Raw genomic sequence first — 56,283 nt, 5'->3', positions numbered from 1 at the left:
GTTACAGCAGCCCGATTTCGTCACCGCGCTGACGGCTGAAGCACTGCGTCTGGTGGATGAAGACCGCGCGCTGTGCGAAAGCATTGCGGCGCACGGCGCAAAGCTTGTGACGCCGGGCAGCCGTTTGCTGACCCACTGCAATACCGGCGGGCTGGCGACAGCAGGCGTCGGCACGGCCATTGGCGTGATCCGCCGCGCGCATGAACAGGGGAATGTCGAACAGGTTTGGGTCGATGAAACGCGCCCGTTATTGCAGGGTGGCCGTCTCACCGCGTGGGAACTGGGCGAACTGGGCATTCCGTATCAGCTGATTTGCGACTCGATGGCCGCCAGCCTGATGGCACAAAAACGCGTTGACGCCATCTGGGTCGGCGCTGACCGCATCGCCGCCAACGGCGACGTCGCCAACAAGATCGGCACTTACAGCCTGGCGGTTCTGGCGAAATACCACGGCATCCCGTTCTACGTCGCCGCGCCGCACACCACGCACGATCCGCATTGCCCGAACGGCGCAGCCATCCCTATTGAACAACGCGACGCCCGCGAAGTCACCGGCGTTTCCGGCAGTTTTGGTTCCGTACAGTGGGCTCCGGAGGATGCAAAAGTTTATAACCCGGCGTTTGATGTGACACCGGCGGATCTCATCAGCGGATGGGTACTGGATGTGGGGGGGGTGACGCCTGCGCAGGTGCGCGAAGGGGTCTTCGCGGCTTCCTTGAAGTAGCGGTTGGCGGTTGCCGCACCGCAGGCGGTATTAAAGGCGGTATTGCGGAAGTTTCGGTTTTTCATGTGCAGCATGTAGCGCTAAGGCGGTATTGCGGAAGTTTCGGTTTTTCATGTACAGCATGTAGCGCTAAAGGCGGTATTGCGGAAATTTCGGTTTTTCATGTGCAGTGATCGCTCAGCGGCTCGCGCCGAAACCGACCAAAGAGGCCCAGGACGGGGCCTCTTTGGAATCTCCGCGTCTTTCTAACTGCGCGCTATCGCTCGCTGGCTATGTTTCAGGAGCCACAGCTATTGCCGCGAAAACTTGCCGCTGCGCGGTTCCCTTACTCGGTTTCGAGCCATTGGTCTCGAAACGCTTCGCTCGGCAAGCTTTCTGAAAGCGGCCACTGGCTATGTAATTCAGCATGCTTTTTGAAAGCGGCCAGAGGCTTTTCTAAATTCAAAATCTAGCTGGTTTTAATCTTTTACAAAGGCAATCTGGCGCACTCAGAAATTTTGCTGACCGAGGGTTCGAGACCGCAAGGCTCGAAGCCCGTAGGGAAGGCACCGCGTAGCGGCAAGATTTCGCGCCACATGCCGATGTTCCAGAACATGTCCATCGACCCAGCGGTAGCGCGCAGTTAAAGAGCCGGAGATTCTAAAGAGGCGCGGCGATAGGCGCCTCTTTAGGCCAGTTTGGGTGGCAACCCAAGGTCTTGACCTGAGCTAAGCGATCACCGCGCATGAAAAACCGAAATTTACGCTAAGCTGTCCCTTGAGGCCGGTTTGGGTGGCAACCCAAGGTCTTGTCGTTGATCTTAAAAGAAAGTTTGAAAACCTTTCAAAAAACTTATTCCCCCATCCTCGGGTACTTATCCGCGATACCATCGCCTGTAAAATGCGCCACCCATCCTTCCGGATTATCAAACACGCGAATCGCCGTAAACGACGGTGAGCCGCCCATGTCAAACCAGTGGCGGGTATTCGCGGGGACGGAAATCAGATCGTTTTTCTCACACAGTATCTGGAAAATCTTACCGTTCAGATGCAGGCAGAACAGCCCGGCGCCTTCCACGAAGAAACGCACTTCGTCTTCGCCGTGGGTATGCTCGGAGAGGAATTTGGTGCGCAGTACTTCACGCTGTTCGTTGTCCGGACGCATGCTGATCACATCCCAGCTCTGATAGCCCTTCTCTTCTACCAGCCTGTCGATTTCATGCTGATACGCGGCGATCACGTCCTGCGGCTGCGGGTTTTCGCCTAAATCACGGTCGGCCTGCCAGCGTTCGAAACGCACGTCAATCTTGTTCAGTTCGGCAGCGATAGCCTCACCGTCACGGCTTTCCCAAACTGGCGCGGAAGGATCCTGGTCACTAAAAATCGTCAATGCACTCATGGTCAACCCTCTTATAAGAATGTTTCTAAGGCTATCTGATCAAAACGATTAACTTGCAGGTGGTCGCTGAGTTCGTCAGCATCATCACGGATCAGCTGACAGGTATGCCAGCCCGCTAAGCGTGCGGCGTCCAGTTCCTGACGGATGTCCGATAAAAACAGTAAATCAGCGGGCGGTAAAATCAGCTGTTCGGCGATGTTCTGATAGGATTCTGTTTCACGCTTGGCGCCAACGCGGGTGTCGAAATATCCGCTGAACAGCGGCGTGAGGTCGCCCGCATCGCTGTAACCAAACAGCAGTTTTTGCGCGTCAACGGAACCGGAAGAATACACGCAAAGCTGCAAACCGTCGGCTTTCCAGGCTTCCAGCTGCGGCGCGACATCCGCGTACAAATGCCCGCGGAAATCACCGTTCTCATAACCGGTGCGCCAGATAATGCCCTGCAACACTTTGAGCGGCGTCGATTTGACGTCGTTGTCCATGTAGGTAAAAAGCTGCTCAATCAGGGCCTCGACGCTGGCCTGCGGGCGGTCGATTCCGGCCCGCAATGCGTTCAGCGCAGCCGCCACTTCCGGCTCTTCGTGCTGATGACGCAGAAATTCAGCGAGCCGCTGACGGGCATACGGGAATAACACCTGATGCACAAAACGGATATCCGTGGTGGTGCCTTCAATATCAGTGACGATGGCGCGGATCATTTGGCCTCCAGCAGGCGGCGTTGCAGTTCACACTGGAACAGAAATTCCAGCCCTTCCAGATGGCGGCGTGCTTCCGCCACATCCCGTCCCCAGCAGGTCAGACCGTGGCCGCGCAGCAAAAAACCATACTGCAACGGCGCGCGTTCCGTGCTGGCAATAATCTTCTGCACCAGCGCTGAGATGTCCTGGCTGTTGTCGAAAATCGGGATCACCACCTGATCAAGGTGCGTCGTCTGGCCGCTCAGCGATTTCTGCATTTCGTAGCCTTCCAGCACCAGTGCACCGCTGCGTTCCACGCGGGACAAAACGGTCGAATTCACCGAATGTGTATGCAGCACCGCACCTGTTTCAGGATAGCGGGAATAGAGCATCGTGTGCAGGCCGGTTTCCGCCGACGGGCGGCGTCCGCTTGGCGCGAGACCGCTTTCCAGCTCAACCAGCAGAAAATCCTCTGCGGTCAGCGACCCTTTGTCCTTCCCCGATTCGGTGATCAGGCAATGTTTGTCGCCCTCGCGGACCGACATATTCCCGCCAGTCGCCGGGCTCCAGCCCTTCTGACCAATCCAGTGACAGGCCGCCAGCAGCGCGCCCAGTTGCAAATTCTCTGTCATCGTAATCCTGAAAAATCGTGCGTTGAGGGCCTGAGTTCGGAGTGAAAACCGCGATATATAAATAATTGATATGGCCTAGATTGAATTAGCATTTAGCCATCTAAGCGTCTCGATTGCCAAATATTAACATCGTGTATCGGGAAAATGAAAGGGCAAATAGCAGAACGCTCTGTCTTCTTATGGCGCTAACTTCTGGCATAAAAAAACCTGCCGGAGCAGGTTATTTTGCAGGGAGTTCAAATTTAGAAATGATGGCCAGCCTTTGCTGGTAATGCTCAGGGTCTCCCCAAAGCCACTGCTCGTAACGCCCCACATCATCTTCTGATGCAATGTTATGTAATTCGCAACTGATCATGTCGTAAGCATAAACTTTAAGCCCGTAAATCAAGGCGTCATACATTCTGGCCTGCCAGAACGACATGCCATCGTGAGTCTGGTTCATGTCAGACACGATCACATCGTATTTTTCGAGCAGATAATTCAGGAAAATTAGCCCTGCAAGCTCGTGCAATTCTTTTCTGTGCTTAGGTTTCTGAGTGCGCCATACCAGCACCTGCGTCACCGGGCGGCAATTGAGGAAATGATCGGACTGAATCACAACGCGGTTGTAGTAAGCCACGTCCTCAGAAACATCATTGATTAACGCCAGTTCGAAATGGCGCTGAGTAATTTTTTCAGAAAGGCGATCATCAACGCGCACAATCCTGTAACCGGGAGATAGCGTCAGACCGACAACAACAAGCTCCTGCCCGCGTGCCAGCTCGGAATAGAGGGTGCTGTTATCTATGCCGTCGCTAAGATGAGCGAAGACTTCGTTAACTTTCACCGCATTTACCAATTTAACCGGCATATGACCCTCTGTAAGCGTTGAACAACCTCAGTTGTAAGGCGTTTAGTTTATATCTTAACCAGTTCTCAGGCAACGGATAGCGTTCGCAGAATGCCCGCAACCCGCTCTGCGCGCGCCGTTCCGCACCGTCATTCTGGTCATATCCTTATTCTTCATTGATTTAAACCCGGCTTTAACATCGTGTTATATTGTGAGCAACATCGCTATCTGCACCGGTCCAGGAGTATTGACCCGCCATGAGCACAGCCGCACTGATCCCCGAAAGTAAGCTTCCTTCCCTCGGCACCACCATTTTTACTCAGATGAGTGCCCTGGCGCAGAAGCACAACGCCATTAACCTGTCTCAGGGTTTCCCTGATTTCGATGGCCCCGAGTATCTGCGCAACCGTCTGGCGTATCACGTCAGTCAGGGCGCGAACCAGTACGCGCCGATGACCGGCACCGCGCCATTGCGTGAAGCGATTGCCGCAAAAACCGAACAGATTTACGGTTACGCGCCGGACGCCAATACCGACATCACGATCACCGCCGGCGCTACCGAATCTTTGTACATCGCCATCACCGCGCTGGTGTCAAAAGGCGACGAAGTGATTTCGTTTGACCCGAGCTACGACTGCTACGCGCCTGCGGTGGAACTGGCGGGCGGCGTGATGAAGCGCATTCAGCTGCAGCCGCCGGAGTTCAAAGTGAACTGGGCGGAATTTGCCGACCAGATTACGGACCGGACAAAGCTGGTCATCATCAACACGCCGCACAATCCGTCGGCCACGGTCTGGAGCCACAGCGACGTTGAGCAGCTCTGGCAAACCATTGCTGATAAACACATTTTTGTGCTCAGCGACGAAGTCTACGAACACATCTGCTTTGCGCCGGAAGGCCACGCCAGTGTGCTGCGCCACCCGCAACTGCGTCAGCGCGCCATCGCGGTGTCTTCTTTCGGCAAGACCTATCACATGACCGGCTGGCGCGTGGGTTATTGCATCGCTCCGGCGATTATCAGCGCCGAACTGCGCAAAGTTCACCAGTATCTGACATTTTCGATCACCACGCCGGTTCAGCTGGCGCTGGCGGATATGCTGCGGGAAGCGCCGGAGCACTGGCAGGAATTACCGGCATTTTATCAGGCCAAGCGTGACCGTCTGGCGCAAGGGCTGGCGAACAGCCGTCTGAAAGTATTGCCGGGCCAGGGCACGTATTTCCTGCTGGTGGATTACAGCGAAGTCTCGGATCTGGACGATGTTGCATTCTGCCACTGGCTGACTGAACATGTGGGCGTTGCGGCCATTCCGATGTCGGTATTCTGCGCCGCGCCCTTCCCACATAAACTGATCCGGCTGTGCTTTGCCAAACAGGAAGCCACGCTGGACGCTGCTGCGGAGCGCCTGTGTCAACTTTAAAACTGTCCGTATTGCAACAGCCGCTGGTGTGGCTGGACGGCGAGGCCAATCTCGCGCATTTCGACGGTCTGCTGGATTCACTGACCGGCCGCGACCTGATTATTCTGCCGGAAATGTTCACCACCGGTTTCGCCATGCAGGCTCCGGGCAGCGCGCTGCCACAGTCACGCGTGGTGGAATGGCTGCATCAGTGGGCGAAAAAACTCGGTGCAATGATTGGCGGCAGCGTGGCGCTGAGCACGACGGAAGGCGCGGTAAACCGTTTCCTGCTGGTCGAACCGCAGGGCAAAGTGCATTCCTACGATAAACGCCATCTGTTCCGCATGGCGGGCGAACACAATTATTACGTGCCGGGCAAACGCCGTGAAATCGTCGAATGGCGCGGCTGGCGTATTCTGCCGCAAGTCTGTTACGACCTGCGTTTCCCGGTCTATTCGCGCAATAATCAGGATTACGATCTGGCACTCTACGTCGCCAACTGGCCTGCCCGCCGCAGCCATCACTGGCAAACGCTGCTGACCGCGCGCGCAATTGAAAATCAGGCCTACGTCGCCGGGTGCAACCGCGTCGGGGATGACGATAACGGCCATCATTACAGCGGTGACAGCCTGATCATTAATCCGCTGGGTGAAGAACTGGCGCGCGCCGAGCCGGGTTCGGCAATGATTATCGACGCCGAACTGTCTCTGGAAGCGTTACAGGATTATCGTGAAGCTTTCCCGGCGTGGCGCGATGCCGATACGTTCCTCCTGCACGATTAAAGAAAGCGGCAACGCATAAACATCAGAAAGCCCACCCGCTGTATGTGCAGCGGGTGGGCTTTTATTTGTTGATGATTATTATGAAGAAATTACGGTTTCGGTAAACCAGCAATCAGCGCGTTGATCAGATCAGAGTTCGTCACCTGCTGCGGATGAACCTGGATCTCCTGGCTGTATAACGGTGGCAGTGTCTGGCAATAGTCATCCAGATCGGCCTGCGCAATCGTCGGCACCCCATACTGGAATGAGTTCGGATTTTCCGGCGGCAACGCACCTTCCATGGTGGAACCGTAAGCACCGAGTTCAATCAGGCTGTGCGATGTCTTATCCGGGCCATGCGCAAAAACAAACGTGCCGTATTTAGGATGAGCCAGATAAGGCAGCACTTCTTCATCACTCAGGCTGCTTCGCAGGTTAAAACGCAGTTGCGCATAATTGCGGGTTACCAGTAAAAACGCGGTCTGAATCAGCGAGGCTTTTTCGTTACCCGGCAAACAAAGCAACAGGTTGCCAAAGTAGTCAAGAAACGCCACGGCATTCCCTTTGCCGCCCTGCGCAATATCCTGATTTGCCGCCGCAATCAGATACGGTGCCAGTCCTTCATCCGGCTGCCCGCGGGATGGCGCGGTATAGCTCAGCGCGTCCGGATAAAGGGCTTTTAACGCCGTCACGATCCGGCTATCAGACGGTAAATCTTTAATATTTCTGAGCTTGTCCGGCGTTAAATCCGTGTTGATACTTTCCTTAACCTGCGTCAGCGTGGCATCGAAAGCCGTTTCGCACAGCGCCACCGTCTGAACATCCATAACGGCGTCGGTGAAGAAAGCCGGCACCGGCGCTGAACTGGCATCGCGGGTAAAACAGTTATTTCCATTAACCGCCGGGTAACTGAAAGTATTCTGTGCCACAACGGCCAGGCCATCTGCGAGCGTCGGGAAATCCGCCTTGGTATCCCAGTTAATACCGGAATATGTATCGAAAGCGGCAGAAATAACTTTAAATCCGCCGGTAATAATCGAACCGGTACACATGCAGCACGGATCCAGCGACGTCACAATGGTAATATCAGACGGCGGTGGCATATCGACACCCGCTTCAATCTGCGCATAATACCAGTCAATTAACTGACGTTCACCGTGAGCCGTCGGATCACTGGTTTTATTATCGACAACCACATTATTATTAATCGCATTCAGCACATTACCGCTGGCATCGAGCATAACACCACCCACGCTGAACGTATTCTGACAATAGGCCACCAGCGCCTGTTCTGCCGCGGCCGTGGCCGCCGCCTCGACGGTCACATACGTTTCACCCGTTTTAGCTGCTGTGCCTTTTAATGAATTACAGTTGCAATTACACATATTAATTCCTTCCGTTAGATTAAGTGTATTGATTAAGATTCAGTAATTCTCGAAGCGTGATTTTATAAACACGCCGGAATTAAAGAGACTGCATCGTGACAAATTAATCTGAATTAAAAAAACGGAAGGTGTTGTGCCAGCAATGGCACCGGGTTTATTTTATAAATCTGAAGTTATTTAGAGGGGAATTCACTTGGTTATAATTCAGGTGAATATATACTTCAAAATACCGCCCTGAATTATATATTTCAGGGCAGGTATTTAATTAGCGATTCAGGTAATTAAATAAAACCGGACTTAAACCTGCCCGATAAAATCGAACTTGCCGATATTCAAGCCCAGATGCCGCAAAATATTGTATGCGGTGGTGACGTGGAAGTAGAAGTTCGGTACCGCAAAAGTGGTGACGTAGCTGTGTGCGGTAAAGGTCAGTTCATGGTTTTTGCCTTTTACCACGATGGCGCGGGATTCATCGCCTTCCAGCTGTTCCGGTTTTACGCTTTCGATAAAGCGCAGGGTTTTCGCGATACGCTCCTGCAACTGGGCAAACGTGGTTTCAGTATCGTCCATTGCGGGCGCCGGGATACCGGCCAGACGGGCGATTGCGCCTTTCGACATATCGCTGGTGATTTGCACCTGACGCGCCAGCGGATACATGTCCGCCGCCAGACGGGTATTCAGCACTTCTTCTTCCGATTTTCCGTTTTCCTGCGCCCACGCAGCGCCTTTTTCCAGCAACGCCGAAAGATTCTTTAAACCACGTACGAACTGTGCCGCCGTGCTGCCATACAGAGATGCTGACATGATGCTTCCTTAATGAATGGGGTTAGAACAACCGGCGATACATTAGCGCGTTATGGTCTAAACAGCGTGGCGTTTTGTAGTAGTCCTTGGCGGCTTAAATTCGCATTTGCGACTTACCGCGCCCTTTTTGTCAAAGCATGTAAACGCCGTTCGGGGTGGATCGCTTCTTGCATTCAATACCCCCGCAAAAACATCTGACAGAGGACTCCTGATGACCATCACCTTTATTGCACACTCCACGCCCGAACCTGCGTTGTACGGCGCGATGGCAGCGATACTTGCTGAATTACGCGCTTTGCCGCTGTGTCACTTTCCCGTCAGTCATGATGCAAAACATTATCCGAATGCGCGCCAGCACGTCACGGCGCAGGGCCATACGCTGACCAGCGGACTGGTTTGGCTGGAGCGCCTGACCGGGCGCGGTGCGGGTGAGGAATCCGGTCTGGAATCACTGATTTATCGGGCACTTAAAGAAGATATCGTGGTGCCGCTGCGCGAGCCGTTATCCCCTGCGCTGGCCGCCAGAATCGCCGGACACGGTATCGGCGTGGAGTCATTAAGCGTGGTCCGCAACCAAGATAAATTTCAACTTGAAGACTGCGGGTCCGGCAAAATTCGCAGCAACGGCTGGGGACGCGATGCGTTTGGCCGCTGGGCGCTCGGCTCAGTTTCGCAGCCGGTCATGCGCGCCGGAAAGACCCTGCGCGTGGCGATGGTCGGCGATTTTTGTGAGCAGCGCGACAGCTATCCGGCGATGCTCGCTGCACTGGGAGATGCCGCCGATGCACTGGCAATGAACATTGACGTCGTCTGGGTGACGCCTTCGTTGCTCGGCAGTCAGCTCGATTCCACGCTGTATGACGTTGACGGCATTATTTTGCCGGGCACCACGCTGACATCCGGCGATCATCCGGTCAGCCAGCTGGCAAGCGCAGTCTGGGCGCTGGAAAACCAGACGCCGCTGCTGGGGATTAATCAGGGTATGCACCAGATGGTGACGGCGTTCGGGCAACGCGTTCTCGGCCAGGAGCGCGTGGTGATGCACGGGCCGTCGAGCCTCAACAGCCTGCAAACCAGTTTGCCACTCAGCCGCCATCAGCAACAACGTCTGGGCAACCAGACGGTGCTGAGCCGCAGTGGCACGTTGCTGGCGAACAGGATGGGCGAGGAGTTTACGCTGCGTTATAACCAGCGCCGTTGTCTCAATCCGCATCTGCTGGCAGAGCTGGAAAGTGCCGGGCTGAAAACTTCAGGCACGGACGAAAGCGGGGAACAGGCGCAGGCCATTGAGCTGAATAATCACCCGTTCTTCATGGGCGTGCAGGGGCAGCCGGAGCTGATGTCGCGCCGCGAACGCCCCAATCCGCTGCTGATGGCCTTTCTGCAACAAGTCCGTCAGAGCAACCGCGACCACGACGTCAGCCATTCCGCGCTGACCAAAAGCGTACGGCTGCGCCACCCGCATTTATCGATGGGGTAAATAGCTGGAAAATCAGGAGCCTCTGTACGTCGAATACGAATATGGGCTGATTAACAAAGGCAGATGATAGTGATCCTGCTCGCCGGAAATCACCACGTCGATAATCGCCGAGTGATACAGGGTTTCTCGGTTTGTGGCGGCAAAATACGCGCCGATGTTGGCACAAAGCCGGTAATGCCCGGAGGGCACCGGCTCCGGTGTGAGTTTTGCGGCGCGGCCATCGGCGTCGGTTTGGGTTTCGGCGATGAGCGTAATTTTCGGCCCGTCGAGTTTTTCCAGCCAGACGCGCACGTCAGCCGCGGGCTTACCGAGCGACGTATCAAGAATATGCGTGGTGACTTTCGTTTTAGAAACAGACGTCATGATTGCAAACTCTCCTTAAAGCGCAACAGTGTGATTTCTTTCAGCTGCTGCGCGGTTTCCTGATATTCGGCTTCAGGTGAATTCTGCAAGCGCCGTTGCAGGTTTTCGAGGATTTCCTCTGAACTGCGGCCTTTGGCACGGATCAGAAAAACCCGCCCGAAACGCTGTTCGTAACGCTGATTGCCGTCATGCAGCGCATCAATAATAGCCTGCTGGCTGATATTCAGCGTCGCCTGCTCGCCACGGGAAAGCTGCGCTTCTTTACCGCTGCCGTTCGCCCGCTCGCCGATACGCGGATGCGCAGACAACGCCTGGGTGATGTCGTCGGGTTGCCAGCTTTCGCAGGCGGCTTCCGCGCTTTGCAGAGCCTGTTCCACCGAAGAATACGGGCGTCCGTCGCTGACTTTTTTCGCCCAGCCGGGAATATTCACCAGCGGGCGGAGCAGCGCGACGGCTTCGAATTCAGACAGCGCATTAAATTCCTCAGGCGTCACAGATGGCCTCCGTCGAAACTCAGCACCGTATTGATATACGCCTGCACCGCATACGCCACATCGCCGGTGGTAACAGATTCATCAGGATGATGGCTGATGCCGTCTTTGCAGCGCACAAACAGCATGCCAACCGGCCAGCATTCGGCCATCGCAATCGCGTCGTGCCCCGCACCGCTTGGCAGCGACATCGCCTGCCCCTGTAAATGCAAAACACTCTGGCTCAGACGATGCTGCAAACTTTCGTCGCATTCCGTCGCGCAGATCCCGTAAAACTGCTCGGCGGCAAACGTCAGGCCGCGACGGGCAGCGATCTCATGGCCTTGCGCCAGCAGGACTTTTTGCAGCGCGCCTAAATCGTCATCGCGCGGCCCGCGCACGTCGAGGGACAGTTTTACCTGCCCCGGAATGACATTCACCGCGCCCGGCAGACATTCCAGCGTGCCGACGGTGGCCACCAGATTGCGTCCGGCAGTGGTTGTCAGCGTTTCAATCGCCAGCGTCCATTCGGCGGCGGCGGTCAGTGCATCCTGACGTTGCCCCATCGGCACCGTTCCGGCGTGACCGGCATGACCGGTAAACTCGCAGTTCAGGCGGCGTGCGCCGTTAATCGCGGTGACCACGCCGAGCGGAACATTGGCCCCTTGCAGACACGGCCCCTGCTCGATATGTAATTCCAGATACGCGCAAAAATCGCTGGCCGCACGTTGTGATGCGCCGATCGTCAGCGGGCTGAGCCCGACATTTTCCATCGCCTGCGCGACAGTAATTCCCTGAGCGTCCTGACGCTCCAGCCAGTCAGCAGGCCAGGTGCCGGTCAGGCCACGGCTGCCCAGTAAGGTGATGCCAAAACGTGTGCCTTCCTCATCGCAGAACCCGACAATTTCCACAGCCATCGGCAGGCGGATCCCGTTCTGATGCATATGCGAAACCACTTCCAGCGCCGTCAGCACGCCCAGCGGGCCATCGTAGCGCCCCGCATTGCGCACGCTGTCGAGGTGCGAACCGAGCAGCAGCGCAGGCGCGGAAGGATCCTGCCCTTCGTAGCGCCCGCAAATATTGCCGACGCTGTCCTGCCAGACGCGCATTCCGGCTTCCGCCATCCATTCACCGACCTGACGGTTAGCCTGTAAATGTTCAGCGGAAAGATACACGCGGGTCAGCTGTCCCGGCGTTTCGCTGATGGCGGCCAGCGTATCGCAGCGCGCCATCACCCGTCCGGCTGCGCGTGCAGCACTGTGGGAAACCGCGGCCAGCGTAAGGGCTTCTGCCATTACTGACCTCCTGCGTAATGATCCCAGGCGGCCTGCGCGCCCGCGCCGTATTTCGAGGCAAAGCCCAGACGGTTCAGCACCGCTTCCAGCGCCACCAGCGTCTGCAATACGCAGTCTTTACGCGCGTTGTAACCCATGGTGCCGATACGCCAGATTTTCCCGGCCAGCGGACCAAACGAGGTGCCGATTTCGATGCTGAAATCATTCAGCATCATCTGACGAACCTGCTCGCCGTGAATGCCCTGCGGGATCACCACGCCAAGCACGTTATTCATGCGGTGATTCAGGTCGCCAAAGACTTCCAGCCCCATTCCCTGAATCCCCGCCAGCAGCGCGCCGCCGTGCAGTTCGTGGCGGGCGATGCCGTTATCCAGCCCTTCTTCCAGAATGATGCGCGCGCACTCGCGGGCGGCAAACAGCATGCTGGTCGCTTCGGTGTGATGATTCAGACGCTCCGGGCCCCAGTAATCCATGATCATGCCCAGATCGAAATAGTTGGAGTAGATCATCTCTTCGTCGCCGTCGGCGTGATCGGCGGTGCGGATCCCTTCTTCGACACATTTACGGCGGCGGATTTGTTCTTCAAAACGCGGGCTGATGGTAACCGGGGAACTGCCGGACGGGCCGCCGAGGCATTTCTGCAAACCGGCAGAAACCGCGTCTAAACCCCAGGCATCCGTTTCCAGCGCGTTACCGCCAAACGACGCCGTCGCATCAGAGTAAAACAGCACCCCGTGACGGCGGCAGATTTCGCCCAGTTGCGCCAGCGGCTGCAACATGGTGGTGGACGTATCGCCCTGCACGGTCAGCAGCCAGCGCGGTTTCACCGATTTAATGGCGTCTTCGATTTGTTGCGGATCAAACACTTCGCCCCACGGCGCTTCAATCGTATGCACTTCCGCACGACAACGACGGGCGATTTCACACAGCAGATGCCCGAAACGGCCAAACACCGGCACCAGCACTTTATCGCCCGGGCGGATGCCGGAAAGCAGCACGGCTTCGATACCGGCGCGCGAGGTGCCGTCGATCAGAAACGTCCACTGATTTTCGGTTTTGTACAGCGCGCGGTACAGCGCCATCACTTCGTTCATGTAGCCGGTCATTACCGGGTCATATTGCCCGACCAGCTGGCTCGCCATCGCCCGCAGCACGCGCGGATCGGCGTTGATTGGCCCCGGCCCCATCAGCAGACGGGTTGGCGGGTTGATTTGTCCGAGTGTTTGGATGCCTGACATAGTTAATCCTTTAAAATGTTAACTTGCGGTGGCTTCGTTTAAGCCACGAACGGATGCGATAAATTGTTTTAACTCCGGCGTTTGCGGATTGGCAAACAGCGCGCGGCTTTCGCCCTGTTCCCACACGGTGCCCTGATGCATAAACACCACGCGGTCGCCCACTTCGCGGGCAAAATTCATTTCGTGCGTCACCAGCACCAGCGTCATGCCCTCTTTCGCCAGTTGCTCCAGCACTTTGAGGACTTCACCCACCAGCTCCGGATCCAGCGCGGAAGTGATTTCATCGCACAGCAACACTTTCGGGTTCATCGCCAGCGCACGGGCAATCGCCACGCGTTGCTGCTGGCCGCCGGAAAGGTTCGACGGATAATAATCCATGCGATCCGCCAGCCCGACTTTCGCGAGCATCTGCGCGGCCAGTTCACGGCATTCCGCCGCGGATTTTTTCAGCACGCGGCGCGGCGCTAACATGACGTTTTCCAGCGCGGTCATGTGCGGGAAAAGATTGAAACTCTGGAACACCATGCCCACCGAGCGGCTGATATCGCGCGCCTGAGAATCGCGGTCGGTAATGGTCATCCCGCCAAGTTTGATGCTGCCTTCCTGATAGCCTTCCAGCCCGTTCATGCAGCGCAAAAGCGTACTTTTGCCGGAACCGCTGCGGCCAATGATAGAGATCACTTCGCCGCTGTCGATGTCCAGATCCACGCCTTTCAGCACGTGGTTCTGGCCGTAAAATTTCTGAACCTGATTGATGGTGATCAGTGGCATTACTGTTTCTCTCCACGCAGTGATTTTTCTAAATGCTGGCTGTAACGCGACAGCGGATAGCACATCAGGAAGTAGCCCAGCGCCACTAATCCGAACACTTTGAACGGCTCATACGTCACGTTGTTGAGCATCGTTCCGGCTTTGGTCAGTTCGACAAAACCAATAATGGACGCCAGCGCCGTGCCTTTAACCACCTGAACGGAAAAGCCTACGGTCGGCGCAATCGCAATCCGCAACGCCTGCGGGGTGATCACGCGCCACAACGTCTGGCCGAAATTCAGGCCGAGGCAGCGCGAAGCTTCCCACTGACCTTTTGGCAGCGCCGCGATGCTTCCGCTCCAGATATCCACCAGATACGCGCTGGTGTAGAGCGTTAGCGCCAGCGCCGCCGCGGTCCACGGGCTGACGTTAATGCCAAACAGGCCGAGGCCGAAGAACGCCAGGAAAAGCTGCATCAGCAGCGGCGTGCCCTGGAATAATTCGGAATACAGGCGCACAAAGCGCGTCGGCCAGCGACGTTTGGTCAGACGCATCAGTAACAACGGCAGCGTCACCAGCGTACCGCCGATAAACGCCGTCAGCGAAAGCAGTAACGTCCAGCGCGCCGCCAGCAGCAGGTTGCGCACAATGTCCCAGTCGGTGAACGTCATCATCAGTTTGCACTCCCAAAGAAGCGGCGTCCGGCCAGCAGCAATAACTGACGCATCGCGACTGACAGCAACAAATAGAACAACGTGGTAACCAGATACACTTCAAAACTGAGGAACGTGCGTGACTGAATCAGGTTCGCCGCAAACGTCAGTTCTTCATAGGACACCTGCGAGACCACGGAAGACCCGAGCATCACGATAATGCACTGGCTGACCAGCGACGGATAAATGCGTTTCAGCGACGGTGGCAGGACAATGCGTAAAAACGTCTGGCTGCGGCTCAGCCCCAGCACGCGCCCCGCTTCCCACTGGCCTTTCGGCGTCACCTGAATGCCCGCGCGGATAATTTCGGTGCTGTACGCGCCGAGGTTGATCAGCATCGCCAGCAGCGCCGCTTCTCCGGCAGTCATTTTCAGGCCGATAGCCGGCAGGCCAAACACGATGAAAAACAGCTGCACGACAAACGGCGTATTGCGGATGGCTTCGACATATATGCCCCAGACCGTCCGCAAGGTTTTGTGATTGCCGCAGCGAATGGCCGCACCGCAAATACCGATCGCGACGCCGCCAATCGTTGCCATCACCGTCAGCTCAATGGTGGTCCATAAGCCGGCCAGCAGTTCCGGCATATAAGGCCACAGCGCGCTAAAGTTAAGCTGATAGGTCATGAAAGTTCTCCGTCAGTCAGCTGATTACGCGCCAACAGATGCAGGCAGCGGCGCCTTCATCCATTTTTCAGACAGCGAATTTAGCGTCTTATCTTTGATACCTTCGGCAATCAGTGCATTCACTTTATCTTTCAGCGCCGGTTCGTCCTTGCGCAGGCCGACGTAGCACGGCGAATCTTTCAGCATTACCTTAGAAACAGGCGCTTTTTCCGGGTTCATCCGGGCAATCGCAGCGACCACCAGGTTTCCGGTTGCGATGTATTCCACCTGGCCGGACAGGTACGCCGACAGCGTGGTGTTGTTGTCTTCATAACGCTGAATTTTGGCGTCTTTCGGCGCCACATCGGTCAGCGCCAGATCTTCCACCGCACCACGGGTCACACCAATAGTTTTGCCAGACAGTTCTTTCAGATCCGCCAGTTTGTCGCCCTTCGCGCCAAATACGCCAAGGAAGAACGGCGCGTAGGCGTTACTGAAATCAATCACCTTTTCACGCTCAGCGTTTTTACCGAGGCTGGAAATCACCAGATCCACTTTGTCCGTTTGCAGGTAAGGTACGCGGTTGGCGCTGGTCACCGGCACCAGTTGCAACTTAAGTTTCATCTTATCGGCCAGATAATGCGCCATATCGATGTCATAACCTTCCGGCTGCAAATCTTTGCTCACCGAACCAAATGGCGGGAAATCCTGCGGAACCGCCACGCGCAGCACGCCGCGTTTCTGAATATCCTGCAACTGATCGGCCATTGCGCCGGATGCCTGAAGCATCAGCATTGCAGCACCTGCCCACGCCAACAGCCGTTTGTTCATGTTCATAGATTATCTCCGGTGAAAGGTTTTTGGAACGATAGATTCTTATAAAGTGAACTTTGCAACGAATGTGCCAAAAGCGATTGTCCGGAGAAATTGTGCACAAAGTCACGGTATGACAAGGAATTAAGGTAACGGACAGAGAAAGCGGGAGGCATTTTTTGCCCTGAAGGAGGCCACAATAACGAAACGAAGGAAAATGCTTTGCACCCTGATTGTGCGCAGGCACCAAAAAAGCGCCTGCTTTGTTCGTAAAACGGGAATCAGCGCTGTTCCAGTTCGTCGAGTTCGTTGTACAGATCGCTGATTTGATGAATTCTCTGACGGCCCGACGCCAGTATTTCGTGCAGCAGCGCATTGCTGAGTAAATTCGCCAGACTCATCGCGGAAGAATAGCTGTCGAATGCCGACACGCTGTCGAGCGGTGCCGCCAGATGCCACGCCGCCAGCGGGATCAGCGCTTGCGCCTGGGGTTCGCAAATCAGCAGCACCGGTACGCCAAGTGTCTGTAATTGTGTGAGAATCGCCTTTGCCATTCGCGGCCTGCGGCGAAACGCCACAAAAATCACCACATCGTGCGCGGTCAGATCCACCAGCTCTTCCGCCAGCGTTTGCCCCGGTTGCGGCATCATCATCACGCCGGAACGCACCTGGATCAGCTGCTGACGCAGGTGCAGCGCGACCGGATAACTGTTGCGAAAGCCCAGCAAACGCACCTGCCGCGCCTGACTGAGTGCGGCAATCAGCTCACCAAACGCGGCGCCGTCAATCTGGTTAATCCACTGCGTCAGATTCGCCATTTCCTGCTTATAGTGACGTGATAACAAGGTGTTACCTTGCACTGCATCGCGGCTGTCGGTCAGCGGCATCCCGCTCTGGCGCAGCGTACGCATTTCATCGCGCATATCGCGGTAACTCGGATAACCCAGGCGCTTAAACAGGCGGCTCACCGTGGCTTTCGACACGCCGCTAAGCCGCGCCAGCTCGGCGCTGTTGTAACTCATCAGATCATCGATGCTGGCGAAAATAAAATCCGCCACCCGCTGCTCCTGCGGTGTCAGTCCGGCGTAATGATCACGCAGACGCTCATCAATCTGTTTCATGTTTCTCCTCATGTCCTAAATAGTTCGAATTGCAGGAAGGCGGCAAACGAAAGAGTCCCGATGAGCTTACTGAAGTAAGTGATTCGGGCGACTGAGAGCAGCCAACGCATCTGAAATTTGAAATATGACAGACATTGTAACGAAGGTTTCAGCGGAACATACCATGCACTATGCTTGCCAATGCAAGCGAATTTATCCGCGGATGCGGCGGGAACCTGCCGATGTGGAACACGTCTTGCTTAACCTAATGACATCGCGCCCTTATCCCTGCAGGCCGGGCAGCATAAAAACAGAGTCGTCAAAAAGGACATCGCATGATTAACAGTAACAGCGCCCCGCTCGGTATGGCGGTTACCCCTCATCATCTGGCCAGCCAGAGTGCGCTTGCGGTATTGCGCGAAGGCGGTAATGCCATCGAAGCGATGGTGGCCGCCGCGGCAACCATTGCCGTGGTTTACCCGCATATGAACGGGCTTGGCGGAGACGGCTTCTGGCTGATTGTGCCGCCGCAGGGCAATCCGGTTGCCATCGACGCCAGCGGAGCCGCCGGTTCGCTGGCGTCTCTGGACTTCTACGCCGGAGAAAGCCACATTCCGCACCGTGGCCCGAAAGCCGCGCTGACCGTCGCCGGCACCGTGGGGGGCTGGCACGAAGCGCTGAAAGTCTCGGCTGAATCCGGCGGCGAGCAAAAACCGCTTTCCCGCCTGTTGCGAGACGCCATCCGTTACGCCGCCGACGGCATTCCCGTGACGCCGTCGCAGGAAGCCGCGACCCGCGCCAAACAGCATGAACTGAAAGATATCCGTTCATTTACCGACGTCTTTTTACCGAACGGCGATGTCCCGCGCGCCGGAAATCGTTTCACCCAGCCGCAGCTGGCGAACACGTTATCAATGCTGTGCGAAGACGGGCTGAACAGTTTCTACCGTGGCAAGCTGGCCGATAGTATGGCGGCGGACATGGAAAAACTCGGTATGCCGCTGACGCGCGCCGATCTTGCCGCTTATCAGCCGCAGCGCCGTGTGCCGTTACGGCTTAAACACAGCAAGGGCGAAATCTACAACCTGACGCCGCCAACGCAGGGGCTGGTTTCACTGGCCATCCTCGGCCTGACCGACCGGCTGCCGCTGGAAACCATGGATGAGAGCGCCACCATTCACAGCGTGGTTGAAGCCACCAAACTGGCGTTCGGCCTGCGCGACCGTTTCATCACCGACCCGCGCATGATGACGCAGGATGCTCAGAGCCTGCTGGATCCGCAGTATCTCGACGCCCTCGCGACCCGCATTAAACCTCACAGCGCCGCCGACTGGGGCAAAGGCAAAGGTCCGGGCGACACCGTCTGGATGGGCGTGATGGACAGCAGCGGGCTGGCGGTGTCGTTCATTCAGAGCATTTATCACGAATTTGGCAGTGGCGTGGTCCTGCCAGGCAGCGGCGTACTGTGGCAAAACCGTGGCGCTTCTTTCAGCCTTGATGCCGGTCATCTGCTCGCACTCGCACCGGGCAAACAACCTTTCCACACGCTGAACCCGGCGGCGGCACGTTTATACGATGGCCGCACGATGGTTTATGGCTCGATGGGCGGCGACGGCCAGCCGCAAACGCAGGCGGCAGTGTTTATCCGCCATGTCGTGCAGGGGCAATCGCTTCAGCAGGCGATCAGCGGCCCGCGCTGGCTGCTGGGCAGAACCTGGGGCGAAAGCTCCGATTCCCTGAAACTGGAAGGCCGCTTTGAATATCAGACGCTGGCCGGGCTGCGCCAGCGCGGTCACGACGTCGAGTTGTTACCGGATTTCAGCGAAGCCGTCGGCCATGCAGGTGCGATTGTGCGCCACACCAACGGCATGTTTGAAGGCGCTTCCGACCCGCGCAGCAACGGCAGCGCGGCCGGCTTTTAAACTGAGGAACTGATCATGAAAAAAAAACCTGCGGCCACCGACTGGGCCGTTTACATCAGCCAGATGGAATCTGTCCTGGCACTGGAGCTCGACGATACACGCCGTGAGGAACTGCTGGTGCAGTTCGGCCGCATCGCACAGATGGCACAACCGCTGATGGATTTACCGCTCGACCCGCGTCTGGAAATCGCCGGGGTGTACAGAGCATGAAATCGTTTGATAGCTTCACGATTAACCAGCTGCATCAGGCTATTACGCAGGGCGAAGTCTCTGCCACGGAAATCGCCAGTACCACACTGGATGCAGTTGAACAAGCCAATCCGGTCATCAATGCCTATACGCACATCACCCGCGAACGCATGTTAAGCGAAGCGGCGAAAGTCGATAAAACCCGTGCCAGCGGGGTGAAGTTGCAGCCTCTCGCCGGGATCCCTTATGCGGTGAAAAACCTGCTGGACGTCGCCGGTGAAATCACGCTGGCCGGTGCCAGCCTGAACAGCAGCAATGCCGCCGCGCGTCAGGATGCGTGGGCCATTTCCCGCCTCGCCGCACAGGGCGCAACACTTTCCGGCATGCTGAATATGGATGCCTACGCCTACGGTTTCACCACGGAAAACAGCCATTACGGCGCAACACGAAATCCGCGCGACCTGTCACGCGTTGCCGGAGGTTCGTCCGGCGGATCGGCTGCGGCCGTGGCCGCCGGTCTGGTGCATTTCACATTGGGCAGCGACACCAACGGTTCTATCCGCGTTCCGGCTTCGCTGAGCGGCATTCTTGGCCTTAAACCGACGTTCGGGCGGATCTCCCGCCGTGGCAGCCAGCAGTTTGTCGCCAGCCTGGATCACCTCGGCCCGCTGGCGCGGTGCAGCGAAGATCTCTCGCAGGTGTATGACGCGATTCAGGGTACCGATCCGCAGGATCATTTTCAGGCGGACAAACCGGCTACCGAAACATTCTCCCGCCTGACCCGAGGCCAGGAAGGGCTCCGGACGGCGATCCTTGGCGGATACTTTTCTACCTGGTGCGACGACAATGCCAAAGCGGCGGTTTTGCAGATTGCCCGGGCACTTGAGGCTCAGGAAGAAATTGAGATGCCTCAGGCAGAACTGGCCCGCTCGGCGGCGTTCATCATCAGTGCCTCTGAAGGGGGAAATCAGTACCTGCCAAAACTGCGCACTATCCCGGAACAGTTCGAGCCGCTTTCGCGCGAACGCCTGCTGGCAGGCGCCATGATCCCGGCGGCGTGGTATGTGCAGGCGCAGCGTTTTCGTCAGCAATTTCAGCAACAAATCTTGCCCTTGTTCGAACATTGGGACATCTTGATTGCGCCAGCGACGCCGTGCCCGGCCACGTTGATCGGCCAGGAGACCATTCATATCAATGGTCAGAACCTGCCGACGCGGGCCAATATGGGCATGCTGACCCAGCCAATTTCATTCCTCGGCCTGCCGGTTGTAACGGTTCCGGTGACGACCGCAAGTGGTCTGCCGATCGGGCTGCAACTGATTGCGCCACCGTGGCGGGAAGACCTCTGCCTTCGCGCTGCCTGGGCGCTGGAGCAGCAAGGCATTGTGAATGTCAGCAGTTCTCCGGTAATGCCGGCTTGATGACTCCGGCCACCGTTTTCCAGGGTGAAGTTAAGAGAGTAAAAACATGAAAACTGAACATATCGACCGCCCGGCGATCCTCGCCGAAATGAATGCGGCATTTTATCGCTACGAACAGGCGCTGATTACCAACGATACGGCAGTGCTCGACGAACTGTTCTGGCATGACCCGCGCACAGTGCGCTTTGGCGCGGGTGAAAATCTTTATGGCATCGACGCCATCCGCGCTTTCCGCTCCGCGCGATCGTCACAGGGGCTGGATCGCGAACTGGTTAACACGACGATCACCACCTTCGGGGATGATATGGCGGTGGCGAGCACCGAATTCCGCCGCGAAGGCACTGACCGGATTGGCCGCCAGCAGCAGACGTGGGTGAAGATGGCGAGCGGGTGGAAGATTGTGGCAGCCCATGTCAGTTTGATGATTTGACCGAATCATGGGCGGTTCAGCTTTGGAAAGCTGAGGAAATTTTTTCGGTTATCGCCGGGATGGATTCTTGTTTGCGGGTGCCGCGCTATGGCGGCCTTGTAAGGGCTGACTGAGAACATTTCGGTTTCTCACGGGCGGTGACCACTCAGCGGCTCGCGCCGAAACCGACAAAAGAGGGCTATGACGAGCCCTCTTTTGAATCTCCGCGTCTTTTTTACTCCGCGCTGCCGCCGGGCCGACGGACATGTTCTGCCACCACAGCAAGAGGCGCAAATCTTGCCGCTGCGCGGTGCCTTCACTCGGTGCTGGAGCCTTTGGTCTCCAGCCCGCTCCGTTCAGCAAGATTTTGAGCGCGCCCGGGTGAGATCTTAAACATCGTAAGGTTTGAAATGGCCATGATGTGTTGGTCATTCTATCAATCTTTCGCTTGCCTTCTTTAATTCGCATTCAGGGTAGTTTCATGGATATTTCAGCGAACAGTTTTAGAAGCGTAAAAATAAGACCCGCCATTCCTGCCAGCATAAAAGTACAAAACGGAACACCCACTTTCCAAAGCAGAGTCGATTTTAGATCTTTTATCTCGCTTGAGAACTTATCCCCCACTTTATCAATTTTGAGATTGAGTTGATCACGGGTGCTGGAAATCATTTCAGTAAGATCAACCCGGGTACTGGAAATCATTTCGGTAAGATCAACTCGGGTGTTGTAAATCATTCGCATGAGGTCATGGTGAACAATTTTAATTTCATTCGATTGTTCGTAGCGATACCCGCTAATTTCTCCTTTTAAATCTGCCCGTAAACTTTCAATGTCTGCGCGGGTTGCATAGTTTGATTTGATGACAGCCACATCGATGGCCATTTTCGTTACTTCGCTTTCCAGGTTCCCTACCCGCTTTTCCAGATTTCCTGTCATAGCGCCACCTCCGCTATTCTTAGCGCTTCGCTTAATCATTTTATGTTCCCGAAAAGGGAAAGCATCGAATGAACTGAGTGTTGAAGTCATAAATCTTCCTTAATAAAAACATCCATTTTTCAACGCTGCCAATATAACTGACCCGCGATATAAAAATCATTACCGGGGCAGGTAACGACATTACGTTACGTCAATCTGAAAACAGATAATTCAGGGGGAATATAAGCATTAAAAATAAAGAAATCTCACTAATCTACGCTTTGCATTCGTTACATTTATTTCCTGCGTGATGTCTTCCAGTTAATACGAAAAATAAAGGTAGAGACCAATAAAGACGCACTCAAAAAACCGGCTGAACGGAGCGCGTGGGCGGCGAGCCCACGCTTTTGACCTTATTCTTTCGCCGGATGCATCAGCGCCCAATGATCTGCGATCTCCTGCCGTTTACAGACCCAGACCCTGTCATGTGACTCCACATAATCGAGGAATCGCTGCAATGCCCGGAACCGTCCCGGACGGCCGAGGATCCGGCAGTGCATCCCGATTGACATCATTTTCGGGGAGGTTTCCCCTTCTTCGTACAGCACGTCGAACGTGTCTTTCAGGTAAGTGTAAAACTGCTCGCCGGTGTTAAAGCCCTGCGGCGAGGCGAACCGCATGTCGTTGGTTTCCAGTGTGTACGGGATCACCAGATGCTGTTTAATTTCACCGTTTTCCAGCCTGACCGGCGTCCAGAAAGGTAAGTCGTCGCCGTAATAATCGCTGTCGTACTGGAAACCACCGGATTCGGCGACCAGCTGGCGGGTGTTCGGACTGTCGCGGCCGGTGTACCAGCCAAGTGGCGCTTTGCCGAACAGGTCGCGCAGTACGGTGATGGCTTTTGCCATGTGCTCCGCCTCTTCGGCTTTGCTCATGTTCTGATAATGGATCCAGCGCCAGCCGTGGCTGACAACGTCGTAATCCGCCGCTTTGATGGCGCTGACGATTTCCGGGTTACGCGTGAGTGCCATCGCGACACCGAAAACGGTGAGCGGCAAACCGCGTTTCTGGAATTCATTGTGGATCCGCCAGAAACCAGCGCGTGAGCCGTATTCATACAATGAGTCCATCGACATATGACGGTCGGGGAAACTGGCTGCGCCGATAATATCCGAAAGAAATTGCTCCGAACCGGCGTCGCCGTGCAGGACGTTATTTTCCGCGCCCTCCTCATAGTTGAGGACGAACTGCACTGCGATCCGGGCATTGCCCGGCCAGTTTGCGTGTGGCGGGCGACCGGCATAGCCAATCAGGTCGCGCGGGTAATTGTCAGTAAAACCGTTATCGAATTCAGGCATGGTTATCTCTCAGATTCAGTCCGGCAAAGCAGCCAGACAAGGGTTTTTCCAGCGGATAATCCAGATCACCGTGCTTACTGGTGGTCAGGCGAAGTGCGGCCAGCGACTCGATCATTTTGACCGCCGCGCTGACGCCGTCGATCACCGGAATATTCAGCTCCAGCGTCAGTTCCTGCGCCAGATCGGCCATGCCGCCGCAGCCCAGTACAATCGCCCCGCTGCCATCCGATTTTTTCGCGGCGATGCATTGTTCACGTACTTTCTGCTGCGCCAGCCCGCTGCCGTCTTCGAGCGAAAGCACCGGAAGATCGATCGCATGCAGTGCCGCGCAATGACGCTCAAAACCGTACTGATGCAGTAAATGGCGGGCAATAGTGAGAGTTCTTGGCAAAGTGGTAACGATGGAAAAACGCGTCGCCAGCATCGTGGCCAGATGCATGGCCGCTTCGGCAATGCCGATGACCGGCGCACGCGCCAGCTCACGCGCAGCCAGTAAGCCCGGATCGCCAAAACAGGCAATGATATGGCCGTCCACGCGGGCTTCGCGCCCGGCTTTCACCTGCTGCAAAACACCGAGCGTAGCAATCGCCTCGTCAAAATGCCCTTCAATCGACGGCGCACCTTCCTGCGGACAAACCGCCACAATTTGTGTATCCACGGCGGCAACAGAGCGTGCGGTTTGCGCCATGACTTCCGTCATCGCCAGACTGGTGTTCGGGTTGATCAGTTGTATACAAAGCGGTTTTGCCATCACTCTGGCTCCTTTCCGGCGACCAGAAGATGAGAGGAAAAGATATTCGCGAAATCAGGCACCTGCCCTTTATTTTGCTCAAAACGCAGGCTGGAGACGATGCTGTCGAAGTGATGCGACATGCTTTGCGTCAGCCCGGCAACGTCCCGCTTTTTCATCAGTTCCAGTAAATCATCGTGGTCATGACACCGGCAGCCCTGTTGCCACGGCGCGCCCCAGGCGGCAATCGCCAGTGAAGAACGCAGCGTGAGCTGAGAAACCGATTCGGTCAGCACTTTGTTGCCGGAAATCGCCTGAAGCTGGACGTGGAAAGCAGCAGAAAGCCGGATTGCGGCCGGGCCATTACGTTCGTCGTGGGCGCGCTTTTCTTCCTGTACGAGTTTTTTCAGCGCCACCAGATGCGTGGACTGGCAATGCGCGATCACCAGCGGCAGGTTGGCGCATTCAAGAATTTTTCGGGTGGCGAAAACGTCGCGGGATTCTTCTGCGTCCGGCGTGGTGACATGCGCACCACGCTTGGGCAATAGCGTGACCAGTTGCACTGCGGCAAGGCGCTGCAACACGCGCCGGATGCCCGTCCGGCTGACAGAAAACACTTCAGCAAGTGCTTCTTCCGGCAATTTACTGCCCGGCAAAAGCTGGTGTTCAACAATCGATTTCACCAGCGCGTTGTAAATGTGGTCGTCCTTATCCTCGGTAAAATAGGCCGTATTCAGCCCGCTCCAACTGGTCATTGCCGTTACTCCGTATACCGTTCGATAGATTAATCGTATACATGAAAATTATTTTTTGTATACAAAAAATGAAATATGGCCTGATTCGTGCAGTGCTCCTGTGACTGCTTTTCACCTTTGGGCAGCCGGTCACCGGCTTCCGACTTTTACATGTTGTTAATGACAGGAGCACGATTTATGCCAAATCAGGAAATCACCTCCGCCACGGCGCCCTCTGAACAGAGCGTCGGGATCATCAAACCTTATTACAGCCCGCGGCTGTGTAACGATGATTTAGCGCCCACTCGTGACCAAAACTGGAGCTGGTACAACATTTTTTCTTTCTGGATGTCGGATGTGCACAGTATGGGCGGCTATGTGGTGGCGGCGAGTTTCTTCACGCTCGGCCTGACCAGCTGGCAGGTTTTGCTGTGTTTACTGTGCGGGATTTGTATTGTGCAGATTTGCGCGAACCTGGTGGCGAAACCGAGCCAGCAGGCGGGCGTGCCTTATGCGGTGATTTGCCGTCAGGCATTTGGCGTATTTGGCGCTAACATTCCGGCGGTGATCCGCGGGCTGATCGCGTTTGCATGGTATGGCATTCAGACGTATCTGGCGGCCAGCGCATTAATGCTGGTGTTGCTGAAATTCTTCCCGTCCCTGACGCCGCTGACCGTGCCGCACTGGCTGGGCTTGTCTGCGCTGGGGTGGATTTGCTTCGGCATTATGTGGGTGTTGCAGGCGATGGTGTTCTGGCACGGCATGAGCGCAATTAAGCGTTTTATCGACGTGGCGGGCCCGGCGGTGTATGTCGTGATGCTGATGCTGGCCGGGTGGATTTTGTATAAAACCGGGCTGAGCAATATCTCTTTCACGCTGTCGACAAAAACGCTGACCGTCGGTCAGCAAGGCTGGGAAATGCTGACCGCGACGGCGCTGGTCGTCTCTTACTTCTCCGGCCCGCTGCTGAACTTCGGTGACTTTTCGCGTTACGGTAAAAGCATGAGCGAAATCCGTCGGGGAAACCGCTGGGGCCTGCCGTTTAACTTCCTGCTGTTCTCGATTGTGACCGTGGTGATTGTATCCGGTACACAATCCCTGTTTGGCCAGATGATTACTGACCCGATTGAAACGGTCAGCCGCGTGGGGAACAGCGTCGCGGTTGCGCTCGGTTTGCTGACCATGATCATCGCAACCATTGGTATCAATATTGTGGCGAACTTCGTGTCACCGGCGTTCGACTTCTCCAACTGTTCACCACAAAAAATCAGTTTCCGCACCGGCGGGATGATTGCCGCCGTCGGTTCTGTTTTGCTGACACCGTGGAACCTGTTCCAGTCACCGGAGCTGATCCACTACACGCTTGACGTACTCGGGGCATTCATCGGGCCGTTGTTCGGTATTCTGCTGGCGGATTATTACCTGATCAAACGCGGTCATATGGATGTCGATGCGCTGTTTAACGCCTCGCCTTCCGGCCGTTACTGGTACCGCAACGGGTTCAACCCGAAAGCCATCGGCGCGCTGGTGCCTGCGGTGCTGATTGGTCTGGTCATCAGCTTTACGCCAAGCCTGCATCAGGTAGCGAATTTCAGCTGGTTTATCGGGGCATTTCTGGCGGGCGGTTTTTATCGCTATATCGCCCGTCATGACCGCGCGACAGGTAACGCGATGGGCTTTATGAAAACAGAAGCGGAATAAATCGTTGTAACAGGGAGGAAAAAGCCAGGAAGGCTGAAACGACGAAGCCCTGAGTGATTTCTCTCTCAGGGCTTCTGAATAGTGGCGGAACGGACGGGGCTCGAACCCGCGACCCCCTGCGTGACAGGCAGGTATTCTAACCAACTGAACTACCGCTCCGCGTTTTGTTCTGGTTAAGAACGAGGCGGATATTAAGGAATGCCCGCCATTACGTCAATGCTTTTCCTGATATTTTCTACCGACTGCACAGTTTTTCCACACACCGGATATTTTCAATACAAATTGCAGAAAATACGCGTCACGAACGCCATAAACAGCTGCCGCCCTTTTTCACCACTAAATCTAACCGTTCTTCATGCCACGCCAGCTCCTGCTCTGAAGCCGTAATAACTTTCAGACCGGACGCCGGACGCGCCACACGCTGGATCCCCAGCCCGTCAGCCCCGGTATTTTGCTCACCTTCGTGAGTGAATTTGATACTGGTCTGCCCGCCGGTCATCATCAGATAAACTTCTGAAAGAATTTCGGAGTCGAGCAATGCGCCGTGCAGCGTTCGTTTGCTGTTGTCGATCAGGTAGCGATCGCTCAGTGCATCGAGGTTGTTACGCTTGCCGGGAAACAGCTTGCGCGCCATCGCCAGGCTGTCGGTGATTTTGCAAAAGGTTTCGGTTTTCGGCAGATTACGGCCGAGCATGTCGAACTCGTAATCCATAAAGCCGATGTCGAACGTTGCGTTATGAATGACTAATTCTGCGCCGCGAATGTATTCGATAAAATCGTCGGCGATGTCGGCAAACACCGGTTTGTCGGCCAGGAACTCGTCGCTAATCCCGTGAACGCCGAAAGCTTCAGGATCGACCAGACGATCGGGTTTGAGATAAACGTGGAAATTGCGCCCGGTCAGGCGACGGTTAATCACCTCGACGGCCCCGATCTCAATAATCCGGTGACCTTCATAGTGAACACCGAGCTTATTCATACCGGTGGTTTCGGTATCGAGAACGACGATCCTGTTAGATGTGTTTTGTAAATCCATGGTTATTTACCCAACCCTGCCGATCATTTTGAAACGAAACCCGGACGATAGAGACATCGTGAATGCGTCACAGAGTACCATCAGGTGGAGGCTTAAGTCATTTCGCCGGAGAAGTTGATAAGCCCGCAGCAAAGCGCCACGGGCATTTTATCTTACGCGGGGATTTGCTGAGTGATGCAGTGAATGTTGCCACCGCCCAGCAGGATTTCGCGGGCCGGAACGCCGGTCACTTTGAAATCAGGGTACATTTCAGCGAACACCGCTTCGGCTTGTTTATCCGTTTTCGGATCCAGCAGCGGGAAGATGATGTGCTGGTTGCTGATGAGATAGTTGACGTAAGACGCCGCCAGGCGGTTACCTTCGTGGCGTTCAATCGCCGTTCCCGGCAACACGTCAATGGTCTCTTCCGCGCTGGCAAACAGCGTCGGCGGTGACGGCATTTTCCAGACTTTCAGGCTGCGGCCCTGCGCATCTTTCGTCGATTCCAGCACTTTCAGAGCGGCAACAGAACGCGCGTACTGCGGGTCGTTCTGATCGTCAGTCCAGTGCAGGGCAACTTCACCCGGACGAACAAAGCAGCACATGTTATCAATGTGGCCATCGGTTTCATCGTTGAACACGCCTTCTTCAAGCCAGATGATTTTCTTAACGCCCAGATATTCCTGCAATTTCGCTTCAATTTCGGGCTTCGAAAGATTCGGATTGCGGTTGGGATTAAGCAGGCATTCCGCCGTGGTCAGCAGCGTACCTTCGCCATCGACATGGATTGAACCGCCCTCAAGCACCAGGCTTGTGGAAAGGTAAGGAATGTGATGATAGTTCGCCACCTGACGGGCAACGAGCTGGTCACGATCCCAGCTGGAATACAGGCCGCCATTGAGACCGCCCCATGCATTAAACGTCCAGTCGATCGCCAGACGCTCGCCTTTTGCATTGGCCACAATAGTCGGGCCGGTGTCACGCATCCAGGCGTCGTCACTTTCCATTTCCACCAGCGTAATCTGCGAAGGCATCAGGCCACGGGCCTTCTCCATTTCCGCAGCAGGGACAGCCATAATGACCGGCGTGGTGCTCGAAATGGCCGCTGCAACGGCAGAAAAAGCCTGTTGCGCAGGGCGTCCGTTTGAACGCCAGTTGTCCTGACGGTAAGGCCAGATCATCCAGACAGCCTGCTGCGCCGCCCATTCAGCCGGCATCGCAAAACCTTCACGCTGAGGTGATTCAGGAATAGAGGACATCAGTTATTTCCTCGTTGAACCGTCAGAGGTCGCAATTGCGCCATACATTTCCGGACGACGGTCGCGGAACAGGCCCCATGACGCGCGCTGCGCGGCAATCGCATCCAGATCAAAAGTATGAACCAGCACGGTTTCTTCTGTTTTACCGGCCTGAGCAACCAGCTCGCCGGTCTGATCCGCAATGAATGAAGAACCGTAGAAGGTCATTTCATAATCGGGGATGAATTTACTTTTTTCCGTACCGATGCGGTTCGACGCAATCACCGGCACCAGGTTTGCCGCCGCGTGCCCTTGCTGGACGCGGGTCCAGTGTGGCTGGCTGTCGATTTCCGGATACGCTGGCTCTGAGCCAATCGCCGTCGGATAGAAGATGATTTCCGCGCCCTGCAAGGCCAGGCAACGTGCGGTTTCCGGGAACCACTGATCCCAGCAAATCCCTACGCCGATTTTCGCGTAACGGGTATTCCAGACTTTGAAACCGGTATCGCCGGGAATGAAGAATTGTTTTTCCTGATAGGCAGGGCCGTTCGGAATATGCGTTTTGCGGTAAATATCCAGCACGCTGCCGTCAGCATCAATCATGACCAGCGAGTTGTAATAAGCGTTGTTGCACTTCTCGAAGAAGCTCAGCGGCAGCACCACTTCCAGTTCTTTGGCGAGTGCTGAGAAATGACGGATGAGCGGACTGTTAGTCAGCTCCTGCGCCAGGCCGTAATGTTCCGGGCTCTGATCGATACAGAAGTACGGTGCGGCAAAAAGTTCCTGAATCAGAATGACTTGCGCGCCCTTGGAATGTGCCTCGCGAACCAGTTTTTCGGCATTAACAATATTCTTTTCCAAATCCCAGCTGCAGCTCATTTGTGTTGCAGAAACCGTTACATTTCTCATCAGACATCCTTAAAGCATTGAAAAATTTGCAGTGAAAAAACCATGAAAGACGGAACTCACTCAGAGTTTTGAACTGCCACTCTGCCTTTTCCTATTATATTGCAAAAGACAGCGCTCTCCAGCCTAAAGAGTGATGAATGCCCAGATATCCTGCGGCAAAAGCCTCTTATCGCCCCTCTTTCGGACAGTTGCACCCCAAGATATTACTGTGCCCGGCAGGACGGTTTATGTCAGACTTGGTTTTTATATTTGATGAAAGAGCCTGCCAGAGATGACCAAACAGGTAGAAATTTTCACCGACGGCTCCTGCCTCGGCAACCCCGGCCCCGGCGGTTTCGGTGCAATTTTACGCTATAAGCAACACGAAAAAGAGTTCAGCGCGGGTTTCCGCCTGACCACGAATAACCGCATGGAAATGATGGCGGCCATTGTTGCGCTCGAAGCCCTTTCCACCCCGTGCGAAGTCACGTTAAGCACCGACAGTCAGTATGTGCGCCAGGGAATTACCACCTGGATCCATAACTGGAAAAAACGCGGCTGGAAAACTGCGGATAAAAAGCCGGTGAAAAACGTCGATTTATGGAAGCGTCTTGATGCCGCAATTCAGACTCACCAGCTGAACTGGATGTGGGTAAAAGGCCACGCAGGTCATCCTGAGAACGAACGCTGCGACGTGCTGGCAAAAGAAGCGGCGGGCAATCCGACGCTGGAAGATGTGGGTTATCAGGCAGAAGGTTAAACGGCCGCGCATCGGGCACACTCAGTCCCGATGCTCTTCCCGATAACTTTTTGTCGCCCCGACGGCCTGCTGTATTTTCTGTTTCTGTGCGTGAACTTTTTTCGCCGTTGGCGTCAGCGGGAATGTGCGTTTACGGGCGATAATTAACGTCATGCAGCCCAGCGCGGGCAGATGCGTACTCAGCAATTTGCCGCCATTCTTTTTCCACGGCAGCACATGAAAACGCCGGTGAACCATCACTTCGTAATTGAGCAACGACAGCCAGTCGAGCAGTCGCATCTGTGTAAACAGACGGCTGCTGTAGGGCTGACGTTTGCGAAAGAACGGCATCAGTTTCCCGATACCTAACAGACTCAGCGGATTAAAGCTGCTCAGCACCATCCAGCCATCATCAATCAGCACGCGATCGACTTCACGCAGTATGCGGTGCGGGTCATCGGCATACGCCAGCGTATGGCTCAGCAGACACGCATCGACCGATTTCGCGGAGAACGGTAAATAGTAGGGATCACCCCTGACGTGCAGCCCTTCGCCTTCCGGCGCGAAATTGACCTGATGCGAGATAGGACAGGCTTCAGCGTTGATTTCGGCACTTAATGCGCCGATTTTCAGCAGGTGAAAACCGTAGAGTTTTCCCCACCAGGGTTGCAGTTGTTGCTCAAGCGCGGCACGGTAATAGTCGCCGCAGGGAATATCTTCCCAGGATGCCGGTGCAACAATGGTCTTACGGGCGCGGGCTGGTCGCATATTTTATTATCTTCTTTCAAGCAGTTGCCAAAGAGAGGTTGCCATGAATCTTATCAGTATTCCTGCCCTGCAGGACAATTACATTTGGATGCTCGATGACCAGAAAGGCCATTGCCTGATTGTGGATCCCGGAGAAGCGGCGCCTGTTTTAGCCGCACTGAAAGCGGCGAATTTAACGCCAACCGCCATCCTTCTGACGCATCATCATCACGACCATGTGGGTGGCGTAAACGAAATTTCCGGCCATTTTCCGGGCCTGAAAGTGTACGGACCTCACGAAACTGAGAACAAATTTAGTCAGATTAGTCTTAAAAACGGCGATAAATTGGTAATTGGCGGTCTGGAATGGCAGATCTTTGCTACGCCCGGTCACACACTTGGTCATATTTCATACTATAGCGCGCCTTATCTTTTCTGCGGAGACACGATGTTTTCCGCCGGATGTGGCCGTCTGTTCGAAGGAACGCCGGAGCAAATGTACCAGTCGTTTCAACGGTTAGCGGCGCTCCCTGACGAAACATTAGTCTGCGCAGCGCACGAGTACACTCTCTCAAATCTTAAGTTTGCACGCTCCATTTTACCGGAGGATCATGATATTCATTCTCATGAGCACAAAGTGCAACAAATGCGGGAAAAGGGACAATCTTCCCTGCCTTCTACCCTCGGTCTTGAGCGTAAAATTAACGTCTTTTTACGCTGCGATGATATTGATTTACAAAACAAATTAAACCTTAACGATCCCTTAAAGACAGGCTCACAGGTTTTCGCCCATTTAAGGGCACTCAAGGACAGCTTTTAGACCCAAAGGTTGTGTTTTTTTTCGAAGCAAAGTATTATCGCTCGTCTTTTAAGCAACTATGACACACACATGAAGGCAAACGCGATCCTAATAATCGCCTCCATGTTGCTCACAGGTTGCCAGGCGTCCAGGCAGGGCGTGAAGGTACCCGAGCAACATGCACAGAGTTTGTCTTCGGCAAGTCAAAGTGAAGCAGGACAGTACACAGATGATGGCCGAGCGGCCTCTGGGGGATGGTTGGATGGAAACGACGCCGTCTCCCAACAAAATCTGTGGAACTTCATAGGCGACGAGCTGAAGATGAAGGTTCCGGATAACCCCCGGATCCGCGAGCAAAGAGTTAAATATTTAAAAAATAAGAGCTATCTCCACGATGTAACATTACGGGCAGAGCCGTACATGTACTGGATCACCGAGCAGATTAAGAAACGTAATATGCCGATGGAACTGGTACTGCTACCCATAGTGGAGAGCGCTTTTGACCCAAAAGCAACCTCATCAGCTAACGCTGCTGGGTTGTGGCAGATCGTGCCACAGACGGGTCGCAACTATGGTTTGAAACAAAACCAGTGGTATGACGGACGCCGCGATGTTGTGGCTTCGACGACCGCTGCGCTTGATATGATGCAACGCCTGAACAAAATGTTTGGTGGTGACTGGTTACTGACCATTGCCGCGTATAACAGTGGTGAAGGCCGCGTGATGCAAGCGGTGAAAGCCAATAAAGCGAAAGGTCGATCGACTGACTTCTGGGCGCTGGCGCTTCCTCGTGAAACGTCAATTTACGTGCCTAAAATGTTAGCGCTGAGCGATATTTTAAAGCACAGCAAAAAATACGGTATCAGCCTGCCGCAACCGAGTGAAGACCGTGCCCTGGCGCGTGTAGAAGTCGGTCAGCAGATGCAGTTGACCCAGGCCGCTGAAATGGCCGGGATGTCCCTGACGAAGCTGAAATCGTTTAACACTGGCTACAAGAAGAATGTGACCGCGCCGAATGGCCCGCATTACATTGTTCTGCCGAAGGCGCATGCCGACCAGTTGAAAGATTCTCTGGCTGATGGCGATATTGCCGCAGTGCAGGAAACGAAACTGGCCAGCAACACTCCGTCAGGTGCAAAAGCGTACAAGGTTCGCTCCGGCGACAGCTTGTCCAGCATTGCAGCCCGGCTGAATGTGAAAACCCGTGATTTACAGCGTTGGAACAATTTGCGCTCAGCAGGCGCGTTAAAAGTTGGGCAAACACTGCAAGTGGCGGATAACAGCGTCAGCGATACCAGCATCAACGGTGGCAGCATCACTTATCAGGTACGTAAAGGCGATTCGTTGTCGAGCATTGCCAAGCGTCACGGCGTGAACATCAAAGATGTGATGCGCTGGAATGCAAATGCCGATAACCTGCAACCGGGCAACAAGTTAACGTTGTTCGTCAGCAATAAGATGAGCCCGGATACCTAAAAGTACCGACCATAAAAAAGCACCCTGAACATTCCGGGTGCTTTTTTTATGTCTGCATTTTTTGACTGACGAAATAAGCGCTATTGTGTCAGAGACTTACTCGCAACCTGTTTACTCGCAACTTATTTACTGGCAAGAAACTCCACCCGTAACGGGTTGTGGTCAGACGCGCGGGTTTCCATGACGGACGCGCTGGTCACGCTCAGGTCGCGGTAGAAGATAAAGTCCAGCGGCCTGCCGAATGCACGTTTGCGGTAATCGGAGGGGAAACGCACTTCCTCCAGATGAATATTCCCCGCAAAGCCAAACAGCGCATTGATGCGTTGTTTGCTCCAGGCGTTGAAATCCCCCGCCATAATTACCGGCCCTTTGTGGTTGGCAATTTGCTCACCAATCGGGTCAAGCTGCTTACTGTAGACGTCGATGCCGATACTGAAATTCACCGCGTGAATGTTCACAACCATCAGCAACCGACCATCAATCAGCGGATAGACCGTCACCAGCGCCGATTTTGCCAGCCTCAGAAGCGGCTCACGCTCACGCAGCGGGCAACAATAAACCGGATGTGCCGCTGACAGCGTCATCACGCCAGAGGGGTGCTGAGGCAGCATAAACGCCGGCACCTGATCGGCCGCCAGAAAGTTAGATGTGGCAAAATGAATCAGTTCCGGCGTCGTCTGCGCCTCCTGAAGTAACACCAGCTGCGCGTCTTTGCCGTACTCTCGCAGAACTGACAACCAGTCAGCCCGCTGCTGTTTGAAGATATTCCACACCATGACGCGTAAAATATTTGAATTGGGTAGCGCGGCTCCCGGCGGCAAATCCGGTCCAAGATGTGCAAGGACTCCAGGGAAGATTTGCTCTGCGGGCTGACCTGCGACATACCTCATTGCATATGTTTTTTTCCGCACGCTAATCGCCTGTTTACCCGTTGTATCGATGCTATATGAGAGAGTTTCTCACAGCGAAAGTTCAGTATACGCCCGCAGGCGCTGAGGCCAAATCTGTTTACATTGGTATACAACCCGGTCACATCTACAGGCTAGCATAAAAACAAAAACGGCCCGCCAGAGGCGAGCCGTGCAGACACAGAACGTTGTTAAATTCAGGCAACAGCAGGTTTTAACTTTCTGTCCAGATGACCGCTGAGGCGGATCAGCAGCAGTGCGCCGAGGACAATCACCGCGCCAATCCACGGCGTTTGCGCCAGCCCTATCGTGGAAACCACCTGCCCGCCGATCACAGAACCTAATGCGATACCGACGTTAAACGCGGCGATATTCAGGCCCGACGCCACATCGACAGCATTAGGCGTCACTTCTTCCGCCTTCTGCACCACATAGACTTGCAAGCCCGGCACGTTACCAAACGCAAAGATCCCCATCACCAGCAGCGTGATTAACGCCGGAATGCCAAAGCCAGAGGTGAACTGGAAAATCAGTAACAGAGCCGCCAGCGCCGCGAAAATCAGCGTCAGGGCTTTCACTGCGCCATGACGATCGGCCAGTTTACCGCCCCAGATGTTCCCGATAGCCACTGACACGCCGTAGGCGAGCAAAATCCAGCTGACCATGCTGGCCGAGAAACCGGCCTGTTCCTGCATCATCGGCGCCAGGAAAGTGAATGTGGTGAACACGCCGCCGTAGCCCAGTGCAGTAATCGCGTAAATCAGCATCAGGCGCGGGTTCATCAATACTTTAACCTGATCGGAAATACCCGCCGCCGGTTTGTTTTTGATGTTGTTTGGCACCAGGATCGCGCTGGCAATAATGGCAATCACGCCAATCATTGAAACCGCGAGGAACGTCTCACGCCAGCCAAAATGCTGCCCGATAAATGTCCCCAACGGCACGCCGGTGACCAGTGCCACAGTCAGCCCGCCGAACATCAGCGCAATGGCCGAAGCGGCTTTTTCTTTTGACACCAGACTGGTGGCAATCGTCGAGCCAATCGAGAAGAACACGCCGTGCGCCAGCCCGGTCAGCAAACGCGCGATGACCAGCGTGTTGTAATTCGGTGACTGCCACGCCAGCAGATTGCCCAGCGTGAACAGCACCATCAGGCCGATGAGCAGCGCTTTACGCGGTACGCGTCCTGTCAGCGCCGTCAGCACCGGTGCACCAATCGCCACGCCGAGTGCGTAAATAGACACCAGTAAACCCGCTGACGGGACGCTGACGCCCAACTGTTCGGCGATTGTCGGCACCAGGCCCACGATGACGAACTCTGTCGTTCCTATAGCAAACGCACTGATGGTCAGTGCTAATAGTGCAAGCGGCATAACCTTTACTCCACAATGAATTTCGATTTGATGGCGGCTATTATCGGCTTGTGCTTAAATGACAGAAATAACCAAAGTATCAAATCATTTATGCTGGAGTAACAACAATGCGAGCCAGTTCAGAAGAGTTGATTACCTTCGTCACCGTGGTGGAAAGCGGCAGTTTCAGCCGCGCGGCGGAACAGCTGGGGCAGGATAACTCGGTGGTCAGCCGGACGCTGAAACGTCTGGAGCAAAAACTGGGGATCACCCTGCTCAACCGCACCACGCGCCAGATCAGCCTGACGCACGAAGGCGAGCGTTATTTTGTCCGCGTACAGAAAATCCTGCATGAGATGGCAGCTGCCGAAGATGATTTGCTGGAGAATCGTGACGATCCGCAAGGTCTGTTGCGCGTCGACGCTGCAACGCCGGTGATCCTGCACGTCATTTCCCCGCTGGTGGCAGAATTTACCGGGCGCTTCCCGAAGATGTCGCTGGCGCTGTTTTCGTCCGAGAGTAACATCAACCTGATCGACCACAAAGTGGATGTCGCCATCCGCGTCGGCGAGCTTGAAGATTCCAGCCTGCGGGCGCGAAAACTGATGATGAGCCACCGGAACGTACTGGCATCGCCGGAATATCTGAAAAAATGGGGCACACCCAAAACCGCCGATGAACTGCTGAAACACCGTTGTCTGGGCTTTAACGAAGTGGTCGCACTGAACAAATGGCCGCTGCTGTGTGCTGACGGCCAGCAACTGACGGTCACACCGTTTATCAGTTCAGGCAGCGGCGAAACCCTGCGCAGGCTGTGTTTGCAGGGAAACGGTATCGCCTGTTTGTCCGATTTCATGACTGACGAGGATGTACAACGCGGAGATCTGGTGAAGTTGCTGGTACCGGATGTCATGCGGATTGCGATGCCGTTGCATGCGGTTTATTACAGTGACCAGACGGTGAGTACAAGGATTCGGTGTTTTATTGATTTTCTGAGCGAAAAATTAGGGCAAGCCCAGAGTTAATCTGGATCGGGAGAGTTTCGGTTTCTCACTTGCAGTGATCGCTTCATTCAGGTCAGGACCTTGGGCTCGCCGCCCAAACTGGCCTCAGGTCAAAATCAAGACCTTGGGTTGCCACCCAAACTGGCTTTAAGAGGCGCCTATCGCCGCGCCTCTTAAAAATCTCCGGCTCTTTCACTTCGCGCTGCCGCTGGCTGGCTACGTTTCAGGGACTCATGCTATTGCCGCAAAATCCCGCCGCTGCGCGGTTCCCTCCGGTCGGGTTACAAACCGCGCGAAAAGATTCGCGGTTTTTCACCTCTCCATACGGCGCGATTCTTGAAACCGGCCAATGGCTATGTAATTCGGAAGATTAATGCAGGATGGGTTTTGAATTTAAAAAGCCTCTGGCCGCTTTCAGAAAGTTTGCTGAGTGAGTGTTTCGAGACCATGGGCTCGAAGACCGAAACGAAGGAACCGCAGAGCGGCAAGCTTTCGCGGCAATAGCGCGAGTTGCTGAAACATAGCCAGCGAGCGATAGCGCGGGTTGAAAAAGCGGGGAGGAGTCCAGAGGAGGGAAAGCACTTCCCTCCTCTGGTCGGTTTCGGCGCTACGAGCTAAGTGATCTCTGAACTTGAGAAACCGAAATCATCTCGGTCCAGCCCAAACTGCAAGTGAGAAACCGAAATCATCCCGGTCCAGCACCGCTTATTCACCGGAAGGTACTCAATCCCATGCTGGCGCCAGGCCCTCAGGGCTTACTAATCGTCCATTTTTCTCAAGCGCAGCAATCTCCTGCATGTCGGCATCGGACAATACCAGTTTCTGCGCCAGCAGGTTGCTCGCCAGGTTTTCACGTTTCGTCGATGACGGGATCACCGCGTAACCCAGTTGCAGCGCCCAGGCCAGAACAATCTGCGCTGGCGTGGCGTTGTGACGTCCGGCGATCGCGATAATCGTCGCGTCTTTCAACGCTTCGCCGTAAGCCAGCGTCATGTAGGAAGTCACGGCGATGTCGTTTTCACGGGCAAAATCGACGACGGTCTGGTTTTGCAGGAACGGAGAAAGTTCGATCTGGTTGGTCGCAATCTGATCAGCGCCGACGGCGTCAATCGCTTCCTGCATCAGGGCAACGGTGAAGTTGGAAATCCCGATTTCACGGGTCAGACCCATTTTCTTCGCTTCCACCAGCGCATTCATGGTTTCTGCCACGCTAACGGCCTGATCCGGCGATGGCCAGTGGATCAGCGTCAGATCGACATAATCAGTTTTCAACTTACGCAGGCTTTCTTTCAGGCTGTCGATCAGCTTGTCGGCCGCCAGGTTTTCAATCCAGATTTTTGTTGTGATATACAACGCTTCACGCGCAACGCCGCTTTCCGCCAGCGCGTCGCCAACCGCCGCTTCATTATCATAAATTTGCGCCGTATCAATGGCGCGATAGCCCAGTTCCACTGCGGTTTTCACCGATGCTTTTACCACGTCATCTTTCAGACGGAACGTACCCAAACCGAATGCAGGAATGCTCATCATATTCTCTCTTTGTTTTTTAAAAGGTCAGCAATGCGGGAGAGTATGAACCGGCTTTTCATGGATAAAAACGACAGGTTTGCTACAAGACTTTTGCTTTCACAACAATAATCAGGTCTGCGAATAACAAGACCAGCGGCGGGGTTTTCGCGGAATAAGCGGCGGGATAACCGACCCGTTGCGGGCATCGAAAATATACTCTTCGCATGTCGTCACGCAGGCAGGCAATGCCATTGCCGACATAACGGTTTCTCCGGCGGCCCACCACAGTTTGCTGTCCGTTGCGGATTCGGGGGAAAATTGACCGGCAGCGGGATCCAGCCGGATCCGTTCCATCTGCCACACGCTTCCTGCCTGCTGTTTCAGCCAGGCTTCACGCAGACACCATAATTGCCAGAACGCATTTAGCGGGTTTTCCTGTTCCGTCAGCCAGCAAAATTCAGTCTCGCTGAATGCCTGCCTCGCCACGTCCAGATAGCGAGCCCGTGGCCGAATCTGTTCGACGTCACCGCCCGTTTCGCCCGCGGCGCACAGCACCAGTTGCAGGCTGTTAACGCTGTGACTGAGGGAGAAATGGGGCAATGAAGGATCGGTAAAAGACGGTTTGCCCCGCGCGGAAATTTGCATTTCTGGCAGCATTTCCTGTCCGCTGAAAGCAAACAACGTTTCGGCCAGCAGCGCCCTGCCCGCTCGCCATTGCTGGCGGCGGGAAGGATGCAGGTTTTCACTTTCTGCCAGCAGTTCTGCGGGCAGGCGTGACAGCGGAAAAGTGTCGTCCAGCGACGCGGTGATAATGCGCGCAGAATTTGTCATTTACGGCCAGCGGCGGAAAACCAGCGACGTGTTAATGCCGCCAAACGCAAAGTTGTTCGACTGGATAAATTCGGTCTGAATATGACGCGATTCCCCCATGATGTAGTCCAGATCGCCGCAAAGCGGATCGGGCTGAGTCAGGTTAATGGTCGGCACAAAGCGGTCTTCACGCATCATTTCCAGCGACATCCAAGCCTCAAGCGCGCCGCAGGCACCCAGCGTATGACCGAAATAACTTTTCAGAGACGAAATCGGCGTCTGATTGCCAAATACGGCAGCCGTTGCATGGCTTTCAGCGATATCACCACGGTCAGTTGCCGTGCCGTGCGCGCTGATATACCCGATTTCAGCCGCCGGGATCCCGGCATTTTTCAGCGCTTTTTCAATGCAAATCTGCATGGTGGATTGCTGCGGCTGGGTGATATGCGCCGCGTCGCAGTTGGTTGCGAAACCGGTGATCTCCGCGTAGATCTTCGCGCCACGCGCCTGCGCATGTTCGAGCGATTCGAGAATTAACGCCCCCGCACCTTCGCCAATCACCAGACCGTCGCGCTGCGAATCAAACGGGCGCGGCGATAATTCCGGGTGATCGTTTTGCTGGCTGGTGGCAAACAGCGTGTCGAATACTGCCGCTTCCGACGGGCAAAGTTCTTCTGCACCGCCAGCCACCATGACGGTCTGATAGCCGTGTTTGATGGCTTCGTACGCATAGCCGATGGCCTGACTGCCGGACGTACAGGCGCTGGACGTCGGGATCACCCGCCCCTTCAGGCCAAAAAACAGTCCGGCGTTCACCGCTGTCGTATGTGGCATCATCTGCACATACGTCGTGCCGGTAATGTTGTTGGTGTGTTTTTCCGTCAGCATGGTGGCGAATTCGCTGACCGGCCCGGTGCTGCCGGTGGAGGAACCGAAAGCAATGCCCGTTTCGCCGTTGGTCAGGATCGGATCATCCAGCAAACCGGCCTGTTCCAGCGCCAGTTCGGTCGCGCGGGTCGAAAGCAGGGAAACGCGCCCCATTGAACGGATGCGTTTTCGGGTGTAATGCGCAGGCAGTTCGAAATCATCAACGGGCGCGCCGAGATGCGTATTCAGCCCCTGATAAATCAGCCATTCATCCATGTGGCGGACGGCATTTTTACCCTGTTGCAGACGCGCACTCACGTCATCCCAGTGGTTGCCAAACGCCGTGATGCCTTTAATACCCGTAATAACAACACGCTGAGTCATACCATGCCTCCGTTAATGGAGATCACCTGACGGGTGACATACCCCGCGATGTCGGACATCAGATAGCTCGCCAGCCCGGCCACTTCTTCCGCGCTGCCCATGCGCTTCAGCGGGATCATGCTCATCGCAGCGTCGAGCGCCGGTTTTTCCATATCAAGCATGCCGGTATCAATCAGCCCCGGCGCGATGCAGTTGACGGTAATTTTGCGTTTCGCCAGCTCCAGGGACAGCGCTTTGCATGCGCCAATAATTCCGGCTTTGGCCGCGCTGTAATTCACCTGCCCGCGGTTGCCCGTCAAGCCGGAAACTGAAGACAACGCGATAATGCGTCCGCCTGCGCGCAGACCAATCATCGGCATGATGCAGGGCTGCAATACGTTGTAGAAGCTGTCGAGATTGGTGTGGATCACGCCGTCCCAGTCTTCATCCGTCAGCGCCGGAAACGCGGCGTCGCGGGTAATTCCTGCATTATTGACGACGCCGTAGTAAGCACCATGCACTTCAATATCGGCCTCAATCACTTCGCGGCACTGTGGGCGGTTGCTGATATCGAACTGGATCAGGCGGCCGCTGCCGCCAGATGCCTGCACCTGTTGCAGCGTGTGTTCTGCTCCGCTTTTATCGCTGTGGTAATGAACCACAATCTCAAAACCATCTGCTGCCAGCTGGCAGGCAATCGCCTGACCGATACCTTTGCTGGCTCCGGTCACTAATACCGAACGCGTCATTCCTTTTTCCCCTGTGTGAGCGTAATAAGTTCGTCCTTTGCTGGCTGATACGTGTTCAGCCTTCCCTGAGCAACCTGAAGGTTGTCTTTTTCCTGTTTAATACTGATAACACCTTCAAAGCTCGCGAGTTTTTCATCGCGTAATACCATTGAAACGCTGATAAGTAATTCACTGCCTGCCACAAATTCAGGCACGCTGCATTTTATCGCACGGCCGCCCAGCAACATGCCGACCTGCGGTGGCTGGCCAGATTGCGCACCATGCCAGCCGCTCCAGACGCCGACAGTCTGTGCGATAAGTTCAAGGGCGTACCAGGCGGGCAATGCGCCGCGTGCATTCAGAAAAGGCGCCAGCACGCCGTCAGGTGAGACGACAACGTTACAGATGGCGGTTTCTTCCGTCACGCTGACGACGTTTTCCAGCAACACCATCGGCGTGTCGTGCGGTAAATAACCGGCGGCGGTCAGCGTGCTCATGACGGCCTCCCGATCACAATGCAGGCGTTGTTGCCACCAAAGGCAAATGAGTTGGACAAGATGACCGGACGTTCCAGCCCTTGTGGCGCATCGACCAGCCGGATATCGGGCAGGCTGGTATCACGCGGCGCAATACTGAAATCCTGAGGCGGCAGATTGAGATTTTGCGTCAGGATAAGCCAGCTCAGTGCCGCCTCTGTCGCACCGGCCGCGCCCAGCGTGTGGCCGGTAAGATGTTTGGTCGAGCTGCACGGGATCTGGCTGCCGAAGACGCGGTGGATCACCGCCGATTCCACCTGATCGTTGAGCGGCGTCGCCGTGCCGTGCGCATTGATGTAGCCGACATTTTCAGGCTCAAGCCCGGCCTGTTGCAACGCCATACGGATTGCCCGCTCCGCGCCCGCACCTTCCGGATGCGGCGCGGACATATGCCAGGCATCAGAAGACTCACCGGTGCCCAGCAGCGCGACATCCGCCGGTTCACGCGTCAGCAAAATCAATGCCGCCGCTTCACCAATATTAATGCCATCGCGATCCTGTCCGAAGGGCGTACAGCGGCCACGGGAGAACGACTCCAGGCTGTTGAAACCGTTGACCGGCATCCGGCACAAGCTGTCTGCCCCACCGACAATTGCCGCATCAGCCAGACCGGACTCAATCAGGCGCATCCCGCTGATAATGGCTTTCGCGCTGGATGAACACGCCGTCGATAAAGTGTATGCCGGCCCTGTCAGCGCCAGCAGTTCCGCCATAAATTGCGAAGGATCGCCGAGTTCCTGCTGCTGATAGTCATAGCCTTGCGGGAAAGCCCCCTGCTGATGCAGATGGCGCACTGCGTCTTCCCCTTCAGCAATGCCGGAGGTGCTGGTGCCCATGATTACCGCAACGCGTTCGTGACCATAACGGGTAATAACCTCGCTGACCGGCGTTTCAATTTGCGCCAGCGCCGCCAGCAGCAGCTGGTTATTGCGGCTGCGGTGCGCGGAAAGCGATTCCGGGATCGGCGATAAATCGCCCGTGACAGCGCCCAGCCAGACCGGGCGGTTTTCCGTCAGCCAGCCTTCCTGCACAGACATGCCCGGCGAAACACCCGCCGTCAGGCTGGCCGCAATCTGCATGTTGTTGTTTCCCAGCGCGTTAACCATGCCCACGGCCGAAAAGTAAATCATGTTATTCACCGACATTCTGAATAGTGATCTGGTAATGGAACGCCAGCTGGGTAATGGAAACAGGTCGCCGCGTTTTGCCTTCCGGCAGATAGTCAATCCGGGTGATCGCGTTGCCTTTGTTATCCGATAACGTGCGGCGCAAAGGCTGGTCTTTCAGCGTCCAGCCCGGCGGCAACAGCGGCTGCCAGCTTTCCACCGGCCAGTAGCTGAACATAATATCGGCCAGAACCTGATTTGCTGGAGGCAAACCCTCAATCTTTATTGCCTGTTCAGTATGGATGCCGGTTTGATCGTAGACCACTTTAAAGAGACGGATCCCCAGCGGCGAGAGCCCGGCCAGCTGTAAAGAGTTGCCGTCGGCGTTGAGCAGCACCAGCAAAGACTGCTGTTTTCCGTTGACCGTTGCCGTCAGCAATTGCTGCTGACTGACCGGTACTGCCAGCACCGGCGCGGGTAATTTCACCTGCACGCCCGGTTTCAGCCACGCCTGAGGCAGCGTTTGGGCAGGAGGGCGCGAGGCGCAGCCGCCAGACATCAAAATCAGCAGTGCCAGAACCGGCAGCGTGAATCGGATCATTTCTTACGTCCTCTTTTTTTAGCGGGCAACGTCAGCGGCGAGAGCAAAAACGCCGTCAATATGCCGGAACTCAGCACAATGCCAAAGCTGCTGATCGCCTGCGTGGAGCTAAATACCAGCATGCCAAACGTCAGTAACGTGGTCGCAACAGCCATAAAAATGGCAAACATCGACGTGGTCGGCGTCCCGCGCGGATTGGTGAAAAACAGGGTGTAGTTGATGCCAATCCCCAGAACCAGAATCAGCGCCAGCAATGAAAACAGGTTGAGATGATGACCGCTGTAACCGAGCGCGGCGATGCCCATTCCCAGCGAAAGCAGCGTCGGCACCAGACAAATCAGCCCGTGCGGCAGACGGAAACGCCAGAGATAAATCGCGGCAATGACCGCCACTGCCAGTCCGAGCAGATAAGTGAGGTAAACGCGGTACTGAGAAAATAGCTCACTGAATTCAGACTTGCGGTCAATCCAGCCGGTTCCCGGGGAAGACGCCGCCAGCGCCGCCACGGCAGCGGTATCGTGAACGCCACTGACCGGGATTAACGTCGCGCTGCGTCCGTCCGGCAAAGACAACCACAGTAAGCGCCAGCCCTGACTGACCACGCTGTTTAGCCAGAGCGGGACATCAACCGTTTGCGGGCTGAGATCCGGCGTGGCGACTGAAACCCCTGACTGCTGCAACTGCGCAATAATCTGCGGCGCACGCTGGCGGAGTAATGAGAGATCTTTTTGTTGCTGTAATTGCGACGGCAGGCTGAGCGCCCGGTAACCGGCAATCACGCCATCCGTTTTCGCCTGCTCCAGTTTTGGACGCAAAGCCTCAAGACGCTGAAGCGTCTGCTCCGCCGTATCGCCGTAAACGATCAGCCATTTCTGATCATTGGTTTGTCCGGTCAGCGCGGCAATCTGTTGTTCCTGCTGCTGTAAATCTGCCGGCAGCGTTTGTAAATCGGCAATATCGTCATTGATTTTAAGCTGATAAATTCCGCCCGCCGCCAGCATGAAAATCAAAACCGGCAGCCCGATACGAACCGGTTTACGGCTGCGCCATGCCAGCAACCATTTCAAGATCAGCGTCAGTCCGGGCGTCGGCCCGACCGGCAAATGCGCAGATAAATAGGGATACCAGCACATGACGGTGATACAGGCGGCGCTCAGCCCGGCGGCGGCAAAAACCGCCAGCTGTTGCAGGCCGGGGAACGGCGCAATCAGCAGCATCAGGTAGGCCGCGACCGTTGTCAGCAGCGCCGCAGACAACGCCGGGAACAGCTTTTTCAGGCTTTCGAGCGGCGTGCTGGTTTCACCATGAACGCGGCGTTCAGTGAGGAAGTAGAGGGTGTAGTCGGCTGAAATCCCGACAATGCTGGCGCTCAGCACCAGCGTCATCACGTGTATTTCACCAAAGACCCACAGGGTAAATACCGTGCCCGACAGCGCACCAATACCGATTGAAAGCAGGCTGAGCAACAACGGCAGCACGGAGCGGAACATCAGTAAAATCAGCAGAAAGACGCCGATAACCGAGGCCGCGCCAATGGTAGATAAATCATGTTCAGCCTGCTGGCTGGCGTAATTGCTGTAAAAAATCGTGCCGCGCTCAAGCACTTTCGCGCCCGGCCAGCGCGCTTCAAAAGCGTGTCTGGCCGCATTCAGCTCAGCGACAGTGTGCTTCGCGCTGGTGATGTCATAGGACGACGCATTCAGCTCGCCGTGAAGTAAATACCAGCTGCGCCCTTGAGGATCGCGCGTCATCAGCCAGCCCTGATCGAGGCTCATGCCGCCGCTGCTTTGCTGCTGCGCCATTTGTGAGGCACGCACCAGCAATAAAGGATCGTTAGCCAGCTCTTTTCCGCTGACACCGGCAAAGGCGGAATAAACCTGCCCCATGATCCACTGGCTTTGCTGTTCAGCACTGGCGTTCAGGCGCTGACGGGTGGCGTCATCAAGCAAAGCATTACGATGCCGGAAAAAGAACGCGCCCCATTCCTGCTGACGCGCCTCATCCATCGGCCCTTCCACCTGACTCAGTGCAGGAAGCGATCGCAGCTGTTTCAGCCAGTCTTCAAGGGGCTTTGTTCCCGCGCCTTCCGGCGGGCTGACCAGCCACATTAACTGGCGATCAAGCCGCTGCGTAAAGCCGTCAGAAATCGCCGGAGGAAGACCGGCCGTCTGTTGCTGCGGCAAAAGCGCCAGCACGCTGCTGTTAATCTGGCTGCGCGGTAGCAACCAGACCAGCGCGGCGACGAGAAACACAATAATCAGCAGCCAGATTTGCGCCAGCCGGCGGTGAAGATCAGGATGCAAAATGGCGTTTCTCGGCGTCAGTCAGTTCAGCGGGCGTCGTTTTCTGGTTAAAGAAACGGATGTGCGTCGCGTCGCCCTGCATGTCATCAATATCAATCTTGTTCAGGAAGGTTTCCCCGTTGAGTGTAATGCGGCGGAAAAGGCGGTTCAGCGGCGAGACTTTTGGCACCAGCACCAGCGTCCAGGCGCCCTGCCCTTTATCTGCGAAATCCAGCGTGAAGTTTTCTTCCAGCACGCGGCGGTCTGCATGAAACAGCGCGCTCAGCAGGGAGTTGAACTGGAACATCTGCGGATTATTGCTGGCTGTCACCACCTGCGGCGGCTGACCCGCCATGATTTGCACCATACGGGTTTCCGTCAGAAGTAACGTCAGAGGGAACGGTTTTTCCTGCTGCCACCAAAGCCCCTGTTTTTGTGCAATCAGTAAATTTCCGCCGGAGTTCAGCGGCTGCGCCATTCCACTGATGGTTCTCTGCTGGGCGAATTCAGCGCGCAGCACCGGCACCTGGCTGAAACGCTGTTGCAAATCATCCAGCGTTACGGCCTGGGCAGCAACGCTGAACGCGGCGAGTAAAACAAACAGAAGTGATTTCACAGGCTGACTCCGGTTTTATCGAAAAGAACCTGTGGCGAGACAAAACACATCTCTTTGGTTTCAGCATCCACGGCGACCTGTAACGTGTAGCCTGTCGTTGTGCGTTTTCCGGTTTCAATATCATAGATCTGATAGCTGATACGCAGACGATTTTCGATTTCTTCAAGCTGCGCGTGAACGGCAATGCGCTGTTCGAACAGGACGGGCGCAATGTATTTCACGCGCGTATCCACGATTGGCCACACATAACCGGAGGCTTCCATCTGACGATAGCCATAATCGAACTGTTTCAGTAACTGCTCGCGCGCAACTTCGAGATAACGAAAATAATTGCCGTGCCAGACAACGCCCATGGCATCGGCATCATGAAAAGGCACGGTGATTTCCACCACGGTGGAAAAGCGCGGGTCGTTAAAGCGCGGATCAAGTTTGGAAGTCATATCAGTCAGGTTTCCTGTCAGAGGCGTCATCTGCGGGATGCTGCCAGAAATCATAAAAATTGAACCAGTCGTGAGGCGCCAGCAGGCTGTAATGTTCAAGGCGCGCGGCGTAGCGGTCGACGGTTTCCTGTAATGCAGGCAGACGATTTGCGCGGGGCAGAATCAGCGGATCGGCAAAAGATTCGCAGTAAATATGCAGACGCCGTTCCTGTCTGATGCCAAACATCAGCATCACCGGCGCTTTCAGGGCGGCGGCAAGAATAAAAGGTCCTTGCGGGAAAGCCGCGGGTTTACCGAGAAAATCACTCCAGATGACGCGGGAATGCTCACCGCGCTGATGACGGCTGGCGGATGTTCTGTCGCCCACAATTGCCACCCATTCGCCTGCATCGAGTTTTTCCTGCAATAACATGGCGGTGTCCGGCCCCATCTGGCTCACCTGAATCAGATTCACCAGCGCCTGCGGGTTAATTTCTTTCATCACCTGATTAAACCGTTCGGCGTGTTCGGTGAAAACCAGCGCATTCACGGTGATCCGATGATTCAGCGCACCAATAGCACGGCAAGATTCGATGTCGCCAAGATGCGAGGCGAGGATCAGCGTGCCGCGCCCGGAGGCAATATGCGCTTCACAGACGTCAGGATTAACCAGCACCGCGTCATTCAAAGTTTTATCGCCCTGCCAGCTCGCCAGTTTGCTCAGCATCGATTCGCCAAACCGCATGAAATGCCGGAATGTACTTAACGGGTACGGCAACGCGATAGCGCGCTGCGCTGCGACTTCGCGGACGCGTTCAAGCCAGGCGTCCGACGCCTTGCGCTGTTTTCCACCCGTCAGCCAGAAGTAACCAATCACCGGATAAAGCAGTAACTGGAAAGCGCGGTAGCCCAGCACGCGATAAATCTTCAGCATCAGGCGAATGCCCCACAGCCCTTTACGTTCGCGCGTTACCGACCAGTGCGGATCGCTTTGCTGCGTTTGTCTCTGGCGCAGCAAAAAAGGAATGCGCGGCAACATGCCGAAGAACAGGCGGGTGTGCATCCACGAGATTTTAATGTTGTCTTTCACCGCATCAAAATGCGAAACGCCGTCTTGCGGATAGGTGACGCGCGTCGGCAGGAAGCGGCTGCGCGTCCCCTGCCAGTAGAGCCGCACCATGATTTCGGTATCGAAATCCATGCGTAAACCCAGTGGCTGTTTGTCCATCAACCTCAGGCAAGGCCGCAAAGGATAAACGCGAAATCCGCACATACTGTCTTTAAGTGAAAATGACAGGGTTTCGACCCAAACCCAAAAATGCGTGACATAACGGCCATAAAGGCGCGATTTCGGCACGCTTTCGTCATACACCGGCTGACCGGAGATCAGGCAATCCGGGTGTTTTTGCGCTTCCTGCAGCATGAGAGGAACGTCGGAAAGCTGGTGCTGGCCGTCTGCGTCAACCTGCATGGCGTGGGTAAACCCTTTTTCCGCAGCCAGCCGTAAAGCGGCCATGACAGCGGCACCTTTGCCCTGATTCGGCGACAGGCGCGTCAGGCTCATCCATGGCGTTATCTGCGCCAGACGCTGTAATTCATCCGCAGTTTGCGCCTCGCTGCCATCATCAACCACAATGCACGGCAATCCGAAAGAGCTGAGTTTATCCAGCACACCGGCCATCATCGGCCCGTGGTTGTAACACGGGATAATCAGACAGGGTGAAAACAGCACTGAGGATGTTACGGGCATAATGTGATTTTTCCACTGCTGGCAATGGTTTCGCCCAAGACGTAGCGGAAAATCAGCCGGTGTTTTTCTTTCAGCCAGTCAATGTGCAGGCTGACAGTTTCATCCGGCAAAAGTGGCCGCTGAAACTTCACCACTTCCATCCCCGAAAAAGCTTTATCCAGCCGCAAAATCTCGCCCGCATACTCCATCACCCAGTTCACCTGCGTGACACCCGGGAGCAGCGGATACGTGGGAAAGTGCCCGCGAAACCAGAACAAATCCGCTGAGAGCCGCAATTCGAGCATCAGGCTGGTGTCGCTGCTTTTATGCAGGCTCAGGACTTCAGGCTTCATCATAAAAACATTTCCTGTAATTCAGCGGCTGCGCGTTTGCCTTGTTGATTGAGTGGGATCGCCGGAACAATACGCCAGTATCGCGGCAGCGACACCGGTGATACCCATTCCCGCAAAGCATGGCGGATCTGCCCAAACAGGACATTGCGGTTTTCGGCCTGCAACAGCGCATCGCCCGCCGGGGTCAGTACAATCACTGCCGCAACCGAAACCCTGCCCTGTTTTTCGAGAGTCAGAACACAGGCGTCAGCCAGAAGATCGAGTGCACACAAGCGTTGCTCAATTTCATCCAGCGAGATCCGCTGTTCAGCAATTTTAACGATCCGATCTTTACGGCCCAGAAGATCAAAATGACGTGAACCGTCAGGTAAAAGTTTTATCTCATCGTTGAGATCAATGCCTTCCGGCTGCGGAATAATCGGAGAAATCACTGCAATGCTGCCATCGGGCTGAGGCCGCAAATCTACGTTGTCGAACAGCGTCCAGGCTTCGCCAGGCCGGGTTTGCTGGCGAAATGCGATAACCCCACTTTCGGTGGTGCCATAAATCTCTGTTGGCTGGCAACCGCAGGTTTCTTTCACTGATTGCGCCGCATCGCTTTCCAGAGGGCCACCAGCGGAAAAAACTGCACGCAGCGTGACCGGTGTTAAAGTGGCGTCCAGACGTTTGAGAAAGGCCGGGCTGCTGACAAACGCCAGCGGAGATTTTACCGCGAGCGAATGCAGTTGCTCGTGATACTGGACGCTGCTGGCCGAAAACGGCAGGCCAAGCGACAGCGGCAACATGAACGCAAAGCTCAGGCCGTACATGTGATGAGGCGAGACCGTGGCGGCGAACCGCGAACCGGCCAGTTCTGCGCCCCACCGGGCACAGAGCCACTGACTTTCTCGCTCAAGACAAGAGACCGGTTTGATAATCTTCTGCGGTTTTCCCGTTGATCCGGACGTGAAGAGGACGAGCGATGCATTTTCCGGAAATGCAGGTAAAACAGAAAGCGGCTCAATGGCAACAAACGGAAAGCGGAGAACAGGACAATTGAGCTGCAATGGCAGATCGGTAATCAGCGCATCGAATGCATCGCATTGCTCAGAGAGCAGTGCCTGACGAAAATGACCAGGCAGAACAGGCGTTTTTCCGCTGTAAAGAACGGCCAGTAAGGCCACAGCGAACGAATAGTTATCTTCCAGACACAGCGCCCAGCGCGAACAAGGAGTCGCACTGACCCTGGCAAACAGCGTCGCGACATCGCGACGGAAGTCACGCTGCCTGTGCTCACGGGTTTCACTCCAGGCAACCAGATGATCATCTGCTCTTTCCGTGCCCAGCCATTGGCACATTGGCAGCGTCACGGCTTGCGCAGACGCTTTCTGATTATCCATTCAATACCCATTAATAAACCAATCAGCAGATAACTGATCCCGCCGTTGTAAAGCGCCCACAAAGACACATCGCCTTTCAGGCAGGTATATAAAGCAAAAGATCCATTACAAACAAAAAACAGGCACCAGATTTGTGTTACGCGTCGCGTATAGACAACCCCTTCGGGCGGTAAGTCGGGCTCGCTTAGCCGGGCAAGGCGCTCAACCAGTGATTGCCGGGCGAACAATGAACTAAAAAACAGGCCAAGAAGCAGGACATTCACCGCCACCGGGTAATACAACAGCATCGATGTTTCGCGCAGTACAACGCTGGTGATGACCAGCACAATGCCAGCGACGGCCATCGCTTTGCCGAAAAAAGTGAGCTGATTTAATTTTCCGCGAAAGGTGAGCAACCGCAGAATAAACGCAATAATCAGAAGGGGAGCAAGAATACTCATTCCCCAATTTTTTAAGCCACACCAGACGGCTACCGGATAAGCAATAATCGCCACGGGCATTGCCCAGCGAGCGAACGCTGCGACAAGCTGAAGGGAAAAGCGCCGGGTTTCAGACACAGCAATTATTGCGCTGGCGTGTTGAGTAATTCATCGATGGCATCAACAACATCCTGAACGGTTCGTACTGATTTGAACATTTCAGGTTTAATTTTTCTGCCCGTCGATTTCTGCAGATGAACAACCAAATCCACAGCATCAATACTGTCTAATTCCAAATCTTCGTAAAGTTTGGCATCGGGGCTGATATCACTTTCATCAATTTCAAATAGCTTGATTAATAACGCGCTAATCTGCTGATAAATTTCTTGCTTCTGCATAGGAATCTCTTTAACCACGCTGAACTGATATAAACTGGCTAAGACTTTCAACGGAATAAAAATGCTCACGCATTTCCTGACTTTCAGCCGAAAGGATCACGCCGTATTGCTTTTTCAATGCCAGGCCTAATTCGAGGGCATCAATAGAATCCAGCCCTAATCCATCGCCAAAAAGAGGCGCTTGCGTATCTATCTCGTCTGGCGTCATTCCCTCCAGATTGAGCGTCGCGATGATAAGTTCTTTAATGTCGTTACTTAATGAATCCATGACTTATTTCTCGTTATTTTGAGTATTGCCGTGCATTAGTTCAGAGCGCAAATGCTGTGTCAGACGCCTTGCTGCCAGCGCAGGCGAAAGATCCTGTTCATCAAAAAAATCCTCAGCCTTTACCTTATCGGCAACAGTGATGACAAACTGAGGTTTTACTCGCGGAATTTCGTACCATTTTCCCTGTTTGGTCAGCATGGGTGGCTGACAGGAAATATGAACAATCCGCACATCACAACCGGCTCTCAGCGCGATATTGGCAGCACCACGCTGTAGCGTTATCGGTTTCTCAGGCAAAGAACGCGTCCCTTCAGGGAAGATCAGCAATGTTCCACCCGCCTTGAGGCGCGTCTCACAAGCCTGAAGCAACTCATCAGACCCTGAGTTCACCAGATATCCGGCGGCTTTGATGACGCCAGCTAAAAATGGGTTCTTCAGCAACGCCTGTTTGACAATGCAATCACAGCGCGGCATCCGCGAAGCCAGAATGACATAATCAAGAAGGCTGGGATGGTTCGCAACAATCAGGCATCCGGTGTCCTCCTGAAACTTCTCGTCGCCGACAAACCGGTAATCCATCACACCAAAAAGCCGTAATCCTCCGAGGAAAAGTCGAAAGCTATTACGAATGCTGTTCAGTGTCATCCGGTGCAATCTTTCCGGCTGGCGTATGATTAACCGCAACAGAGTAAACCAGAACAAAGAAAGCAACAGTCCGCCAATTCCGAAAAATGCGAAAAAAATGCCTGTAACAGACCATCGCCATATCCGGTTCGGCAAAGAGGAAACGTCTTCCATCAAGGCAGATTCGCTCCTCACAATGCACGCGCCCATTGCCAGTGATAGCGACTATCAGCACTGACAATAAATGAAGGCGATGAGGACAGATAACCTCGCAGGAATTGCAAACCCTGCGGAAGAGCAAGGGAATCGACTTCATCGTTTTTTGCAATGCGCTGGCACTGTAAAGTATCGCCAGCCGCCAATATTATTGCCATCGCGTAAGGCAGAAACTCGGAATTTACCGATTCAGCATACAGGGAAGGAATTTCGCCATCAAAATCGACCAGCATGATGCGTGAAGCACCGCCTGCCAGCATAGATTGCGCTTCCAGCAGACCTTGCTGAAAGCTGTCCATACCGGCAGCCAGTGAGGTTACCGGCAGTGGATTTTTACTGATAATAGTTAACCAGCCAGCGGCGGTATTATGGACGGACATTGAGAATTCGGTGGGAGAAATAGCGTCGTTTTCTGCAAGCGCATGTAAAATGCGCCCCGTTCTCTCAAGTTCACCGTGGCGACTGGTAAAAATTGCGGCATCAACCTGGTGTTTCAAAAGCAGGGACAGACCGGCATCGACGGCAAAACGACTTCCGATACTCATACGACGCGCAGCCATCATTGGGATCTGCTCGCTCTTTGGGATCTCGCCTGAAAATGCATCCACACCGGAACATTGCGCCCATTGGATCCAATCGGCACAATTATTGATACCAGGAGCAACAGCCTGCCAGTCAAGTATATCCAGTGAGAATTTCATAATGATTAATCTTCGCGAATCTTCCGAATTGAGACTTTATGATATTTTATTAAAAGTTGCATCAGTAATCTGACAGGCTATTGCGCTGAACGGTGTGTTTTAGTTATTTTTACACCGCGTTAGATATTACTGACCAGAATACACATCTGATAAATCTTAATTTTATAGTGAGAAATAGCAGCTTAGGTTTTATGAAATTAAAGTCAGCAAATTATAATGGGTTAAAGTGGGGAAAAATTACTATTCTTATAAAATAAGAACAGTGATTATATAGATTAATCTTCAACAGAAAGTTAATCGATTGATTTTAAATATCACACAGAGGTTTCAACCCGATGCAAAAGCTTTAAATCAGAAATCCAGTACGTTTAATACCCGATTTTTACAGATTTTAAAATGCAAAAAACCCTGAATCTTTCGATTCAGGGTCAATGCAATTAGTGGCGGAACGGACGGGGCTCGAACCCGCGACCCCCTGCGTGACAGGCAGGTATTCTAACCAACTGAACTACCGCTCCACCGGTTCTTTCACTTACATCAGAAATCGTCTGATACAAGTTTGTTCCTGTTATTTTCCTTGTCAGGGGAAAGGAACTAATTTGATGCCTGGCAGTTCCCTACTCTCGCATGGGGAGACCCCACACTACCATCGGCGCTACGGCGTTTCACTTCTGAGTTCGGCATGGGGTCAGGTGGGACCACCGCGCTGTTGCCGCCAGGCAAATTCTGTTTCATTCATAACGCTCACCCCATATCAGGCTTGCACTACGAACCAATCTCGGAACAATCAGCTGAAAAATCTAGGTCTATCACAGAGCCAATACAAAACACCTTTGGTGTTGTAAGGTTAAGCCTCTCGGGTCATTAGTACTGGTTAGCTCAATGCATCGCTGCACTTACACACCCAGCCTATCAACGTCTTAGTCTTAAACGTCCCTTCAGGTGGCTTAAAGCCACAGGGAAGACTCATCTCGAGGCAAGTTTCGCGCTTAGATGCTTTCAGCGCTTATCTTTTCCGCATTTAGCTACCGGGCAATGCCATTGGCATGACAACCCGAACACCAGTGATGCGTCCACTCCGGTCCTCTCGTACTAGGAGCAGCCCCTCTCAATCTTCCAACGCCCACGGCAGATAGGGACCGAACTGTCTCACGACGTTCTAAACCCAGCTCGCGTACCACTTTAAACGGCGAACAGCCGTACCCTTGGGACCTACTTCAGCCCCAGGATGTGATGAGCCGACATCGAGGTGCCAAACACCGCCGTCGATATGAACTCTTGGGCGGTATCAGCCTGTTATCCCCGGAGTACCTTTTATCCGTTGAGCGATGGCCCTTCCATTCAGAACCACCGGATCACTATGACCTACTTTCGTACCTGCTCGAGCCGTCACTCTCGCAGTCAAGCTAGCTTATGCCATTGCACTAACCTCACGATGTCCGACCGTGATTAGCTAACCTTCGTGCTCCTCCGTTACTCTTTAGGAGGAGACCGCCCCAGTCAAACTACCCACCAGACACTGTCCTCACCCCGGATCACGGGGCCGAGTTAGAACATCAAACATTAAAGGGTGGTATTTCAAGGTTGGCTCCACGCAGACTGGCGTCCACGCTTCAAAGCCTCCCACCTATCCTACACATCAAGGCTCAATGTTCAGTGTCAAGCTATAGTAAAGGTTCACGGGGTCTTTCCGTCTTGCCGCGGGTACACTGCATCTTCACAGCGAGTTCAATTTCACTGAGTCTCGGGTGGAGACAGCCTGGCCATCATTACGCCATTCGTGCAGGTCGGAACTTACCCGACAAGGAATTTCGCTACCTTAGGACCGTTATAGTTACGGCCGCCGTTTACCGGGGCTTCGATCAAGAGCTTCTCCTTGCGGATAACCCCATCAATTAACCTTCCGGCACCGGGCAGGCGTCACACCGTATACGTCCACTTTCGTGTTTGCACAGTGCTGTGTTTTTATTAAACAGTTGCAGCCAGCTGGTATCTTCGACTGGCTTCAGCTCCGGGAGCAAGTCCCTTCACCTACGCGCCAGCGTGCCTTCTCCCGAAGTTACGGCACCATTTTGCCTAGTTCCTTCACCCGAGTTCTCTCAAGCGCCTGAGTATTCTCTACCTGACCACCTGTGTCGGTTTGGGGTACGATTTCGTGTTACCTGGAGCTTAGAGGCTTTTCCTGGAAGCATGGCATCAACTACTTCACCACCGTAGTGGCTCGTTATCACGCCTCAGGGTTAAAGTAATCCGGATTTACCAGGACCACACCCCTACACGCTTGAACCGGGACAACCGTCGCCCGGCTAGCCTAGCCTTCTCCGTCCCCCCTTCGCAGTAACACCAAGTGCTGGAATATTAACCAGCTTCCCATCGACTACGCTTTTCAGCCTCGCCTTAGGGGTCGACTCACCCTGCCCCGATTAACGTTGGACAGGAACCCTTGGTCTTCCGGCGTGCGGGTTTTTCACCCGCATTATCGTTACTTATGTCAGCATTCGCACTTCTGATACCTCCAGCAAACCTCACAGTTCACCTTCGACGGCTTACAGAACGCTCCCCTACCCAACAACGCATAAGCGTCGCTGCCGCAGCTTCGGTGCATGGTTTAGCCCCGTTACATCTTCCGCGCAGGCCGACTCGACCAGTGAGCTATTACGCTTTCTTTAAATGATGGCTGCTTCTAAGCCAACATCCTGGCTGTCTATGCCTTCCCACATCGTTTCCCACTTAACCATGACTTTGGGACCTTAGCTGGCGGTCTGGGTTGTTTCCCTCTTCACGACGGACGTTAGCACCCGCCGTGTGTCTCCCGTGATAACATTCTTCGGTATTCGTAGTTTGCATCGAGTTGGTAAGCCGGGATGGCCCCCTAGTCGAAACAGTGCTCTACCCCCGAAGATGAGTTCACGAGGCGCTACCTAAATAGCTTTCGGGGAGAACCAGCTATCTCCCGGTTTGATTGGCCTTTCACCCCCAGCCACAAGTCATCCGCTAATTTTTCAACATTAGTCGGTTCGGTCCTCCAGTTAGTGTTACCCAACCTTCAACCTGCCCATGGCTAGATCACCGGGTTTCGGGTCTATACCTTGCAACTTGACGCCCAGTTAAGACTCGGTTTCCCTACGGCTCCCCTATACGGTTAACCTTGCTACAAAATATAAGTCGCTGACCCATTATACAAAAGGTACGCAGTCACCCCACAAAGGAGGCTCCCACTGCTTGTACGTACACGGTTTCAGGTTCTATTTCACTCCCCTCGCCGGGGTTCTTTTCGCCTTTCCCTCACGGTACTGGTTCACTATCGGTCAGTCAGGAGTATTTAGCCTTGGAGGATGGTCCCCCCATATTCAGACAGGATGTCACGTGTCCCGCCCTACTCATCGAACTCACAACCTGTG

The 56,283-nt window shown here is 54.7% G+C and carries 56 protein-coding genes, 2 tRNA genes, 1 rRNA gene and 1 other annotated feature (1 of these 60 only partly in view); of the genes, 13 read left to right on the top strand and 46 right to left on the bottom strand.

Annotated features, from left to right (window positions below; translation table 11 throughout):
* Positions 1-724, top strand: partial view of an S-methyl-5-thioribose-1-phosphate isomerase gene (gene mtnA, locus IV433_RS18605; RefSeq protein WP_195815415.1) — the 3' portion only. The gene continues 305 nt to the left of window position 1, outside the view; only the last 724 of its 1,029 coding nucleotides appear in the window; the start codon falls outside the window, past its left edge; its stop codon occupies positions 722-724.
* Between the two features lie 831 nt (positions 725-1,555).
* On the opposite strand, the gene IV433_RS18600 is transcribed toward mtnA, so the two are convergent.
* The 4 genes from IV433_RS18600 to IV433_RS18585 form a co-directional block, all read right to left on the bottom strand.
* Complete coding sequence (locus IV433_RS18600) at positions 1,556-2,101, bottom strand: 1,2-dihydroxy-3-keto-5-methylthiopentene dioxygenase (RefSeq protein ID WP_195815414.1); 546 nt, start codon at positions 2,099-2,101, stop codon at positions 1,556-1,558.
* 11 nt (positions 2,102-2,112) lie between these two features.
* Entirely contained in the window at positions 2,113-2,799 is a 687-nt protein-coding gene (gene mtnC, locus IV433_RS18595; RefSeq protein ID WP_195815413.1) for an acireductone synthase, read from the bottom strand.
* Positions 2,796-3,410, bottom strand: coding sequence for a methylthioribulose 1-phosphate dehydratase (locus IV433_RS18590; protein ID WP_195815412.1), 615 nt, complete (start codon positions 3,408-3,410; stop codon positions 2,796-2,798). Before IV433_RS18590 ends, mtnC begins: the two co-directional genes overlap by 4 nt.
* A 220-nt stretch (positions 3,411-3,630) precedes the next feature.
* Positions 3,631-4,260 carry a hypothetical protein gene (locus IV433_RS18585; protein ID WP_195815411.1) on the bottom strand — a complete coding sequence of 210 codons (630 nt, stop codon included), beginning with the start codon at positions 4,258-4,260 and terminating at the stop codon, positions 3,631-3,633.
* A 236-nt stretch (positions 4,261-4,496) separates the two neighbouring features.
* Here IV433_RS18585 and IV433_RS18580 point away from each other — a divergent pair, with 236 nt between their 5' ends.
* Both IV433_RS18580 and IV433_RS18575 read left to right on the top strand, forming a co-directional pair.
* Positions 4,497-5,657: a pyridoxal phosphate-dependent aminotransferase gene (locus tag IV433_RS18580; RefSeq protein WP_195815410.1), complete on the top strand. Its 1,161-nt coding sequence runs from the start codon at positions 4,497-4,499 to the stop codon at positions 5,655-5,657.
* Positions 5,645-6,418: an amidohydrolase gene (locus IV433_RS18575; protein ID WP_195815409.1), complete on the top strand. Its 774-nt coding sequence runs from the start codon at positions 5,645-5,647 to the stop codon at positions 6,416-6,418. Before IV433_RS18580 ends, IV433_RS18575 begins: the two co-directional genes overlap by 13 nt.
* 89 nt (positions 6,419-6,507) lie before the next feature.
* Here IV433_RS18575 and IV433_RS18570 read toward each other — a convergent pair whose 3' ends face one another.
* Both IV433_RS18570 and IV433_RS18565 read right to left on the bottom strand, forming a co-directional pair.
* Positions 6,508-7,782: a nucleoside deaminase gene (locus IV433_RS18570; RefSeq protein ID WP_195815408.1), complete on the bottom strand. Its 1,275-nt coding sequence runs from the start codon at positions 7,780-7,782 to the stop codon at positions 6,508-6,510.
* Positions 7,783-8,079: 297 nt separating this feature from the next.
* Entirely contained in the window at positions 8,080-8,586 is a 507-nt protein-coding gene (locus tag IV433_RS18565) for a DUF1993 domain-containing protein (RefSeq protein ID WP_195815407.1), read from the bottom strand.
* A 211-nt stretch (positions 8,587-8,797) separates the two neighbouring features.
* On the opposite strand from IV433_RS18565, the gene IV433_RS18560 reads away from it, so the two are divergent.
* On the top strand, positions 8,798-10,066 hold the full coding sequence (locus IV433_RS18560; RefSeq protein WP_195815406.1) for a glutamine amidotransferase-related protein: 1,269 nt from the start codon (positions 8,798-8,800) through the stop codon (positions 10,064-10,066).
* Positions 10,067-10,078: 12 nt separating this feature from the next.
* Here the strand turns inward: IV433_RS18560 and uraH are convergent, their stop codons facing one another.
* The 9 genes from uraH to IV433_RS18515 form a co-directional block, all read right to left on the bottom strand.
* Entirely contained in the window at positions 10,079-10,429 is a 351-nt protein-coding gene (gene uraH / locus IV433_RS18555; RefSeq protein ID WP_195815405.1) for a hydroxyisourate hydrolase, read from the bottom strand.
* On the bottom strand, positions 10,426-10,923 hold the full coding sequence (gene uraD / locus IV433_RS18550; RefSeq protein ID WP_195815404.1) for a 2-oxo-4-hydroxy-4-carboxy-5-ureidoimidazoline decarboxylase: 498 nt from the start codon (positions 10,921-10,923) through the stop codon (positions 10,426-10,428). Before uraD ends, uraH begins: the two co-directional genes overlap by 4 nt.
* On the bottom strand, positions 10,920-12,194 hold the full coding sequence (hpxK, locus tag IV433_RS18545) for an allantoate amidohydrolase (RefSeq protein WP_195815403.1): 1,275 nt from the start codon (positions 12,192-12,194) through the stop codon (positions 10,920-10,922). Before hpxK ends, uraD begins: the two co-directional genes overlap by 4 nt.
* A complete protein-coding gene (locus tag IV433_RS18540) occupies positions 12,194-13,432 on the bottom strand; it encodes a pyridoxal-phosphate-dependent aminotransferase family protein (protein WP_195815402.1) in 1,239 nt (412 codons plus the stop codon). Before IV433_RS18540 ends, hpxK begins: the two co-directional genes overlap by 1 nt.
* Positions 13,433-13,450: 18 nt before the next feature.
* On the bottom strand, positions 13,451-14,203 hold the full coding sequence (locus IV433_RS18535; RefSeq protein ID WP_101079818.1) for an amino acid ABC transporter ATP-binding protein: 753 nt from the start codon (positions 14,201-14,203) through the stop codon (positions 13,451-13,453).
* Positions 14,203-14,853, bottom strand: a complete 651-nt coding sequence (locus IV433_RS18530; RefSeq protein WP_113877997.1) for an amino acid ABC transporter permease — start codon at positions 14,851-14,853, stop codon at positions 14,203-14,205. The genes IV433_RS18535 and IV433_RS18530 overlap by 1 nt, the downstream gene beginning before the upstream one ends.
* Before the next feature lie 2 nt (positions 14,854-14,855).
* On the bottom strand, positions 14,856-15,521 hold the full coding sequence (locus IV433_RS18525; protein WP_195815401.1) for an amino acid ABC transporter permease: 666 nt from the start codon (positions 15,519-15,521) through the stop codon (positions 14,856-14,858).
* A 24-nt stretch (positions 15,522-15,545) separates the two neighbouring features.
* Positions 15,546-16,337, bottom strand: a complete 792-nt coding sequence (locus IV433_RS18520) for a transporter substrate-binding domain-containing protein (protein WP_195815400.1) — start codon at positions 16,335-16,337, stop codon at positions 15,546-15,548.
* 257 nt (positions 16,338-16,594) lie between these two features.
* Positions 16,595-17,434 (bottom strand): MurR/RpiR family transcriptional regulator, encoded by an 840-nt coding sequence (locus IV433_RS18515; protein ID WP_195815399.1) that lies wholly within the window; start codon positions 17,432-17,434, stop codon positions 16,595-16,597.
* Positions 17,435-17,748: 314 nt separating this feature from the next.
* On the opposite strand from IV433_RS18515, the gene IV433_RS18510 reads away from it, so the two are divergent.
* Genes IV433_RS18510 through hpxZ form a run of 4 tightly spaced genes read left to right on the top strand, consistent with a single transcriptional unit; the run spans position 17,749 to position 21,375 of the window.
* Complete coding sequence (locus IV433_RS18510; protein WP_195815398.1) at positions 17,749-19,335, top strand: gamma-glutamyltransferase family protein; 1,587 nt, start codon at positions 17,749-17,751, stop codon at positions 19,333-19,335.
* 15 nt (positions 19,336-19,350) lie between these two features.
* Positions 19,351-19,545, top strand: coding sequence for an oxalurate catabolism protein HpxX (hpxX, locus tag IV433_RS18505; RefSeq protein WP_195815397.1), 195 nt, complete (start codon positions 19,351-19,353; stop codon positions 19,543-19,545).
* The gene (locus IV433_RS18500; RefSeq protein WP_195815396.1) at positions 19,542-20,945 is read left to right on the top strand and encodes an AtzE family amidohydrolase; all 1,404 of its coding nucleotides are present in this window, start codon (positions 19,542-19,544) and stop codon (positions 20,943-20,945) included. Before hpxX ends, IV433_RS18500 begins: the two co-directional genes overlap by 4 nt.
* Positions 20,946-20,991: 46 nt before the next feature.
* Positions 20,992-21,375 (top strand): oxalurate catabolism protein HpxZ, encoded by a 384-nt coding sequence (hpxZ, locus tag IV433_RS18495; protein ID WP_195815395.1) that lies wholly within the window; start codon positions 20,992-20,994, stop codon positions 21,373-21,375.
* Between the two features lie 447 nt (positions 21,376-21,822).
* Here the strand turns inward: hpxZ and IV433_RS18490 are convergent, their stop codons facing one another.
* The 4 genes from IV433_RS18490 to IV433_RS18475 form a co-directional block, all read right to left on the bottom strand.
* Positions 21,823-22,380 carry a hypothetical protein gene (locus tag IV433_RS18490; protein ID WP_195815394.1) on the bottom strand — a complete coding sequence of 186 codons (558 nt, stop codon included), beginning with the start codon at positions 22,378-22,380 and terminating at the stop codon, positions 21,823-21,825.
* A gap of 302 nt (positions 22,381-22,682) precedes the next feature.
* Positions 22,683-23,627, bottom strand: coding sequence for an allantoinase PuuE (puuE, locus tag IV433_RS18485; RefSeq protein ID WP_195815393.1), 945 nt, complete (start codon positions 23,625-23,627; stop codon positions 22,683-22,685).
* Complete coding sequence (locus IV433_RS18480; RefSeq protein ID WP_195815392.1) at positions 23,620-24,378, bottom strand: aspartate/glutamate racemase family protein; 759 nt, start codon at positions 24,376-24,378, stop codon at positions 23,620-23,622. Before IV433_RS18480 ends, puuE begins: the two co-directional genes overlap by 8 nt.
* Positions 24,378-25,112, bottom strand: a complete 735-nt coding sequence (locus tag IV433_RS18475; protein WP_195815391.1) for a GntR family transcriptional regulator — start codon at positions 25,110-25,112, stop codon at positions 24,378-24,380. Before IV433_RS18475 ends, IV433_RS18480 begins: the two co-directional genes overlap by 1 nt.
* Positions 25,113-25,289: 177 nt before the next feature.
* Between IV433_RS18475 and IV433_RS18470 the strand changes: the two genes are divergently transcribed.
* On the top strand, positions 25,290-26,792 hold the full coding sequence (locus tag IV433_RS18470) for an NCS1 family nucleobase:cation symporter-1 (RefSeq protein WP_195815390.1): 1,503 nt from the start codon (positions 25,290-25,292) through the stop codon (positions 26,790-26,792).
* An 82-nt stretch (positions 26,793-26,874) separates the two neighbouring features.
* Here the strand turns inward: IV433_RS18470 and IV433_RS18465 are convergent.
* From IV433_RS18465 to aguB, 4 genes are all read right to left on the bottom strand, one after another.
* Positions 26,875-26,951, bottom strand: a tRNA-Asp gene (locus IV433_RS18465).
* A 139-nt stretch (positions 26,952-27,090) separates the two neighbouring features.
* Positions 27,091-27,828: a DNA polymerase III subunit epsilon gene (dnaQ, locus tag IV433_RS18460; protein ID WP_195815389.1), complete on the bottom strand. Its 738-nt coding sequence runs from the start codon at positions 27,826-27,828 to the stop codon at positions 27,091-27,093.
* Between the two features lie 152 nt (positions 27,829-27,980).
* Complete coding sequence (aguA, locus tag IV433_RS18455) at positions 27,981-29,066, bottom strand: agmatine deiminase (protein WP_195815388.1); 1,086 nt, start codon at positions 29,064-29,066, stop codon at positions 27,981-27,983.
* 3 nt (positions 29,067-29,069) lie between these two features.
* Positions 29,070-29,954, bottom strand: a complete 885-nt coding sequence (aguB, locus tag IV433_RS18450; protein WP_195815387.1) for an N-carbamoylputrescine amidase — start codon at positions 29,952-29,954, stop codon at positions 29,070-29,072.
* Positions 29,955-30,225: 271 nt separating this feature from the next.
* On the opposite strand from aguB, the gene rnhA reads away from it, so the two are divergent.
* Positions 30,226-30,693, top strand: a complete 468-nt coding sequence (rnhA, locus tag IV433_RS18445; RefSeq protein ID WP_195815386.1) for a ribonuclease HI — start codon at positions 30,226-30,228, stop codon at positions 30,691-30,693.
* Between the two features lie 21 nt (positions 30,694-30,714).
* Here the strand turns inward: rnhA and IV433_RS18440 are convergent, their stop codons facing one another.
* On the bottom strand, positions 30,715-31,440 hold the full coding sequence (locus tag IV433_RS18440; RefSeq protein ID WP_195815385.1) for a methyltransferase domain-containing protein: 726 nt from the start codon (positions 31,438-31,440) through the stop codon (positions 30,715-30,717).
* A 43-nt stretch (positions 31,441-31,483) separates the two neighbouring features.
* Between IV433_RS18440 and gloB the strand changes: the two genes are divergently transcribed.
* Positions 31,484-32,239: a hydroxyacylglutathione hydrolase gene (gene gloB / locus IV433_RS18435; protein ID WP_195815384.1), complete on the top strand. Its 756-nt coding sequence runs from the start codon at positions 31,484-31,486 to the stop codon at positions 32,237-32,239.
* Positions 32,240-32,308: 69 nt separating this feature from the next.
* A complete protein-coding gene (gene mltD, locus IV433_RS18430) occupies positions 32,309-33,694 on the top strand; it encodes a murein transglycosylase D (protein WP_195815383.1) in 1,386 nt (461 codons plus the stop codon).
* 122 nt (positions 33,695-33,816) lie between these two features.
* On the opposite strand, the gene IV433_RS18425 is transcribed toward mltD, so the two are convergent.
* Both IV433_RS18425 and IV433_RS18420 read right to left on the bottom strand, forming a co-directional pair.
* Entirely contained in the window at positions 33,817-34,605 is a 789-nt protein-coding gene (locus IV433_RS18425; RefSeq protein WP_195815382.1) for an endonuclease/exonuclease/phosphatase family protein, read from the bottom strand.
* Positions 34,606-34,799: 194 nt separating this feature from the next.
* Positions 34,800-35,975 (bottom strand): MFS transporter, encoded by a 1,176-nt coding sequence (locus tag IV433_RS18420; protein WP_195815381.1) that lies wholly within the window; start codon positions 35,973-35,975, stop codon positions 34,800-34,802.
* 107 nt (positions 35,976-36,082) lie between these two features.
* On the opposite strand from IV433_RS18420, the gene yafC reads away from it, so the two are divergent.
* Positions 36,083-36,979 (top strand): DNA-binding transcriptional regulator YafC, encoded by an 897-nt coding sequence (yafC, locus tag IV433_RS18415; protein WP_195815380.1) that lies wholly within the window; start codon positions 36,083-36,085, stop codon positions 36,977-36,979.
* Positions 36,980-37,681: 702 nt separating this feature from the next.
* On the opposite strand, the gene dkgB is transcribed toward yafC, so the two are convergent.
* The 20 genes from dkgB to rrf all read right to left on the bottom strand — a co-directional run bounded on the left by dkgB (position 37,682) and on the right by rrf (position 53,602).
* A complete protein-coding gene (dkgB, locus tag IV433_RS18410) occupies positions 37,682-38,485 on the bottom strand; it encodes a 2,5-didehydrogluconate reductase DkgB (protein WP_195815512.1) in 804 nt (267 codons plus the stop codon).
* A gap of 111 nt (positions 38,486-38,596) precedes the next feature.
* Positions 38,597-39,298: a 4'-phosphopantetheinyl transferase superfamily protein gene (locus IV433_RS18405; RefSeq protein WP_195815379.1), complete on the bottom strand. Its 702-nt coding sequence runs from the start codon at positions 39,296-39,298 to the stop codon at positions 38,597-38,599.
* Entirely contained in the window at positions 39,299-40,528 is a 1,230-nt protein-coding gene (locus IV433_RS18400) for a beta-ketoacyl-ACP synthase (protein WP_195815378.1), read from the bottom strand.
* Positions 40,525-41,256: a 3-ketoacyl-ACP reductase FabG2 gene (locus IV433_RS18395; protein WP_195815377.1), complete on the bottom strand. Its 732-nt coding sequence runs from the start codon at positions 41,254-41,256 to the stop codon at positions 40,525-40,527. Before IV433_RS18395 ends, IV433_RS18400 begins: the two co-directional genes overlap by 4 nt.
* Entirely contained in the window at positions 41,253-41,732 is a 480-nt protein-coding gene (locus IV433_RS18390; protein WP_195815376.1) for an ApeP family dehydratase, read from the bottom strand. Before IV433_RS18390 ends, IV433_RS18395 begins: the two co-directional genes overlap by 4 nt.
* A complete protein-coding gene (locus tag IV433_RS18385) occupies positions 41,729-42,901 on the bottom strand; it encodes a beta-ketoacyl-[acyl-carrier-protein] synthase family protein (protein WP_195815375.1) in 1,173 nt (390 codons plus the stop codon). Before IV433_RS18385 ends, IV433_RS18390 begins: the two co-directional genes overlap by 4 nt.
* A gap of 1 nt (position 42,902) precedes the next feature.
* A complete protein-coding gene (locus IV433_RS18380) occupies positions 42,903-43,478 on the bottom strand; it encodes a DUF3261 domain-containing protein (RefSeq protein WP_101079846.1) in 576 nt (191 codons plus the stop codon).
* Positions 43,475-45,781, bottom strand: a complete 2,307-nt coding sequence (locus IV433_RS18375) for an MMPL family transporter (RefSeq protein WP_195815374.1) — start codon at positions 45,779-45,781, stop codon at positions 43,475-43,477. Before IV433_RS18375 ends, IV433_RS18380 begins: the two co-directional genes overlap by 4 nt.
* Positions 45,771-46,376: a LolA family protein gene (locus IV433_RS18370; protein ID WP_101079848.1), complete on the bottom strand. Its 606-nt coding sequence runs from the start codon at positions 46,374-46,376 to the stop codon at positions 45,771-45,773. Before IV433_RS18370 ends, IV433_RS18375 begins: the two co-directional genes overlap by 11 nt.
* Positions 46,373-46,816, bottom strand: a complete 444-nt coding sequence (locus IV433_RS18365) for an acyl-CoA thioesterase (RefSeq protein WP_195815373.1) — start codon at positions 46,814-46,816, stop codon at positions 46,373-46,375. The genes IV433_RS18370 and IV433_RS18365 overlap by 4 nt, the downstream gene beginning before the upstream one ends.
* 1 nt (position 46,817) lies before the next feature.
* Positions 46,818-48,545: a glycosyltransferase family 2 protein gene (locus IV433_RS18360; RefSeq protein WP_195815372.1), complete on the bottom strand. Its 1,728-nt coding sequence runs from the start codon at positions 48,543-48,545 to the stop codon at positions 46,818-46,820.
* Positions 48,536-48,880, bottom strand: a complete 345-nt coding sequence (locus IV433_RS18355; RefSeq protein ID WP_195815371.1) for a 3-hydroxyacyl-ACP dehydratase FabZ family protein — start codon at positions 48,878-48,880, stop codon at positions 48,536-48,538. Before IV433_RS18355 ends, IV433_RS18360 begins: the two co-directional genes overlap by 10 nt.
* Complete coding sequence (locus IV433_RS18350; protein WP_229893511.1) at positions 48,877-50,256, bottom strand: AMP-binding protein; 1,380 nt, start codon at positions 50,254-50,256, stop codon at positions 48,877-48,879. The genes IV433_RS18355 and IV433_RS18350 overlap by 4 nt, the downstream gene beginning before the upstream one ends.
* Positions 50,223-50,756 (bottom strand): COG4648 family protein, encoded by a 534-nt coding sequence (locus IV433_RS18345; protein ID WP_229893532.1) that lies wholly within the window; start codon positions 50,754-50,756, stop codon positions 50,223-50,225. The genes IV433_RS18350 and IV433_RS18345 overlap by 34 nt, the downstream gene beginning before the upstream one ends.
* 62 nt (positions 50,757-50,818) lie before the next feature.
* Positions 50,819-51,073, bottom strand: coding sequence for an acyl carrier protein (locus IV433_RS18340; protein ID WP_152324699.1), 255 nt, complete (start codon positions 51,071-51,073; stop codon positions 50,819-50,821).
* A 10-nt stretch (positions 51,074-51,083) separates the two neighbouring features.
* The gene (locus tag IV433_RS18335) at positions 51,084-51,341 is read right to left on the bottom strand and encodes a phosphopantetheine-binding protein (protein WP_152324700.1); all 258 of its coding nucleotides are present in this window, start codon (positions 51,339-51,341) and stop codon (positions 51,084-51,086) included.
* A gap of 3 nt (positions 51,342-51,344) precedes the next feature.
* Complete coding sequence (locus IV433_RS18330) at positions 51,345-52,139, bottom strand: lysophospholipid acyltransferase family protein (protein ID WP_229893509.1); 795 nt, start codon at positions 52,137-52,139, stop codon at positions 51,345-51,347.
* 17 nt (positions 52,140-52,156) lie between these two features.
* Positions 52,157-52,882, bottom strand: coding sequence for a beta-ketoacyl synthase chain length factor (locus IV433_RS18325; protein WP_195815368.1), 726 nt, complete (start codon positions 52,880-52,882; stop codon positions 52,157-52,159).
* Positions 52,883-53,323: 441 nt separating this feature from the next.
* Positions 53,324-53,400 (bottom strand) — tRNA-Asp (locus IV433_RS18320).
* An 86-nt stretch (positions 53,401-53,486) separates the two neighbouring features.
* A 5S ribosomal RNA gene (gene rrf, locus IV433_RS18315) occupies positions 53,487-53,602 on the bottom strand.
* A 136-nt stretch (positions 53,603-53,738) separates the two neighbouring features.
* Positions 53,739-56,108 (bottom strand) — a sequence feature (most likely nonfunctional fraction of RNA operon).
* Positions 56,109-56,283: the final 175 nt, after the last annotated feature.

It is taken from the genome of Rahnella laticis (assembly GCF_015644585.1).
GTDB classification, from domain to species: domain Bacteria; phylum Pseudomonadota; class Gammaproteobacteria; order Enterobacterales; family Enterobacteriaceae; genus Rahnella; species Rahnella laticis.
Note: the sequence above shows the minus strand (reverse complement) of the source record. Positions and strands in the feature narration are given on the sequence as shown.

Excerpts from the sequence above, each read along its gene's own strand:
- hpxK (WP_195815403.1), bottom strand. The coding sequence starts at position 12,194 with ATGGCAGAAGCCCTTACGCTGGCCGCGGTTTCCCACAGTGCTGCACGC.
- IV433_RS18490 (WP_195815394.1), bottom strand. The coding sequence starts at position 22,380 with ATGACTTCAACACTCAGTTCATTCGATGCTTTCCCTTTTCGGGAACAT.
- IV433_RS18385 (WP_195815375.1), bottom strand. The coding sequence starts at position 42,901 with ATGATTTACTTTTCGGCCGTGGGCATGGTTAACGCGCTGGGAAACAAC.
- IV433_RS18500 (WP_195815396.1), top strand. The coding sequence starts at position 19,542 with ATGAAATCGTTTGATAGCTTCACGATTAACCAGCTGCATCAGGCTATT.
- gloB (WP_195815384.1), top strand. The coding sequence starts at position 31,484 with ATGAATCTTATCAGTATTCCTGCCCTGCAGGACAATTACATTTGGATG.
- IV433_RS18360 (WP_195815372.1), bottom strand. The coding sequence starts at position 48,545 with ATGCCCGTAACATCCTCAGTGCTGTTTTCACCCTGTCTGATTATCCCG.
- IV433_RS18565 (WP_195815407.1), bottom strand. The coding sequence starts at position 8,586 with ATGTCAGCATCTCTGTATGGCAGCACGGCGGCACAGTTCGTACGTGGT.
- mtnC (WP_195815413.1), bottom strand. The coding sequence starts at position 2,799 with ATGATCCGCGCCATCGTCACTGATATTGAAGGCACCACCACGGATATC.
- IV433_RS18525 (WP_195815401.1), bottom strand. The coding sequence starts at position 15,521 with ATGACCTATCAGCTTAACTTTAGCGCGCTGTGGCCTTATATGCCGGAA.
- IV433_RS18560 (WP_195815406.1), top strand. The coding sequence starts at position 8,798 with ATGACCATCACCTTTATTGCACACTCCACGCCCGAACCTGCGTTGTAC.
- IV433_RS18535 (WP_101079818.1), bottom strand. The coding sequence starts at position 14,203 with ATGCCACTGATCACCATCAATCAGGTTCAGAAATTTTACGGCCAGAAC.
- hpxX (WP_195815397.1), top strand. The coding sequence starts at position 19,351 with ATGAAAAAAAAACCTGCGGCCACCGACTGGGCCGTTTACATCAGCCAG.
- IV433_RS18440 (WP_195815385.1), bottom strand. The coding sequence starts at position 31,440 with ATGCGACCAGCCCGCGCCCGTAAGACCATTGTTGCACCGGCATCCTGG.
- IV433_RS18335 (WP_152324700.1), bottom strand. The coding sequence starts at position 51,341 with ATGGATTCATTAAGTAACGACATTAAAGAACTTATCATCGCGACGCTC.
- IV433_RS18350 (WP_229893511.1), bottom strand. The coding sequence starts at position 50,256 with ATGGATAATCAGAAAGCGTCTGCGCAAGCCGTGACGCTGCCAATGTGC.
- IV433_RS18340 (WP_152324699.1), bottom strand. The coding sequence starts at position 51,073 with ATGCAGAAGCAAGAAATTTATCAGCAGATTAGCGCGTTATTAATCAAG.
- IV433_RS18515 (WP_195815399.1), bottom strand. The coding sequence starts at position 17,434 with ATGAAACAGATTGATGAGCGTCTGCGTGATCATTACGCCGGACTGACA.
- IV433_RS18520 (WP_195815400.1), bottom strand. The coding sequence starts at position 16,337 with ATGAACATGAACAAACGGCTGTTGGCGTGGGCAGGTGCTGCAATGCTG.
- IV433_RS18400 (WP_195815378.1), bottom strand. The coding sequence starts at position 40,528 with ATGACTCAGCGTGTTGTTATTACGGGTATTAAAGGCATCACGGCGTTT.
- IV433_RS18540 (WP_195815402.1), bottom strand. The coding sequence starts at position 13,432 with ATGTCAGGCATCCAAACACTCGGACAAATCAACCCGCCAACCCGTCTG.
- hpxZ (WP_195815395.1), top strand. The coding sequence starts at position 20,992 with ATGAAAACTGAACATATCGACCGCCCGGCGATCCTCGCCGAAATGAAT.
- IV433_RS18390 (WP_195815376.1), bottom strand. The coding sequence starts at position 41,732 with ATGAGCACGCTGACCGCCGCCGGTTATTTACCGCACGACACGCCGATG.
- IV433_RS18405 (WP_195815379.1), bottom strand. The coding sequence starts at position 39,298 with ATGACAAATTCTGCGCGCATTATCACCGCGTCGCTGGACGACACTTTT.
- IV433_RS18530 (WP_113877997.1), bottom strand. The coding sequence starts at position 14,853 with ATGACGTTCACCGACTGGGACATTGTGCGCAACCTGCTGCTGGCGGCG.
- dkgB (WP_195815512.1), bottom strand. The coding sequence starts at position 38,485 with ATGAGCATTCCTGCATTCGGTTTGGGTACGTTCCGTCTGAAAGATGAC.
- IV433_RS18355 (WP_195815371.1), bottom strand. The coding sequence starts at position 48,880 with ATGATGAAGCCTGAAGTCCTGAGCCTGCATAAAAGCAGCGACACCAGC.
- uraH (WP_195815405.1), bottom strand. The coding sequence starts at position 10,429 with ATGACGTCTGTTTCTAAAACGAAAGTCACCACGCATATTCTTGATACG.
- IV433_RS18470 (WP_195815390.1), top strand. The coding sequence starts at position 25,290 with ATGCCAAATCAGGAAATCACCTCCGCCACGGCGCCCTCTGAACAGAGC.
- IV433_RS18475 (WP_195815391.1), bottom strand. The coding sequence starts at position 25,112 with ATGACCAGTTGGAGCGGGCTGAATACGGCCTATTTTACCGAGGATAAG.
- IV433_RS18420 (WP_195815381.1), bottom strand. The coding sequence starts at position 35,975 with ATGCCGCTTGCACTATTAGCACTGACCATCAGTGCGTTTGCTATAGGA.
- aguA (WP_195815388.1), bottom strand. The coding sequence starts at position 29,066 with ATGTCCTCTATTCCTGAATCACCTCAGCGTGAAGGTTTTGCGATGCCG.
- IV433_RS18580 (WP_195815410.1), top strand. The coding sequence starts at position 4,497 with ATGAGCACAGCCGCACTGATCCCCGAAAGTAAGCTTCCTTCCCTCGGC.
- IV433_RS18395 (WP_195815377.1), bottom strand. The coding sequence starts at position 41,256 with ATGACGCGTTCGGTATTAGTGACCGGAGCCAGCAAAGGTATCGGTCAG.
- IV433_RS18590 (WP_195815412.1), bottom strand. The coding sequence starts at position 3,410 with ATGACAGAGAATTTGCAACTGGGCGCGCTGCTGGCGGCCTGTCACTGG.
- IV433_RS18585 (WP_195815411.1), bottom strand. The coding sequence starts at position 4,260 with ATGCCGGTTAAATTGGTAAATGCGGTGAAAGTTAACGAAGTCTTCGCT.
- puuE (WP_195815393.1), bottom strand. The coding sequence starts at position 23,627 with ATGCCTGAATTCGATAACGGTTTTACTGACAATTACCCGCGCGACCTG.
- IV433_RS18365 (WP_195815373.1), bottom strand. The coding sequence starts at position 46,816 with ATGACTTCCAAACTTGATCCGCGCTTTAACGACCCGCGCTTTTCCACC.
- IV433_RS18510 (WP_195815398.1), top strand. The coding sequence starts at position 17,749 with ATGATTAACAGTAACAGCGCCCCGCTCGGTATGGCGGTTACCCCTCAT.
- rnhA (WP_195815386.1), top strand. The coding sequence starts at position 30,226 with ATGACCAAACAGGTAGAAATTTTCACCGACGGCTCCTGCCTCGGCAAC.
- IV433_RS18380 (WP_101079846.1), bottom strand. The coding sequence starts at position 43,478 with ATGATCCGATTCACGCTGCCGGTTCTGGCACTGCTGATTTTGATGTCT.
- IV433_RS18600 (WP_195815414.1), bottom strand. The coding sequence starts at position 2,101 with ATGAGTGCATTGACGATTTTTAGTGACCAGGATCCTTCCGCGCCAGTT.
- dnaQ (WP_195815389.1), bottom strand. The coding sequence starts at position 27,828 with ATGGATTTACAAAACACATCTAACAGGATCGTCGTTCTCGATACCGAA.
- mltD (WP_195815383.1), top strand. The coding sequence starts at position 32,309 with ATGAAGGCAAACGCGATCCTAATAATCGCCTCCATGTTGCTCACAGGT.
- IV433_RS18570 (WP_195815408.1), bottom strand. The coding sequence starts at position 7,782 with ATGTGTAATTGCAACTGTAATTCATTAAAAGGCACAGCAGCTAAAACG.
- yafC (WP_195815380.1), top strand. The coding sequence starts at position 36,083 with ATGCGAGCCAGTTCAGAAGAGTTGATTACCTTCGTCACCGTGGTGGAA.
- IV433_RS18345 (WP_229893532.1), bottom strand. The coding sequence starts at position 50,756 with ATGCCCGTGGCGATTATTGCTTATCCGGTAGCCGTCTGGTGTGGCTTA.
- IV433_RS18325 (WP_195815368.1), bottom strand. The coding sequence starts at position 52,882 with ATGAAATTCTCACTGGATATACTTGACTGGCAGGCTGTTGCTCCTGGT.
- IV433_RS18480 (WP_195815392.1), bottom strand. The coding sequence starts at position 24,378 with ATGGCAAAACCGCTTTGTATACAACTGATCAACCCGAACACCAGTCTG.
- IV433_RS18330 (WP_229893509.1), bottom strand. The coding sequence starts at position 52,139 with ATGGAAGACGTTTCCTCTTTGCCGAACCGGATATGGCGATGGTCTGTT.
- aguB (WP_195815387.1), bottom strand. The coding sequence starts at position 29,954 with ATGAGAAATGTAACGGTTTCTGCAACACAAATGAGCTGCAGCTGGGAT.